47 protein-coding genes (1 of these 47 running past the window's edge) are annotated in these 57,671 nt (G+C 71.4%); 17 read left to right on the plus strand and 30 right to left on the minus strand.

Annotation, left to right across the window (positions count from 1 at the left end):
* Positions 1 to 371: 371 nt before the first annotated feature.
* The 3 genes from IE136_RS28050 to thyX all read right to left on the minus strand — a co-directional run bounded on the left by IE136_RS28050 (position 372) and on the right by thyX (position 4,034).
* Positions 372 to 2,057 (minus strand): ribonuclease J, encoded by a 1,686-nt coding sequence (locus IE136_RS28050; RefSeq protein ID WP_158991133.1) that lies wholly within the window; start codon positions 2,055 to 2,057, stop codon positions 372 to 374.
* Positions 2,058 to 2,215: 158 nt separating this feature from the next.
* Positions 2,216 to 3,115 carry a 4-hydroxy-tetrahydrodipicolinate synthase gene (dapA, locus tag IE136_RS28055; protein ID WP_158991131.1) on the minus strand — a complete coding sequence of 300 codons (900 nt, stop codon included), beginning with the start codon at positions 3,113 to 3,115 and terminating at the stop codon, positions 2,216 to 2,218.
* A gap of 178 nt (positions 3,116 to 3,293) precedes the next feature.
* Positions 3,294 to 4,034: an FAD-dependent thymidylate synthase gene (gene thyX, locus IE136_RS28060; RefSeq protein ID WP_158991129.1), complete on the minus strand. Its 741-nt coding sequence runs from the start codon at positions 4,032 to 4,034 to the stop codon at positions 3,294 to 3,296.
* 183 nt (positions 4,035 to 4,217) lie between these two features.
* Here thyX and IE136_RS28065 point away from each other — a divergent pair, with 183 nt between their 5' ends.
* Together IE136_RS28065 and IE136_RS28070 are read left to right on the plus strand one after the other, a co-directional pair.
* Entirely contained in the window at positions 4,218 to 4,457 is a 240-nt protein-coding gene (locus tag IE136_RS28065; RefSeq protein WP_158991127.1) for a hypothetical protein, read from the plus strand.
* A 95-nt stretch (positions 4,458 to 4,552) separates the two neighbouring features.
* Positions 4,553 to 5,125, plus strand: coding sequence for an SCO5741 family PH domain-containing membrane protein (locus IE136_RS28070; RefSeq protein ID WP_158991126.1), 573 nt, complete (start codon positions 4,553 to 4,555; stop codon positions 5,123 to 5,125).
* On the opposite strand, the gene IE136_RS28075 is transcribed toward IE136_RS28070, so the two are convergent.
* The 6 genes from IE136_RS28075 to eccD all read right to left on the minus strand — a co-directional run bounded on the left by IE136_RS28075 (position 5,115) and on the right by eccD (position 12,177).
* Positions 5,115 to 5,567, minus strand: a complete 453-nt coding sequence (locus IE136_RS28075; protein ID WP_158991124.1) for a hypothetical protein — start codon at positions 5,565 to 5,567, stop codon at positions 5,115 to 5,117. The two genes, IE136_RS28070 and IE136_RS28075, sit on opposite strands and share 11 nt — an antisense overlap.
* Before the next feature lie 5 nt (positions 5,568 to 5,572).
* On the minus strand, positions 5,573 to 6,325 hold the full coding sequence (gene dapB / locus IE136_RS28080; RefSeq protein WP_158991122.1) for a 4-hydroxy-tetrahydrodipicolinate reductase: 753 nt from the start codon (positions 6,323 to 6,325) through the stop codon (positions 5,573 to 5,575).
* 15 nt (positions 6,326 to 6,340) lie between these two features.
* Positions 6,341 to 7,720: a M16 family metallopeptidase gene (locus tag IE136_RS28085; RefSeq protein WP_158991120.1), complete on the minus strand. Its 1,380-nt coding sequence runs from the start codon at positions 7,718 to 7,720 to the stop codon at positions 6,341 to 6,343.
* Positions 7,717 to 9,939 carry a polyribonucleotide nucleotidyltransferase gene (locus tag IE136_RS28090; protein WP_158991118.1) on the minus strand — a complete coding sequence of 741 codons (2,223 nt, stop codon included), beginning with the start codon at positions 9,937 to 9,939 and terminating at the stop codon, positions 7,717 to 7,719. The genes IE136_RS28085 and IE136_RS28090 overlap by 4 nt, the downstream gene beginning before the upstream one ends.
* A 281-nt stretch (positions 9,940 to 10,220) precedes the next feature.
* The gene (gene rpsO, locus IE136_RS28095; RefSeq protein WP_158991116.1) at positions 10,221 to 10,511 is read right to left on the minus strand and encodes a 30S ribosomal protein S15; all 291 of its coding nucleotides are present in this window, start codon (positions 10,509 to 10,511) and stop codon (positions 10,221 to 10,223) included.
* A 187-nt stretch (positions 10,512 to 10,698) separates the two neighbouring features.
* A complete protein-coding gene (gene eccD / locus IE136_RS28100; RefSeq protein ID WP_158991114.1) occupies positions 10,699 to 12,177 on the minus strand; it encodes a type VII secretion integral membrane protein EccD in 1,479 nt (492 codons plus the stop codon).
* A gap of 171 nt (positions 12,178 to 12,348) precedes the next feature.
* Here eccD and eccCa point away from each other — a divergent pair, with 171 nt between their 5' ends.
* A complete protein-coding gene (gene eccCa / locus IE136_RS28105; protein ID WP_158991112.1) occupies positions 12,349 to 16,308 on the plus strand; it encodes a type VII secretion protein EccCa in 3,960 nt (1,319 codons plus the stop codon).
* Positions 16,309 to 16,386: 78 nt separating this feature from the next.
* On the plus strand, positions 16,387 to 16,632 hold the full coding sequence (locus IE136_RS28110; protein WP_158991110.1) for a DUF397 domain-containing protein: 246 nt from the start codon (positions 16,387 to 16,389) through the stop codon (positions 16,630 to 16,632).
* A gap of 123 nt (positions 16,633 to 16,755) precedes the next feature.
* Here IE136_RS28110 and IE136_RS28115 read toward each other — a convergent pair whose 3' ends face one another.
* From IE136_RS28115 to eccB, 4 genes are all read right to left on the minus strand, one after another.
* Positions 16,756 to 17,049 carry a WXG100 family type VII secretion target gene (locus IE136_RS28115; RefSeq protein ID WP_158991108.1) on the minus strand — a complete coding sequence of 98 codons (294 nt, stop codon included), beginning with the start codon at positions 17,047 to 17,049 and terminating at the stop codon, positions 16,756 to 16,758.
* 53 nt (positions 17,050 to 17,102) lie between these two features.
* On the minus strand, positions 17,103 to 17,441 hold the full coding sequence (locus tag IE136_RS28120) for a WXG100 family type VII secretion target (RefSeq protein ID WP_158991106.1): 339 nt from the start codon (positions 17,439 to 17,441) through the stop codon (positions 17,103 to 17,105).
* Positions 17,442 to 17,633: 192 nt separating this feature from the next.
* Positions 17,634 to 18,905, minus strand: coding sequence for a type VII secretion-associated serine protease mycosin (mycP, locus tag IE136_RS28125; RefSeq protein ID WP_189601794.1), 1,272 nt, complete (start codon positions 18,903 to 18,905; stop codon positions 17,634 to 17,636).
* A gap of 13 nt (positions 18,906 to 18,918) precedes the next feature.
* Positions 18,919 to 20,463, minus strand: coding sequence for a type VII secretion protein EccB (gene eccB / locus IE136_RS28130; RefSeq protein WP_189601748.1), 1,545 nt, complete (start codon positions 20,461 to 20,463; stop codon positions 18,919 to 18,921).
* Between the two features lie 190 nt (positions 20,464 to 20,653).
* Here eccB and eccE point away from each other — a divergent pair, with 190 nt between their 5' ends.
* The 8 genes from eccE to IE136_RS28170 all read left to right on the plus strand — a co-directional run bounded on the left by eccE (position 20,654) and on the right by IE136_RS28170 (position 32,344).
* Positions 20,654 to 21,967 (plus strand): type VII secretion protein EccE, encoded by a 1,314-nt coding sequence (eccE, locus tag IE136_RS28135; RefSeq protein ID WP_189601795.1) that lies wholly within the window; start codon positions 20,654 to 20,656, stop codon positions 21,965 to 21,967.
* Positions 21,967 to 22,809, plus strand: coding sequence for a hypothetical protein (locus tag IE136_RS28140; RefSeq protein WP_229819235.1), 843 nt, complete (start codon positions 21,967 to 21,969; stop codon positions 22,807 to 22,809). Before eccE ends, IE136_RS28140 begins: the two co-directional genes overlap by 1 nt.
* A 237-nt stretch (positions 22,810 to 23,046) precedes the next feature.
* Positions 23,047 to 26,235, plus strand: coding sequence for an SCO5717 family growth-regulating ATPase (locus IE136_RS28145; RefSeq protein WP_189601749.1), 3,189 nt, complete (start codon positions 23,047 to 23,049; stop codon positions 26,233 to 26,235).
* A 264-nt stretch (positions 26,236 to 26,499) separates the two neighbouring features.
* Positions 26,500 to 28,269: an ABC transporter substrate-binding protein gene (locus IE136_RS28150; protein WP_373309172.1), complete on the plus strand. Its 1,770-nt coding sequence runs from the start codon at positions 26,500 to 26,502 to the stop codon at positions 28,267 to 28,269.
* Between the two features lie 4 nt (positions 28,270 to 28,273).
* The gene (locus IE136_RS28155) at positions 28,274 to 29,335 is read left to right on the plus strand and encodes an ABC transporter permease (RefSeq protein WP_158991100.1); all 1,062 of its coding nucleotides are present in this window, start codon (positions 28,274 to 28,276) and stop codon (positions 29,333 to 29,335) included.
* Positions 29,332 to 30,219, plus strand: a complete 888-nt coding sequence (locus tag IE136_RS28160) for an ABC transporter permease (protein ID WP_189601750.1) — start codon at positions 29,332 to 29,334, stop codon at positions 30,217 to 30,219. Before IE136_RS28155 ends, IE136_RS28160 begins: the two co-directional genes overlap by 4 nt.
* Complete coding sequence (locus IE136_RS28165; RefSeq protein WP_158991096.1) at positions 30,216 to 31,181, plus strand: ABC transporter ATP-binding protein; 966 nt, start codon at positions 30,216 to 30,218, stop codon at positions 31,179 to 31,181. Before IE136_RS28160 ends, IE136_RS28165 begins: the two co-directional genes overlap by 4 nt.
* Positions 31,178 to 32,344, plus strand: coding sequence for an ABC transporter ATP-binding protein (locus IE136_RS28170; protein ID WP_158991094.1), 1,167 nt, complete (start codon positions 31,178 to 31,180; stop codon positions 32,342 to 32,344). The genes IE136_RS28165 and IE136_RS28170 overlap by 4 nt, the downstream gene beginning before the upstream one ends.
* 124 nt (positions 32,345 to 32,468) lie before the next feature.
* On the opposite strand, the gene IE136_RS28175 is transcribed toward IE136_RS28170, so the two are convergent.
* Both IE136_RS28175 and IE136_RS28180 read right to left on the minus strand, forming a co-directional pair.
* Positions 32,469 to 33,479 (minus strand): hypothetical protein, encoded by a 1,011-nt coding sequence (locus IE136_RS28175; protein WP_189601751.1) that lies wholly within the window; start codon positions 33,477 to 33,479, stop codon positions 32,469 to 32,471.
* Between the two features lie 47 nt (positions 33,480 to 33,526).
* Positions 33,527 to 34,660, minus strand: coding sequence for a type III polyketide synthase (locus tag IE136_RS28180; RefSeq protein WP_189601752.1), 1,134 nt, complete (start codon positions 34,658 to 34,660; stop codon positions 33,527 to 33,529).
* A 191-nt stretch (positions 34,661 to 34,851) separates the two neighbouring features.
* Here IE136_RS28180 and IE136_RS28185 point away from each other — a divergent pair, with 191 nt between their 5' ends.
* Positions 34,852 to 36,105, plus strand: a complete 1,254-nt coding sequence (locus IE136_RS28185) for a cytochrome P450 (protein ID WP_158991088.1) — start codon at positions 34,852 to 34,854, stop codon at positions 36,103 to 36,105.
* Positions 36,106 to 36,383: 278 nt separating this feature from the next.
* Here IE136_RS28185 and IE136_RS28190 read toward each other — a convergent pair whose 3' ends face one another.
* The 9 genes from IE136_RS28190 to rimP all read right to left on the minus strand — a co-directional run bounded on the left by IE136_RS28190 (position 36,384) and on the right by rimP (position 48,179).
* Entirely contained in the window at positions 36,384 to 37,340 is a 957-nt protein-coding gene (locus tag IE136_RS28190) for a bifunctional riboflavin kinase/FAD synthetase (protein ID WP_158991086.1), read from the minus strand.
* 39 nt (positions 37,341 to 37,379) lie between these two features.
* Positions 37,380 to 40,994: a trypsin-like peptidase domain-containing protein gene (locus tag IE136_RS28195; RefSeq protein WP_189601753.1), complete on the minus strand. Its 3,615-nt coding sequence runs from the start codon at positions 40,992 to 40,994 to the stop codon at positions 37,380 to 37,382.
* A 200-nt stretch (positions 40,995 to 41,194) separates the two neighbouring features.
* Complete coding sequence (gene truB, locus IE136_RS28200; protein ID WP_158991082.1) at positions 41,195 to 42,094, minus strand: tRNA pseudouridine(55) synthase TruB; 900 nt, start codon at positions 42,092 to 42,094, stop codon at positions 41,195 to 41,197.
* Positions 42,091 to 42,543: a 30S ribosome-binding factor RbfA gene (gene rbfA, locus IE136_RS28205; RefSeq protein WP_158991080.1), complete on the minus strand. Its 453-nt coding sequence runs from the start codon at positions 42,541 to 42,543 to the stop codon at positions 42,091 to 42,093. Before rbfA ends, truB begins: the two co-directional genes overlap by 4 nt.
* Positions 42,544 to 42,572: 29 nt before the next feature.
* Entirely contained in the window at positions 42,573 to 42,866 is a 294-nt protein-coding gene (locus IE136_RS28210; protein ID WP_056644720.1) for a DUF503 domain-containing protein, read from the minus strand.
* Between the two features lie 148 nt (positions 42,867 to 43,014).
* Positions 43,015 to 46,110: a translation initiation factor IF-2 gene (gene infB / locus IE136_RS28215; protein WP_158991078.1), complete on the minus strand. Its 3,096-nt coding sequence runs from the start codon at positions 46,108 to 46,110 to the stop codon at positions 43,015 to 43,017.
* Positions 46,111 to 46,262: 152 nt separating this feature from the next.
* Positions 46,263 to 46,541, minus strand: a complete 279-nt coding sequence (locus IE136_RS28220; protein ID WP_158991076.1) for a YlxR family protein — start codon at positions 46,539 to 46,541, stop codon at positions 46,263 to 46,265.
* 118 nt (positions 46,542 to 46,659) lie between these two features.
* A complete protein-coding gene (gene nusA, locus IE136_RS28225; protein WP_158991074.1) occupies positions 46,660 to 47,670 on the minus strand; it encodes a transcription termination factor NusA in 1,011 nt (336 codons plus the stop codon).
* Positions 47,671 to 47,672: 2 nt separating this feature from the next.
* Positions 47,673 to 48,179, minus strand: a complete 507-nt coding sequence (gene rimP, locus IE136_RS28230) for a ribosome maturation factor RimP (RefSeq protein WP_158991072.1) — start codon at positions 48,177 to 48,179, stop codon at positions 47,673 to 47,675.
* A gap of 153 nt (positions 48,180 to 48,332) precedes the next feature.
* On the opposite strand from rimP, the gene IE136_RS28235 reads away from it, so the two are divergent.
* From IE136_RS28235 to IE136_RS28250, 4 genes are read left to right on the plus strand one after another with little or no spacing between them, the layout of a single operon-like run.
* Positions 48,333 to 48,911, plus strand: coding sequence for a hypothetical protein (locus tag IE136_RS28235; RefSeq protein ID WP_158991070.1), 579 nt, complete (start codon positions 48,333 to 48,335; stop codon positions 48,909 to 48,911).
* Positions 48,908 to 49,336 carry a ferritin-like domain-containing protein gene (locus tag IE136_RS28240; protein WP_158991068.1) on the plus strand — a complete coding sequence of 143 codons (429 nt, stop codon included), beginning with the start codon at positions 48,908 to 48,910 and terminating at the stop codon, positions 49,334 to 49,336. The genes IE136_RS28235 and IE136_RS28240 overlap by 4 nt, the downstream gene beginning before the upstream one ends.
* Before the next feature lie 35 nt (positions 49,337 to 49,371).
* Complete coding sequence (locus IE136_RS28245; protein ID WP_189601754.1) at positions 49,372 to 50,271, plus strand: aminoglycoside phosphotransferase family protein; 900 nt, start codon at positions 49,372 to 49,374, stop codon at positions 50,269 to 50,271.
* A gap of 47 nt (positions 50,272 to 50,318) precedes the next feature.
* The gene (locus tag IE136_RS28250; RefSeq protein WP_229819245.1) at positions 50,319 to 51,368 is read left to right on the plus strand and encodes a slipin family protein; all 1,050 of its coding nucleotides are present in this window, start codon (positions 50,319 to 50,321) and stop codon (positions 51,366 to 51,368) included.
* 69 nt (positions 51,369 to 51,437) lie between these two features.
* Here the strand turns inward: IE136_RS28250 and IE136_RS28255 are convergent, their stop codons facing one another.
* The 6 genes from IE136_RS28255 to dxr all read right to left on the minus strand — a co-directional run.
* Positions 51,438 to 53,132 carry a proline--tRNA ligase gene (locus tag IE136_RS28255; protein ID WP_158991064.1) on the minus strand — a complete coding sequence of 565 codons (1,695 nt, stop codon included), beginning with the start codon at positions 53,130 to 53,132 and terminating at the stop codon, positions 51,438 to 51,440.
* Positions 53,133 to 53,200: 68 nt separating this feature from the next.
* Complete coding sequence (locus IE136_RS28260; protein WP_158991062.1) at positions 53,201 to 53,782, minus strand: GNAT family N-acetyltransferase; 582 nt, start codon at positions 53,780 to 53,782, stop codon at positions 53,201 to 53,203.
* Positions 53,783 to 53,811: 29 nt separating this feature from the next.
* Entirely contained in the window at positions 53,812 to 54,657 is an 846-nt protein-coding gene (locus tag IE136_RS28265) for a GNAT family N-acetyltransferase (protein WP_189601755.1), read from the minus strand.
* A gap of 217 nt (positions 54,658 to 54,874) precedes the next feature.
* Positions 54,875 to 56,032, minus strand: a complete 1,158-nt coding sequence (gene ispG / locus IE136_RS28270; protein ID WP_158991058.1) for a flavodoxin-dependent (E)-4-hydroxy-3-methylbut-2-enyl-diphosphate synthase — start codon at positions 56,030 to 56,032, stop codon at positions 54,875 to 54,877.
* 102 nt (positions 56,033 to 56,134) lie between these two features.
* Positions 56,135 to 57,439, minus strand: a complete 1,305-nt coding sequence (locus IE136_RS28275) for a M50 family metallopeptidase (RefSeq protein ID WP_158991056.1) — start codon at positions 57,437 to 57,439, stop codon at positions 56,135 to 56,137.
* Positions 57,436 to 57,671, minus strand: partial view of a 1-deoxy-D-xylulose-5-phosphate reductoisomerase gene (gene dxr, locus IE136_RS28280; RefSeq protein WP_158991054.1) — the end only. Its footprint extends 1,036 nt past the window's final position; only the last 236 of its 1,272 coding nucleotides appear in the window; the start codon falls outside the window, past its right edge — the gene reads right to left on this strand; its stop codon occupies positions 57,436 to 57,438. The genes IE136_RS28275 and dxr overlap by 4 nt, the downstream gene beginning before the upstream one ends.

The following is a 57,671-nucleotide window of genomic DNA, read 5'->3' on the forward strand; positions in this document are numbered from 1 at the left end:
AACTAATCTGGCGTTGATTTTTGGCACGCTGTTGAGTTCTCAAGGAACGGACGCTTCCTTCGTACTCACCCTCTCGGGCTTTCCTCCGGGCTTTTCCCTTCGGTTTTTCGTGTTTCCAGCTTAGCAGATCCGTTTTCCGTTTCCGCCACCCGCTGGAGCGGGCTGCCGGTCTGTTCTTCGCTTTCGCGCTTTCCCTTTCCGGCGGCTCCGACTTTATCAGAAGTTCTGAGTCGGATTTCCCGCCCCTCTCGTTCACCCGTTCGTGGCACACGAAGGTGCCGGGTTCCCGATCTGGCGGAGCCGTAAACGTACTGGAGCGGGGCGCCCCGATGCAAATCGAGGCGCCCCGCTCCTGGTTGGTGGGTCGAGGGTCAGACCTCGACGACCACCGGGAGGATCATCGGGCGCCGGCGGTAGGTGTCGGAGACCCACTTGCCGATGCTGCGCCGGATCAGCTGCTGGAGCTGGTGGGGCTCCACCACGCCGTCCTGGGCCGACTTGTTGAGGGCCTGCTCGACCTTCGGGACGACGGCATCGAAGGCCGTGTCCTCGATGCCGGAGCCCCGGGCATGGATGTAGGGCCCACCCACGATCTTGCCGCTCGACGAGTCGACGACGACGAAGACCGAGATGATGCCCTCGTCGCCGAGGATGCGGCGGTCCTTGAGGTGGACGTCCGTGACGTCGCCGACCGAGAGGCCGTCGACGTACACGTAACCCGCCTGGACCTTGCCGACGATCCTCGCCTTGCCGTCGACCAGGTCGACGACGACGCCGTCCTCGGCGATGACGATGTGGTCCTTGGGGACACCGGTCATCGCGCCGAGCTCGGCGTTGGCGCGCAGGTGGCGCCATTCGCCGTGGACCGGCATCAGGTTCTTCGGCTTGCAGATGTTGTAGAAGTACAGCAGCTCGCCCGCCGAGGCGTGGCCCGAGACGTGGACCTTGGCGTTGCCCTTGTGGACGACGTTGGCGCCCCACCGGGTCAGGCCGTTGATCACGCGGTACACCGCGTTCTCGTTGCCGGGGATGAGCGAGGACGCCAGGATCACGGTGTCGCCGGGGACGATCCGGATCTGGTGGTCGCGGTTGGCCATCCGGGACAGGGCGGCCATGGGCTCGCCCTGGGAGCCGGTGCAGACCAGCACGACCTCGTCGTCCGGCAGGTCGTCCAGCGTCTTGACGTCGACGACCAGGCCGGCCGGGACCCGCAGATAGCCGAGGTCACGGGCGATGCCCATGTTGCGGACCATCGAGCGGCCGACGAAGGCCACGCGGCGTCCGTACTCGTGGGCTGCGTCGAGGATCTGCTGGATGCGGTGCACGTGGCTGGCGAAGCTCGCCACGATGATGCGCTTCTGGGCGTTCGCGAAGACGTTCCGCAGGACGTTGGAGATGTCCTTCTCCGGCGGGACGAAGCCGGGGACCTCGGCGTTCGTCGAGTCGGACAGCAGGAGGTCGATGCCCTCCTCGCTGAGCCGCGCGAACGTGTGCAGGTCGGTGAGCCGGCCGTCCAGCGGAAGCTGGTCCATCTTGAAGTCGCCGGTGTGCACCACCATGCCCGCGGGGGTGCGGATGGCGACGGCCAGGGCGTCCGGGATGGAGTGGTTGACCGCGATGAACTCGCAGTCGAAGGCGCCGAGCTGCTCGCGCTGCCCCTCGACGACCTCGAGGGTGTAGGGGCGGATGCGGTGCTCCTGGAGCTTGGCCTCGATCAGGGCGAGGGTCAGCTTGGAGCCGATGAGCGGGATGTCCGGCTTGAGCCGGAGCAGGTACGGGACGGCGCCGATGTGGTCCTCGTGTCCGTGCGTGAGCACGATGCCCTCGACCTGGTCGAGGCGGTCCCGGATGGTGGTGAAATCGGGCAGGATCAGGTCGATGCCCGGCTGCTCCTCCTCGGGGAAGAGGACGCCGCAGTCGACGATCAGCAGCCGGCCGTCGAACTCGAAGACCGTCATGTTGCGGCCGATCTCACCGAGCCCGCCGAGCGGGGTGACGCGCAGGCCGCCCTTGGGCAGCTTCGGCGGGGCGCCGAGTTCAGGATGCGGATGACTCAAAAGGCTCTCCTCACCACACACGCCACGTACCGCGTGGGCACGTGGCGCGCATGACATTCGTGCACTTGCTTTGTCTGTTGTCGGAGGATCTCATCGGACGTCGGACCGCTCGGGTCGCGGACGTCCGCAGATCGGATATTCAGTTGTGAAGTCTTTTGCTAGAGCTGTACCCCGCCTGCGGCGAGATCGAGCCTGAGCTGGACGGTTTCCTGGGGGGAAAGCTCCACGAGCGGCAGGCGCAGCGGGCCGGCCGGGAGGCCCTGGAGGTCCAGGGCCGCCTTGGTGGTGATCACGCCCTGGGTTCGGAACATGCCGGTGAAGACCGGGAGCAGCTGCTGGTGGATCTCGGTGGCCTTCTGCACGTCACCGTTGAGGTGGGCGTCCAGGAGGGCGCGGAGTTCCGGCGTGACGACGTGGCCGACCACGGAGACGAAGCCGCAGGCGCCCACGGAGAGCAGCGGCAGGTTGAGCATGTCGTCGCCGGAGTACCAGGCCAGGCCGGACCGGGCGATGGCCCAGCTGGCGCGGCCGAGGTCGCCCTTGGCGTCCTTGTTGGCGACGATCCGGGGGTGCTCGGCGAGGCGGACGATCGTCTCGGTGTCGATGGGGACGCCACTGCGGCCGGGGATGTCATAGAGCATCACGGGCAGACCGGTGGCGTCGGCGATTGCCGAGAAGTGCCGGTACAGGCCCTCTTGCGGGGGCTTGTTGTAGTACGGGGTGACGGCGAGCAGGCCGTGGGCACCGTCTCGTTCGGCCGTGCGGGCGAGCTCGATGGAGTGGTGCGTGTCGTTGGTGCCGATGCCGGCGACGACGTGGGCGCGGTCTCCGACCGCCTCGAGCACCGCTCGGACCAGCTCCGATTTCTCCGCGTCGCTGGTGGTCGGGGACTCGCCCGTGGTGCCGTTGATGACGAGGCCGTCGTTGCCTGCGTCCACCAGATGGGCGGCCAGTCGCTGGGCACCGTCGAGGTCGAGTGCGCCGTCCGCCGTGAAGGGCGTGACCATGGCGGTGAGGACCCGCCCGAAGGGGGTCTGCGGAGTGGAGATCGGAGCCATGGGTAACACGCTACTCGCTGCTCAGCGCCGGGTGTCCCCTAGGGGGACGTGAGAAGAGGAGCCCGGCACTGCCTGCTCGGGGGTTCAAGCAGTGCCGGGTCCGTTTGATCAGCCTAGATGAACTTCGTGAAACGTCGCAATACGGACACTTCGCGCGACGGGATCGTACATCTGTCCGCTATGGGGCCATACGGCCGTTCTTGTTGAAGGCGGCGTGGGTCAGCGGCATGAGGCGCGCCCAGTGCTCCTCCATCTTCTCGCCGACCATCTCGATCTCCCGCTGCGGGAAGGACGGGACCTTGGCCAGCTCGTGCTGGGTGCGCAGACCGAGGAAGTGCATCAGCGAGCGCGCGTTGCACGTGGCGTACATCGAGGAGAAGAGGCCGACGGGCAGGACCGCGCGGGCGACCTCACGGGCTACACCGGCGGCGAGCATCTCCTGGTACGCCTCGTACGCCTGGACGTAGGAGGTCTCCATGGTGCGGCCGACCAGCTCCTGCTGGGCCTCCGTGCCCTCGACGAAGACGTACTTGCCGGGGCGGCCCTCCTGGACCAGCTTGCGGGACGCGTCCGGGACGTAGAAGACCGGCTCCAGCTCCCTGTAGCGGCCCGACTCCTCGTTGTACGACCAGCCGACGCGGTGACGCATGAACTCGCGGAAGACGAAGATCGGCGCGCTGATGAAGAAGGTCATCGAGTTGTGCTCGAAGGGGCTGCCGTGCCGGTCCCGCATCAGGTAGTTGATGAGCCCCTTGGACCGCTCGGGGTCCTTCTGCAGCTCCTCGAGCGACTGCTCGCCCGCAGTGGAGACGCGGGCCGCCCACAGCACGTCCGAGTCGGCGGCGCTGTGCTTCACCAGCTCGACGGTCACATCACTGCGGAAACTGGGCTTGAGATCTTCTGCGGGGGTGGTGCTCACCGGCGGGTCCTTCCCATTGCGTCGCTCGGGCGGCGCCCACTTTACGGGGAGCCACCGACAGCGGATCCCTGCACCCACCCGAGGGGCTTTCTTTCGTCAATCCGGGGAAATCGGGCACCGAACGACGACTTCGCTCGTCTCTCCCTGTGACACCGAACACCACGAGCTCGAGGAGCGTTTTCCATGTTCAGCCGGCGAGAAGCCGTCCCGTTCGCGTTCGTCGCCGAGGCCGACCGCTTCCGCAGTAACGTCACTCCCCCGCCTCGGGAGCGCCTCAGCGTCTCCCAGCTCGCGGGCCGTACGCTGGTCGGGCTGACCGTCGTGGCCGGTCTCGTCGGGTCACTGCTCTTCGGAATGCCCTCGCTCCAGTCGGGCGCCGCCGAGAGCCACCGACAGCAGTCCGAGGCCTCCGACGCCCGTTGATCAGTACCGCCCCCTGGGGTGGCCCGGTCGAGACCGCCTGGGTAGCCTCACCGGGCACAGCCCCTTCGAGCGTGCTTGTGAGTGAGGACCTTGTCGTGCCCCTGCCTTTTCTGACGGCCGACCGCGCTTTTGACGCGACCGACGACGTCGCGCTGCCGTTCGACGACCACGATCAGTGGCGTCGTCCCTACCGGCCCGGCCCCTGGCGGGTAGGGGCGGCGGCGCTCGCGCTGCTGCTCGCCTCGTTCGTGCTCCTCGCGGCGGTCATCGTCGCGGCCGCGGGAGCGACACCGGGCGCGGCCGTCACGTTCGGCCTCGCGGCGCTGATCATCGCCGCAGCGCTGCGCATGCTGCGGGTGGGCGTCTGGGTGAGCCGTCACGGCGTGCGGCGCGTCGGGTTCCTCGCCAACACGACGGTGGCCTGGGGGCAGGTGGCCGAGGTGCGCACGGCGCAGCAGCCGGTGCGCTGGCTGGGCCTGCCCCGCACCGTGCAGGGCCAGGCCCTGATCCTCGTACGGCAGGGTGGTGAGCAGATCACTCTGCTCACCGACCACAGTGCCGACTTCCTCTCCCGTGTCGAGGCGTTCGACCGCGCGGCCGACACGGTCGAGGCGTGGAACGCCGAGTACGGCGTCGTGGCGCCGGTCGCGGTCGCCGCTACGCGCTGACCGTACGGCCGGCGTGCAGGGCGATCGCGCGCTGCATCGCCTTGCGGGCGCGGGGGGTGTCGCGGGCGTCGTGGTAGGCGACCGCGAGCCGGAACCAGCAGCGCCAGTCCTCGGGTGAGTCCTCGGTCTCCGCGCGCCGCCGGGCGAACACCTCGTCGGCCGAGTCGCGGTCGATCCGGCCGCCCGCCGTGCGCTTCAGCTCGTCCACGGGCAGGCCGCCCTCGGCCTCCAGCTCCTGGGCGAGCCGTTGCGCGCTGCGGGCGAAGCGGGTGTTCTTCCAGAGGAACCAGCCGCCGACACCGGGCAGCAGGAACGCGACAGCGCCCATGCCCATGGCGGCCGGTTCGCCGGTCAGCAGGAGGAGTACGCCCTCCATCGCCACGACCGCGAAGACGAGCACGAGGACGGTGGCGAGGAAGTAGTAGGTGATCTTTCCGCCCATGGCCGTCAGCCCAGGTCCAGGAAGTGCTCCAGGCCGAAGGTGAGGCCCGGAGTCGTGACCACGCGGCGGGCGCCCAGGAGGATGCCCGGCATGAAGCTGGAGTGGTGCAGGGAGTCGTGACGGACGGTCAGGGTCTCGCCCTCGCCGCCGAGCAGCACCTCCTGGTGGGCCAGCAGGCCCCGCAGGCGTACGGCGTGCACCGGGACACCGTCCACGTTCGCGCCGCGGGCCCCGTCCAGGGCGGTCGTGGTGGCGTCCGGCTGGGGTCCGAGGCCGGCCTCGGCACGGGCGGCGGCGATCAGCTGGGCGGTGCGGGTGGCGGTGCCGCTGGGGGCGTCGACCTTGTTCGGGTGGTGCAGCTCGACGACCTCGACGGACTCGAAGTACGGGGCCGCGATCTGGGCGAATTTCATGGTCAGGACCGCGCCGATGGAGAAGTTCGGGGCGATCAGGACACCGGTCTCCGGGGAGGCGGCGAGCCAGGTGTTCAGCTGCGCGAGACGGTCCTCGGTCCAGCCGGTGGTGCCGACGACCGCGTGGATGCCGTGGCGCACGCAGAAGTCGAGGTTGTCCATCACCGAGGCGGGGGTGGTCAGCTCGACCGCGACCTGGGCGCCCGTCTCGGCGAGCGTCTCCAGCTTGTCGCCGCGGCCGAGCGCCGCGACCAGTTCCATGTCCTCGGCGGCCTCGACGGCCCGTACGGCCTCGGAGCCGATGCGGCCCTGGGCTCCGAGGACCGCCACGCGCAGCTTGCTCATTGCTCTGAACTCTCTCTAGGAGACGGATTCGTGCAGGCGTGCCGCCTGCTTGTCCTTCAGCGGCCCTATGACGGACAGCGAGGGCCGCTGCCCGAGCACATCACGGGCGACCTCGCGGACCTCGTCCGGGGTGACCGCCGCTATCGCGGCGAGCATGTCGTCGACCGACATCTGGGAGCCCCAGCAGAGTTCGCTCTTGCCGATGCGGTTCATCAGCGCGCCGGTGTCCTCCAGGCCGAGGACCGTCGAGCCGGAGAGCTGCCCGATGGCGCGGGCGATCTCGTCGTCGGACAGGCCGTCGGAGGCCACCTTGTCGAGCTCGTCCCGGCAGATCTTCAGCACGTCGTGGACCTGGCTGGGGCGGCAGCCCGCGTACACGCCGAAGAGGCCGCAGTCGGCGAAGCCCGAGGTGTACGAGTACACGCTGTAGGCCAGGCCGCGCTTCTCGCGGACCTCCTGGAAGAGGCGCGAGGACATGCCGCCGCCCAGCGCGGTGTTCAGCACCCCGAGCGCCCAGCGGCGCTCGTCGGTACGGGCCAGACCCGGCATGCCGAGGACCACGTGGGCCTGCTCGGTCTTGCGGCCCAGGACCTCGACGCGGCCCGCGGTGCGGATGGTGCGCCGGCCCTCGCGGGGACCGACCGGCAGCGCGTCGGTACGGGTGAGGGCACCGGCCTTCTCGAAGGCGCGGCGGACCTGGCGTACCACCGTGGCGTGGTCGACGTTGCCCGCTGCGGCGACGACCAGGTGGGTCGGGTCGTAGTGCTTCTTGTAGAAGCGGGCGATCCGGCCGCGGTCGAGGGCGTTGATGGTGTCGACGGTGCCCAGGACCGGGCGGCCGAGCGGGGTGTCGCCGAACATGGTCTGCGCGAACAGGTCGTGCACGACGTCGCCCGGGTCGTCCTCGGTCATCGCGATCTCTTCGAGGATGACGCCTCGCTCGGCGTCCACGTCCTCCTGGAGGATCAGCGATCCGGTCAGCATGTCGCAGACGACGTCGATCGCCAGCGGCAGGTCGGTGTCGAGGACCCGCGCGTAGTAGCAGGTGTACTCCTTCGCCGTGAAGGCGTTCATCTCACCGCCGACCGCGTCGAGCGCGGCGGAGATGTCCAGGGCGCTGCGCTTCTTCGTGCCCTTGAAGAGGAGGTGCTCCAGGTAGTGCGTGGCCCCGTTGAGGGTGGGCGTCTCGTCGCGGGAACCGACGTGCGCCCAGATGCCGAAGGTGGCGGAGCGTACGGAGGGCAGGGTCTCGGTGACGATGCGCAGGCCGCCGGGCAGGGTCGTACGGCGGACCGTGCCGATGCCGTCCTTGCCCGGGAGAAGCGTTTGGGTACGGGCGACGGCCCGCCCCTCCGAAGAGGGGCGGGCCGTCGTCGCGGAACTACGGGACGTCACTGGTCGGTGTCGTCCTTCGCGTCCTCGGCCGCGCCGTCCTCGTCCGCCATGACGGGGACGAGGGAGAGCTTGCCGCGCTGGTCGATCTCGGCGATCTCGACCTGGACCTTGGAGCCGACCGCGAGCACGTCCTCGACGTTCTCCACGCGCTTGCCACCGGCGAGCTTGCGGATCTGCGAGATGTGCAGCAGACCGTCCTTGCCGGGCATCAGGGAGACGAACGCACCGAAGGTGGTGGTCTTGACGACCGTACCCAGGTAGCGCTCGCCGACCTCCGGCATGGTCGGGTTGGCGATGCCGTTGATCGTGGCGCGGGCGGCCTCGGCCTGCGAGCCCTGGGCGGCACCGATGTAGATGGTGCCGTCGTCCTCGATCGTGATGTCGGCGCCGGTGTCCTCCTGGATCTGGTTGATCATCTTGCCCTTGGGGCCGATGACCTCACCGATCTTGTCCACCGGGATCTTGACGGTGATGATGCGCGGCGCGTTCGGGGACATCTCGTCCGGAACGTCGATCGCCTCGTTCATCACGTCGAGGATGTGCAGACGCGCGTCACGGGCCTGCTTCAGCGCGGCGGCCAGGACCGAGGCGGGGATGCCGTCGAGCTTGGTGTCGAGCTGGAGCGCGGTGACGAAGGTCTTCGTACCGGCGACCTTGAAGTCCATGTCACCGAACGCGTCCTCGGCACCGAGGATGTCGGTGAGGGCGACGTAGTGGGTCTTGCCGTCGATCTCCTCGGAGATCAGGCCCATGGCGATACCGGCGACGGGGGCCTTCAGCGGCACACCGGCGTTCAGCAGCGACATGGTGGAGGCGCAGACCGAGCCCATGGACGTCGAGCCGTTGGAGCCGAGGGCCTCGGACACCTGTCGGATCGCGTAGGGGAACTCCTCGCGCGTCGGCAGCACCGGCACGATGGCGCGCTCGGCGAGCGCGCCGTGGCCGATCTCGCGGCGCTTGGGCGAGCCCACGCGGCCGGTCTCACCGACGGAGTACGGCGGGAAGTTGTAGTTGTGCATGTAGCGCTTGCGGGTCACCGGGGAGAGGGTGTCCAGCTGCTGCTCCATGCGGAGCATGTTGAGGGTGGTGACGCCCAGGATCTGGGTCTCGCCACGCTCGAACAGCGCCGAGCCGTGCACGCGCGGGATGGCCTCGACCTCGGCGGCGAGCGTACGGATGTCCGTGATGCCGCGGCCGTCGATGCGGACCTTGTCCTTGATGATCCGCTCGCGGACCAGCTTCTTGGTCAGCGCGCGGTAGGCGCCGGAGATCTCCTTCTCGCGGCCCTCGAAGGCCGGGAGGAGCTTCTCGGCGGCGAGCTCCTTGATGCGGTCGAGCTCGGTCTCGCGCTCCTGCTTGCCGGCGATGGTGAGCGCCTGGGCGAGCTCGCTCTTGACCGCGGCGGTGAGCGCCTCCAGGACGTCGTCCTGGTAGTCGAGGAAGACCGGGAACTCGCCGACCGGCTTGGCGGCCTTGGCGGCGAGGTCCGACTGGGCCTTGCAGAGGACCTTGATGAAGGGCTTCGCGGCCTCGAGACCGGCGGCGACGACCTCCTCGGTCGGCGCCTCGGCGCCGCCCTTGACGAGCTCGATCGTCTTCTCGGTGGCCTCGGCCTCGACCATCATGATCGCGACGTCGCCGTCATCCAGAACGCGGCCGGCGACGACCATGTCGAAGACGGCGTCCTCGAGCTCGGTGTGGGTCGGGAACGCGACCCACTGGCCCTTGATCAGGGCGACACGGGTGCCGCCGATCGGGCCGGAGAAGGGCAGGCCGGCCAGCTGCGTGGAGCAGGAGGCGGCGTTGATCGCGACCACGTCGTAGAGGTGGTCGGGGTTGAGCGCCATGATCGTCTCGACGATCTGGATCTCGTTGCGCAGGCCCTTCTTGAAGGAGGGGCGCAGCGGGCGGTCGATCAGGCGGCAGGTGAGGATCGCGTCCTCGGAGGGGCGGCCCTCCCGGCGGAAGAAGGAGCCGGGGATCTTGCCGGCCGCGTACATCCGCTCCTCGACGTCCACCGTGAGGGGGAAGAAGTCGAGCTGGTCCTTGGGCTTCTTGGACGCGGTGGTGGCCGAGAGGACCATCGTGTCGTCGTCCAGGTACGCGACGGCGGAGCCGGCGGCCTGCTTGGCGAGGCGGCCCGTCTCGAAGCGGATGGTGCGGGTGCCGAAGGCGCCGTTGTCGATGACGGCCTCGGCGTAGTGGGTCTCGTTCTCCACTATGGGTTTCTCCTACGTGTTCGTCTTTTCGTCCGTCGGCCCGTGTGGCCGGGGACGGTGGTGGAGGAGAAGCGCACCTTCGGGTGCGGGCCGGTCTTCGATCGAAGCACCCGGGATCAGTGGGTCCGGGGGCCACTACCGAGGACCGGCGGCCTGCCGGCGGCTTCTCGCTCGTGGAAATGTGGCGTTGTGCGTCCAGACTAAGTGCCGGTCGGCACATCGCGCACGTACAGCAAAGGGAGCGGCCCCCTAAAAGTGGGAACCGCTCCCTTCACGGCGTCTTACTTGGCACCGCCGGCCGCACCGCGGCGGATGCCGAGGCGGTCGACCAGGGCACGGAAGCGCTGGATGTCCTTCTTGGCCAGGTACTGCAGCAGGCGGCGACGCTGGCCCACCAGGATCAGCAGACCACGACGGGAGTGGTGGTCGTGCTTGTGCTGCTTGAGGTGCTCGGTCAGGTCCGAGATGCGGCGGGAGAGCATCGCGACCTGGACCTCGGGGGAGCCGGTGTCGCCCTCCTTGGTGCCGAACTCGGCCATGATCTGCTTCTTCGTAGCGGCGTCGAGAGACACTCGGTACTCCTCTTGGTGTTCGTGCGTCCGCGAGTGCCCCTGGTCTGGTTCTCAGGGGAGCTTCCGTGACTCGTCGGGCGAAGGTCCGATGGGCGCAGCTTCCAGAGCTTCGAGCTTCCGGGAGCGCGTACACAAACGGCCGTCACACAGCGTACCAGCCCGAGGGAGTGGCCCCGCCCGGCCCTCGTTACTTGCTGGTGAGGGAGCGGGCCGCCATGAAGACGTCCAGGACGGCGAGGCAGAGCGGGACCAGGGAGAGCAGGACGAAGCCCTCGGCCAGGTCGAGCAGGCGGCCCCAGAAGGGCGAGAGGCCCTTCCTCGGGATGATCAGGCCGATTGCGGTGAGCAGGGCGGCGCCGGCGGCGACGGCCGCGGTGAGCCAGATCGTACGGATGTCCAGGCCGCCGCGGTCGCCGTACATCAGGAGGTCCTTGACCAGGTCGGCCGGCGGGTTGAGGGAGAGGCCGAGGATCAGCAGTGCGATCGCGGCGATGCCGGCCACCAGGACGCAGGCGACCTGTGAGGTGTAGCGGAAGAGCCGGGCGCGCAGCAGCATCGCGAGGCCCGCGGCGAGGGCGAGGAGCTGGCCCCAGACGTTGCCGGCGAAGCCGAGCACGGCCGCCGACCCGACGACGACCGCGGCGCAGCCGCCGACCAGGCCGAGGAGCATCTCGTGACCGCGGCGGGCCTGGAGCGCGATGCGCTCGCCGTCGACCGGGCGGCCCTCCTCGGCGGCGGGCTGGTTCGGGTCGGCGTGGAACTCGTCGTCGGTGGCGCTGCGCGGGGAGGCGTAGCCGATGGGCAGCCGGGCGAAGCGGGCGGAGAGGCCGGGGAGGAAGGCGACGAGGCCGATGGCGACCGGCGCGCAGACGGCGGCGGTCTCGGTGGCGGAGGACTCGGTGACGATCGCCAGGAAGGTGGCGAGGGTGCCGACCGTCGCGAGGAAGGTCGCGGCGACGAAGGGGGCGTCACCGCTGGGGGTGAGCGCGACGAGGGTGACGGAGGCGACCAGGACGGTCACGCAGCCGAGCAGGAACTGGAGCCGGCCGGGGTCCTGGCCGGCGTCGGGGCCGACGATGCCGGAGCCCGCGATCAGCAGGAGCGGGAGGGCGCCGAGGCCGAGGGCGACGGCGGTGGCGCGGTCCTTGTAGACGCGGGCGCGCACGCCGGCGAAGGCGGTGAGCAGGACGCCGGCGGCGCCCGCGACGATGCCGGGGAGGCTGTGCATGTCGTGGCGGACCGGGTCGGCGAACCAGAGCACGAAGCCCATCAGGACGAGCAGCAGGACGCCGCCGAGGAGACCGGCGCCGCGCAGGAGGTCGTCGCTCCACAGGTGCCGGTCGCGGGTGACGGCGGAGGCGACGGCGTCGGAGACGTCGTCGAAGACGGCGGGCGGCAGTGACTGGGCGAACGGGCGCAGCGAGAGGACCTCGCCGTCGAGCACCTGCTGCGCGGCGAGCGTGCGGGCGCCGTCGAGGACCGAACCGTCGCGCCGGACCAGGTGGTAGCCGGTCGGAGTGCCGGCCGACTGGGTCTGGCCGGTGAGCCGCAGGATCTCCGGATAGACGTCGGCGACGGCGATGTCCTCGGGGAGTGCGACGTCGATACGACTGTCCGGCGCCACGACGGTGACGCGGCAGAAGCCGGTCGCTGCGGTCGTACTCACGTGTCTGGACCCCCTGATTCGCGGTTGCGCACAGTGCGCGCGCCACCCTACCGGGGACGGGTGTCGGTCGCTGCACGTAGGATCACGGTCCTGGGGGAGGCCGTCGCCGACGGGGGCGCCGGTGCGGAACTCCCGCACGAAGTAGGCCCGTAACGAGGGATTGATGCGCCGGTGAGCCAGATCGTCGTCAAACGCCCGCCGAGGTCCCTTCCTCCGGAAGTGCCCAGTGAGGAACTGGTCCTGGAGTCCCCGCCGGAGCTGCCGCGGGGTCAGCAGGAGGGCATGCTGATGCAGCTCCTGCCGATGCTCGGCATGGGTTCGTCGGTGGTGTTCTTCTTCATGCCGGGCGCGCATCCGTTCATGCGCATCATGGGCATCCTGATGCTGGTCTCGACGGTCGGCATGGTGATCGCGCAGCTCGTGCGGTTCCGCAAAGGTACGCAGGGGCAAATTGCCGATGTCCGGCGCGACTACCTCAAATACCTCGCGCAGACCCGGCGTACGGTGCGGCGGACGGCGCGCAGGCAGCGCGACGCGCAGCTGTATCTGCACCCCTCCCCCGAGCAGTTGTGGTCGGTGGTCGCCGAGGGCTCGCGGGTGTGGGAACGCCGGGTGGGTGACAAGGACTTCGGGCAGGTACGGATCGGGCTCGGCGCCCAGCAGTTGGCGACGCCGCTGGTCGCGCCGGACACCGCTCCGGTGGACGAGCTGGAGCCGCTGTGCGCGGGCGCGATGCAGCAGTTCCTCGCGGTGCACGGCTCGTTGGACGGGCTGCCGATGGCGGTCTCGATGCGCGCCTTCTACCACGTGACGGTCTCCGGTGAGCCGGAGGCGGCGCAGGCGGCGGCGCGCGGCCTGGTCTCCCAGCTGGTGACGCTGCACTCCCCCGACGACATGATGGTCGCGGTGGTGGCGGCGCGCGGCGCTCAGGAGCGCTGGGACTGGACGAAGTGGCTGCCGCACACGCAGGTGCCGGGACAGGTCGACGGAGCCGGTACGAAGCGGCTGTTCGGTGACGACCTCGGTGAGCTGGAGTCGATGATCCGCTCCCGGCTCGACGGCCGTCCCCGCTTCAGCCGGGACAACCAGCCGGTCCTCGACCAGCCGCACGTCGTGGTCGTCCTCGACGGCGGGATGGTGCCGCCGGACTCGCTGCTCGCGGCGCCCGAGGGGCTCCAGGGCGTGACCATCGTCGAGGTGGTCTCCGGTGAGCTGGACGAGCCGCGCGGCGGCCTGTCGGTGGTGGTACGGCCGGGGCGGCTGCGCCTGGAGTCGGGCGGCGGTTTCGCCTACGAGGGTGTGCCGGACGGGATCTCGCTGCCGGCCGCCGAGGCGCTGGCGCGGCAGCTGGCGCCGCTGCGGATGGGTGGCGGGGACGACGACGAACCGCTGCTCGCCAACCTGGACTTCACGGATCTGCTGAACCTGGGTGACGCCGCGTCGGTGGACGTGGCGCGGACCTGGCGGCCCCGTTCGGTGGCCGAGCGGCTGCGGGTGCCGATCGGTGTCGGCGAGGACGGCCAGCCGGTCATGCTGGACCTCAAGGAGGCCGCGCAGGAGGGCATGGGCCCGCACGGTCTGTGCGTGGGCGCGACCGGTTCCGGCAAGTCGGAGCTGCTGCGCACGCTGGTGCTCGGTCTGGCGGTGACGCACTCCTCGGAGACGCTGAACTTCGTCCTCGCGGACTTCAAGGGCGGTGCGACGTTCGCGGGCATGTCCCAGATGCCGCACGTGGCGGCCGTCATCACCAACCTCGCCGACGACCTCACGCTGGTCGACCGCATGGGCGACGCGATCCGAGGTGAGCTGCAGCGCCGTCAGGAGCTGCTGCGTTCGGCGGGCAACTACGCCAACATCCACGACTACGAGAAGGCGCGGGCGGCCGGCGCGCCGCTCGAACCGCTGGCCTCGCTGGTCCTCGTCATCGACGAGTTCTCCGAACTCCTCACCGCCAAGCCGGACTTCATCGACATGTTCATCCAGATCGGCCGCATCGGCCGCTCCCTGGGCGTGCATCTGCTGCTGGCCTCGCAGCGTCTGGAGGAGGGCAAGCTCCGCGGCCTCGACACGTACCTCTCGTACCGGATCGGTCTGCGGACGTTCTCGGCGGCCGAGTCGCGTACGGCGATCGGTGTACCGGACGCGTACCACCTGCCGTCGGTGCCGGGTTCGGGCTATCTGAAGTTCGGCACGGACGAGATGACCCGCTTCAAGGCGGCGTACGTCTCGGGTACGTACCGGACGGGCGGGCCGCGCCTGACGGCCGGTCAGATGCCGATCGAGCGGCGGCCGGCGCTGTTCACGGCCTCGCCGGTGCCGGTGGTGTACGCGGCGCCGGACCCGGCGTACCTGACGGCGCAGCGCGCGGAGCAGGACGACGCGCTCGCGGACACCGTCCTCGACGTGATCGTGCGGCGCCTGGAGGGGCAGGGCGTGCCGGCCCACCAGGTGTGGCTGCCGCCGCTGGACCAGGCTCCCTCGCTCGACCAGCTCCTTCCGGGTCTGGCCCAGACCGCGGACCGCGGTCTGACGGCGACGGAGTACACACGTCCGGGCGGTCTGACGGTCCCGCTCGGCCTGATCGACAAGCCCTTCGAGCAGCGCCGTGAGGTGCTGTACCGGGACTTCTCCGGTGCGGCGGGCCACATGATGGTGGTCGGCGGTCCGCAGTCCGGCAAGTCGACGCTGATGCGGACACTGATCTCGTCGTTCGCGCTCACCCACACGCCGGCCGAGGTGCAGTTCTACGCGCTGGACTTCGGCGGTGGCGGCATGGTGTCGCTGGCCGACCTGCCGCACGTGGGCGGGGTGGCGTCCCGGCTGGACCCGGAGCGGGTGAGGCGGACGGTCGCCGAGGTGCTCGGCGTGCTGAACCGGCGCGAGGAGTTCTTCCGCTCGCACTCCATCGACTCCATCGCCACCTACCGGCGCAAGCGCGCCGCGGGCGAACTCCCGGGCGAGGCCTGGGGCGACGTCTTCCTGGTCATCGACGGCTGGGGCGGTTTCCGCAACGACTACGACATGCTGGAGCCGGTCGTCTCGGACATCGCGGCGCGCGGTCTGGGCTACGGCATCCACGTGGTGATCACCGCGGCCCGGTACATGGAGGTGCGTGCCGCGCTGAAGGACCAGATGCTGGGGCGCCTCGAGCTGCGGCTCGGTGACGTCATGGACTCCGAGTTCGACCGGAAGGTCGCGGCGAACGTCCCGCCGGGCGTCCCGGGTCGTGGCCAGGTGCCGGAGAAGCTGCACTTCATGGGCGCGCTGCCGAGGATCGACGGGTCGAGCTCGGCGGTGGACCTGTCGGAGGGCACGGCGGCGTTCGTGCAGGCGGCGAAGAGCGCCTGGACCGGGGCGCCCGCTCCGGCGGTGCGTCTGCTGCCGCGGCGGCTGCCGGCGGAGCAGCTCCCGAAGGGCTTCGAGTACCCCCAGCACGGCATCGCGATCGGCATCGACGAGACGAACCTGGAGCCGGTGTTCGTCGACTTCGAGACGGACCCGTTCTTCCTGATCTTCGGTGAGAGCGAGTCCGGCAAGACGGCGCTGCTGCGGCTGATCGCCAAGCAGCTGTGCGAGCGGTACACGCCGGAGCAGGCGCGGATCGTGGTGGGCGACTACCGGCGCACGATGCTGGAGGCGGTCGCGCCCTCGCACCTGCTGGAGTACGCGCCTATGGCGTCCGCCATGCAGATGCACATGGACGCGATCAACACGGTGATGACGAAGCGGGCCCCGAAGCCCGACATCACCCCGCAGCAGCTGCGGGACCGCAGCTGGTGGACGGGTCCGCAGCTGTACGTGCTGGTCGACGACTTCGAGCTGGTGGCGACGAACTCGGGCAACCCGCTGCAGGTCCTGGTGGAGAACCTGCCGTTCGCACGGGACGTCGGCATCCGCTTCATCGTGGCGCGCAGCGCCGCGGGCGCGTCCCGGGCGATGTACGAGCCCTTCATGCAGCGCGCCAAGGAGCTGGGCGCCCAGGGCGTCATCCTCTCCGGTGACCCGAGCGAGGGCGACATCCTCGGCAACGTCCGCGCGAGGCCGATGCCTCCGGGCCGCGGCACGTTCGTCTCCCGCAAGCGGGGGACGCCCCTGGTGCAGCTCGGCTGGCTGCCGGACCAGCACCGGTAACCGATTCCGGCCGATCGGGTACGGCGGTCCCACTACTGTGGACAGGGACCGCCGTACCACCGTGAAGGGATCGCGCTGATGGCCGACGCCGCCGAGAAGGAACGTCAGAAGGAAGAGCTCTACGCGCTCGACATCTCGGACGTCGAGTGGCACGGCGCGCCCGGGACGTCGCCGGACGAGGAGCGGGTGGAGATCGCGTATCTGCCCGAGGGGGCGGTGGCGATGCGGTCGTCGCTCGACAAGGAGACCGTGCTGCGGTACACGAAGGCCGAGTGGGACGCCTTCGTCCTGGGCGCCCGCGACGGGGAGTTCGATCTGCGCTAGAGGGTGTCCTGTGGGTCAGGCAGCCCGGCAAGGTCCACAAGACACGCTCCAGGCGCGCTGGACGTGCGTGAGGGGGTGGTCCGCCGGTCGGCGGGCCACCCCCTCACGTGGTCACGCGTGGTCTCACATCATCATGCGGAACCGGGCCGCGTTGCCCTTGTCGGTGTCCTGGTAGCCGACGACCGACTCCTGGAGGAGCTGCGCGATACGGACCAGGTCCTGGTTCATGCCCGCCATGTCGCGGGTCAGCCGGTCCTGGCTCTCGCGGTAGGCCTCCTTCGCGGCGCCTTCCCAGTTGGAGGCGACGCGGTTGACCTCGGCCATGAGGTCCTCGAGCTTCTGGCTGAGCTGGGAGGCGGTGAGGCTGACGTCGCCCGCCGCCTGCGTCACGGTGTCGTAATTGACCGCAGTAGTCATCTTCTTGGCTCCTGAAGTGAGAGAGACGTGGAGGAGGGTCCGGGCCCGAGGGCTCAGGCCATGCGGAGGATGGCGCTCTGGCCGGCCGAGGTGTCGTCCATCTTGCGGAAGCCGCGGATGCGGTCCTCCTCCTCGCGGGTGAAGCCGTCGGCGCTCATCCGCATGTACTCCTCGAGCTTGATCAGCTCCACGCGCATGTTCTTCAGGCGCAGGTTCAGGTCGTTCTGGACCCGGTCGTACTCCTTGCTGGCCGCACCCTGCCAACCCGCCTGGATGCGGTCCACGACGCCGTTGAGCGAGGTGATGCGGGCGTTCAGCTCGTCGTGGAAGTCCTGGATCCGGCCGGCGAGCTTGGTCTGTTCGGCACTGGTTACGTTCAGGTCTTTCGACATCTTGCCCCTTCTTCCTTCGGTGGCGTTCCGACGGTCCGGCCGTCGGGCCCTCCGGTCGTGATTCGGACGGGAATCTTCTGATGCCGCCCCCGTGCAGGGTCACTTCACTGCCGTGCCCCCGACGGTCACTCTAGCCATTTGGTACGACAGTTCCAACTGCAAAGGACCGAACTGATACTTGACGCGATCGGCTCATCCGGCGGCGGCTCCTCGGCGGCGTCGGCTGTCACGGATCACGATGGCCGTCCCGGCCACCACGGCGACCAGCACACCCCCGATGCCCAGCGCGTAGGTGGCGAGTCGTTCGGTGCGTTCCTGCGGTGTCTCGGCCACCGCCAGGTGGGCCGGTTCGGGTGCGGGCGGCTTGGGCGGACCGGGGTCCGCCGTGGGCGCTTCCTGCGGTACGGCCCCGTCGGCGAGGGCTCGTACCGGGTCGACGACGCCCCAACCGACGTGATTGTCACGTCCGTTGATCGAGCGCACGGCTGTCTGCTCGATGCGGGCCACGATCTGGGGGGCGGTCCACTCCGGGTACTTGGCGCGCAGCAGGGCGGCGACACCGGAGACGTACGGGGCGGAGAAGCTGGTGCCGTTGTCGACGCACTGGCCCCCGCCGGGGACCGTGGAGACCATGTCGACGCCGGGGGCGGCGACGCCCACGAACGTGCCGGACTGGGAGAACACGGCCCGCTCGTTGTTGCGGTCGGAGGAGGCGACGGCGAGCACCCCGGGGAAGGCGGCGGGGTAGGTGTTCTTGAGTTTGCCGTCCATGCCGTCGTTGCCGGCGGAGGCGACGACGACGATCTTCTTCCGCAGGGCGCGCGCCACCGCCTTGCCCATGGCCGACTCGGTGCTGAGCGGCTGGGTGGTGTCCTGCGAGATGTTGATGACGTGGGCGCCCTTGGCGATGGCGTGGTCGATCGCCTGCGCCATCGTGTCGGACTTGCCGCTGTTCTTCTCGTCGTTCTGCCGGATCGGGATGATCGTCGCCTCGGGGGCGAGCCCGACGAAGCCGGTGCCGGCCCGGGGGCGCGCGGCGATGATGCCGGCGACCTTGGTGCCGTGGCCCACCTCGTCGACCGTGCCGTCGGTCTTGCCGCGCATCTCGTCGCCGGGGCCCGGGTTCTCCTTGTCGGGCTTCAGGTAGTCCTTGCCGGCCTTGGCGTCGACCGCCGGTTTCAGCTGCGGGTTGACGTCGTCGACGCCGGTGTCGATGACCGCGACCCGGACGCCCTTGCCCTTGGTGTCCTGCCAGAGTTCGTCGAGGAGCACCCGCTGGAGCGACCAGGGGATGCCCTCGATCTGCTTCTTCATGGGGAAGGTGCACTCGCCGCTGCCGTCGAGGAAGAGGCCGCCCCGCGCCGGCCGGTCCGCCGCGGAGGCCGCGTACGCGACGGGGAGGGGCGGGGCGAGCAGCCCCACGAGGGCCGTGGCGGTGAGCAGGGCCGCCTTCCGGTACGTCACCACTGCCACCTCCCTACGAACCCTGCGGCTGACGCGCGCTGTTGGTGTCGAGCCTCGGCCCCTTGGACAGGAACTCCGACCACGTGATCGGGACGAGGACCGGTGTGACCTTCTCGTAGCCGAGACGGGTCTGGGCCTCGCTCGGTTCCGGGCGGCCGTCGGTCTGCTTGTCCTGGTCGCCGGCGCCGATCTCGGAACGCGCGGCGTCGCTGTCGCCGTTGGCCTGCACCGCGTAGCGCAGGCCGGTGTCGGTGACCAGGAAGAGCGAGCCGTCGGGCTTGGTCTGGTTGCCCTGGATCTGGGTGTAGAGCAGGCCGCTTCCGGGGGTGACGTACGTGCTGGTGCCGCCGGCGGTGATGTCGGCCGGGTACTTGGGTCCGGCCCAGGTGGTGAGCGTGGTGCGACCCTTGTCGTCGACCTTGTTGAGGACGCTGCACACCGTGTCCCGGGCGCCAGCGCCGCTGACGGCGTTGACCTGGGCGGACTTGCGGGAGGGCCAGCGGTACTCGGCGCCGAAGGTGGCCGCGTCCGGGGAGAGCGACTGCTGGTCGACGGTGGTCGCCTTCCCGTCCATGTCGAGGGCGTCGGTCTGCTTGGAGTTGATGAGCAGCCAGGCGGTGAAGTCGGAGACCGGCTGCACCTTGCCGGGCAGCACCACGTAGTGCTGCGGTCCGGCGCCGGTGTGGGCGAGCAGGACCATGCCGACCCGGTCCTCGGTGGGGCTGAGGCCGCCGCCGACGCCGGCGGGGGTGCCGACCTGGCCGGGGATCCGCGGGAAGTCGACGGGGCTGCCGGTGTGCATCGTGGCGAGCCAGTCGTCCGTGACGGGCTGCGGCTGCGCGTGCAGGCCGAAGAGCGCCGTGGTGAGCCCGGGCACCTTGTCGCGCACCAGGTACTTCGTTCCGGTGTGGTCGACGACGTACTGGGCGCTGTCCTTCTGCCCCTTGACGTAGAGGACCTGACCGGGCTTCAGCTGTCCGGCGCCCTCGGTGCGGTTGAAGTCCCGTTCGGCGAAGACGAAGGTCGCCTTCTGCACGCTCGATCCCTTGCCGCCGCCGGGCTGTTCGCACACGGCCCAGCGCTTGGCCTTGCCTGCCTCGCCCTCGTTCGGGAGGCGGTCGGGGGCGTAGGGGATGCCGAGGATGGGTCCGCGGGGCGGTTTGCCCGCGTCGAGCATCTTGTCGTCGACCTGGATGACCGAGAACTCCTGCGGCGTGAGCAGGAGCCGGGCCGAGGCGAGGTTGAGGACGGGGTGGAGCAGCGTCTTCTTGTCCTTGCCCTTGCCGGTGGAGAGCACCACGTAGCGGGTGGTCGACTGCTTGCCGACGATCACCTTCGTACCCGGCTTGTCCCAGCCCTTGGGGGCCTTGGGGCTGAACATGCCCCAGGCGCCGAAGCCGGCGAGCACCAGCGCGCCCACGATCAGGCCGGGGACGACCGCGCGCAGCGGCCTCGGCGCTCCCTCCTCCGTACCCGAGGGCGAAGGTTGGAGGAATGCGGCCACCGTGCGCTTCTTCGCAAAGGTGTACGCGTTGAGCTCATCCCGCCGTGATGCCATGAGTCCCCATTTTCGTCAGGCTCAGTCTTCACCGATGAGCCCGGGGAGCATGGCACCCGGGCTCCGGCTGTCGGACCGGCCCCCTACTATGCCTGCTGTCCGTCGGTGCGTGTGGGGCGGGTAGGGTGAACCAGCCGCCAAAGCCCTGGCGGGCCAGGGTGATCGGGACGAATTGGGGGGATTCTCCATGATGGCATCCGCGACGCGGACGCGGCCCGCGGCGGCCGCACCCTCCTCCGCGCCCTCGGCGCACTCCGCGACGGCCGCTCCGTCCGCCGTGTCGCCGCGTCTTCAGGCGCGTCCGGGTCACTTCGGATCGTTCCGATTGCAACAGCTCGTGCTGATCGAGGTCGCGGCCGCGCTGCTGCTCGTGGCGTGGGTCGTCGAGCCGCTGCTGCTGGTTCCGGCCGGTGTGGTCGCGGCCCTGCTCGTCCTGCTCGCGCTGGTGCGCCGTCACCGTCGGTCGATGCCCGAGTGGCTCACCACGTTCTTCGCGCTGCGCGCCCGGACCCGGCGGGCCGCCTCGCTCGTCGTGCCGGAGGGCACGGAGCCGGGACTCGCGCCGGTCGTGGAGTGCGACCCGGCGCTGCGGACCTACGCGTACAGCGACCGCGACCGCCGCCCGGTCGGGATGATCGGCGACGGCACCTTCCTCACGGCGGTGGTGCGGGTCGAGTCGGAGAGCACCGCCCTGCGGCCGGACCGCTCCGCGCGGCCGCTGCCCGTGGCGCTGGTGCGGGACGTGCTCGAAGTCGACGGGATCCGCCTGGAGTCCGCGCAGATCGTGCAGCACACCCAGCCCGCACCCGCCCCGCATCTGCCGGAGCAGTCGATGGCCGCGCGCAACTACGCGCCGCTGCAGGCGCAGACCGGTTCGCCGGCGCTGCGGATCACCTGGGTCGCGTTGAAGCTGGACCCTGAGCTCTGCCCGGAGGCGGTCGCCGCACGCGGCGGCGGTCTGGAGGGTGCGCAGAGGTGTGTGGTGCGGGCGGCGGACCAGTTGGCGAGCCGGCTGGCCGGCGCCGGGTTCAAGGCGACCGTGCTCACCGAGCAGGAGCTGACGGCGGCGCTCGCGACCTCGACCTGTGCCAGCCCTATGGCGATAGCGCAGGCGGGCCGTGGCCAGGCGCAGGCCCGGCGAACGCAGGAGACCGCGCGGACCTGGCGGGTCGACGACCGGCGCCACACGACGTACTGGGTGGGACGCTGGCCGCAGCTGGGCGGCGCGGGCGGCGCCGGGGCTTCGATGCCGCAGCTGATCGCGCTGCTCACCTCGCTCCCGGCCCTTGCGACGACCTTCAGCCTCACGCTGAGCGGCGGCGACCGTCAGGAGGTGACCGTGGCCGGGCACGTGCGCATCACCGGACGCAGCGACGAGGAACTGGTCGCGGCGCGGCACGAACTGGAGCGTGCGGCACGCGGGGTGAAGACGGGTCTGGTGCGGCTGGACCGCGAACAGGTGCCGGGAATGCTGGCTTCGCTGCCGCTGGGGGGTGCGCGCTGATGTCCTTCTCTTCCACGAGCCCGGGTGCCGGTACGGGTATGGGGCCCGGCACGGGTGTGCCGGGGTCCGGGTCCGGTGCGGGCGGCGGGCGGCACGGCGCCTCCGACCGGGGTACGGGGCGGGGTTCGGGACGGGGCGTACGGCCCCGGTTCGGCTTCGGGCTCATCGGGCCGCGCCGCGACCGCCACTCCGTTCCGCTGGAGCAACTGGGCGCACTCAGCCTGCCGGTGGGCGACGACGGCATGGTCATCGGGGTGGACGCCGAGGGCAAGCCCGCGGTGCTCGGCATCAACCGCCCCACGCCGTACGACGTCACGTTGATCGGCGGGTTGTGGACGGCGCAGGTCATGGCACTGCGGGCGGCCGCGACCGGGGCGCGGGTGGCCGTCGAGACCGGCCGGGCGCAGGCCTGGACGGCGCTCGCGCAGGCCGCGGGCGGCGGTCAGCCGTGCATCACGCTGCACGACGTCGGCCGGGTCCCGCCGCAGGGAGCGTCGGCGGGCAGTCCGGTGGTCGTGGTGCGGGACTGCGGCATGCGTCCCCCGCGGGGCCGGGTCGTGTCGGGCCCGTGGCAGTCGGTGGTGACCCTGCTGCCGTATCTGAGCCCGGTGGCGCCACGCCTCCTGGAGAAGTCCTCGCTCGTCGGTGTGCAGCGGGTGTCCCCGGACGAGGCGGCGCAGATCGGCCGCATCATGGGAATTCCGCGCGCGGAGTCCGAGGCGCTGTCGACGCTGGCCGACGGAGTGACCCTGTGGTGCACGCCGGGTGACCGCCAGTTCGTGATGACGCAGGCGACGGACGCCGAGACCGGATTGTTGGGCAGCGCCCGCCGGATGGACTGAGGGCGCGGGGATTTTCAAGTCCGTCCATTTATGTACGGATTTGAACGCGGGGGAATCGTCACCGTATGGCCAGGGGGATCACTCTGTGGTGCGGGTAGGTCACTTGGGGGCGGGACGTGACCGGGCAGACAGGCGTGGGCGGGCCCTCGGGCCTGCCCCACCGACACCGTTGGCGTTTAGGGTGGGAAGGGCCCGCCCACGACAGCACAAGGGTGCGCGACCACACCAGGAGGCAAAGTGAACGGCGATCGGGACGAGATCCGCGGGGGTTGGAATCCACCCGTCGATGATCAGTCCGACGCGGATCCCGCCGAGATGACGGGTGAGTTCACCATCGACTACACCCCTCCGGCCTGGTACACGCAGAACGCGTCCGGATCGGGGGGCGCGGGGGGTGCCACCCCGCCGCCGCCCAGCGGCGCACCCGTCGCCGTCCCCGGGCTTCCGGCCGGCAGCGGCTTCGAACCCGAGTGGACTCCGGCCCCGACGCCGACTCCCGCCGTACCGGCCGCTCCGGCCCCGGCACCCGCGCCGGCTCCCTCGCCGACTGCTGCCGCGGCCACGCCCGCTGACGGTGGGTCGCTCGGGGGCGGCGACCTGGAGAGCGGCGCGACCATGCGCTTCTCCCCCGCCACGCTGAAGCGCGAGATGGCGGAGATCTCCGAGCGGGCGGAGGCGACTTCGGCGCAGAACGCCGAGGGTTCGGAGGCGGGCGCGTTCCCGGCTCCGGGCGCCGGGCACTCGCCGGAACTGCCGCCGGTGCCGGACGCCGCCGGTGAGGCTCCCGAGGCGGGGCGGGCGCCGGCCGAGGGGTCTCTCCCCTCGGCGCCCTCCACGGACGCGGACTCCGGCAGCGACGGCCCGCCCGCCGCGGGCGGGGAGGCTCCGGTGGACGGCACGGTCACGACCTCGACGGACGCCGACGCCGACAGCGTGCCCGCCGTGGGCGAACAGGACGACAGGGACGACGCGGCTTCCGACGGTGACGGCTCGGCCGAGCAGTCCGCCGTGGCGGACGCCTCCGCCACGGATTCCCCGGTTCGGCCTTCGGCGACCGACGGTGAAGGGAACGACTCGGCCGAGACCGGAGCCGTGGCCGAGGGTGACTCCGCCGACGCGGAGACCGCCCCCGGCACGTCGGGCGAGGCGCCCGAGGACGCCGCCCCCTCCCCCGCACCCCAGGACGCTCCGCCGGCCGCGCCGGCGCAGGCCCTGCCGCCCGCCTCCCCGCCGTGGGCCCCCGCCGCCCCGCAGGGCGGTGCCGGGCTTCCCCCTCTCCCGCCGTCCTTCCAGCCGGCGGCACCCGCCGCGGCGCCGCAGTGGCCCGCCCCGGCGCCGACGGGGGGTCAGCCGCTCCCCGCCGCCGCCTCCTGGCCGGCCCAGGCGGCCCCAGACGCCCAGGCGCCCGTACCTCCGCAGCCCGCCCCTGCTCCCGGCGGTCACGGTTTCCCCCAGCCGGGACAGCCGATGCCCGCCCCTCTCCCCCCGCAGGCCCAGGGCGGGTACGGCTTCCCGCACCCCGGCACGCCGCAGGCCCCGGCGCCCGCACCACAGGCACCGCAGACACCGCAGACACCGCAGACGGCCGACGCCAACTCCCCCGCCGCACAGGGCGGGTACGGCTTCCCTCACCCCGGCATCCCGCAGGCACCCCAGGTGCCCGACGCCCAGGGCGGGTACGGCTTCCCGCAGCCGCCGGCCCAGAACGCGCCGCAGGGCGGGTACGGCTTCCCGCACCCCGGGACGCCGCAGGCTCAGGTGCCCGCGCAGGCGTCGCACCCCGATCACCAGGCACAGCCGCCGCTGGCACCGCTGCCGCCGCAGGGCGGGTACGGCTTCCCGCACCCCGGGACGCCGCAGGCTCAGGTGCCCGCGCAGGCGTCGCACCCCGATCACCAGGCACAGCCGCCGCGGGCACCGCTGCCGCCGCAGGGCGGGCAGCCGCAGCATCCGGTCGATCCGCGCACCGGGGCCGCCTGGCCCACCGCGGTCACGCACGACCAGCGCGAGCGCTCCGTGCCGGGCGCCCCGCTCGGCTACACCGCCGCCGTGGAGCTCTCCTCGGACCGGCTGCTGCGCAACAACAAGCAGAAGGCCAAGTCCAGCCGGAACCCGGGCGCGTCCGCCCGCTTCAAGCTCGGCGGCAAGAAGGAGGAGGCCGAGCGGCAGCGCAAGCTCGAACTGATCCGCACGCCGGTCCTGTCCTGCTACCGGATCGCGGTCATCTCCCTCAAGGGGGGTGTCGGCAAGACCACGACGACCACCGCGCTCGGCTCGACACTGGCCACCGAGCGTCAGGACAAGATCCTGGCGATCGACGCCAACCCGGATGCCGGCACGCTCGGCCGCCGGGTGCGGCGGGAGACCGGGGCCACCATCCGTGACCTCGTCCAGGCGATCCCGTACCTCAACTCGTACATGGACATCCGCCGCTTCACCTCGCAGGCGCCCTCCGGTCTGGAGATCATCGCCAACGACGTGGACCCGGCCGTCTCGACGACGTTCAACGACGAGGACTACCGCCGGGCGATCGACGTCCTGGGCAAGCAGTACCCGATCATCCTCACCGACTCCGGCACCGGTCTGCTCTACAGTGCGATGCGCGGAGTGCTCGATCTAGCCGATCAGCTGATCATCATCTCCACCCCGTCCGTGGACGGCGCCTCCAGCGCGTCGACGACGCTCGACTGGCTTTCCGCCCACGGGTACGCCGAGTTGGTGCAGCGTTCGATCACCGTCATCTCGGGTGTCCGCGAGACCGGCAAGATGATCAAGGTCGACGACATCGTGCAGCACTTCCAGACCCGCTGCCGCGGTGTCGTGGTGGTGCCGTTCGACGAGCACCTGGCGGCGGGCGCCGAGGTCGACCTCGACATGATGCGGCCGAAGACGCGCGAGGCCTACTTCAACCTGTCGGCGATGGTCGCCGAGGACTTCGTCCGGGCCCAGCAGGCGCAGGGCCTGTGGACGGGTGACGGCCAGGGCGGCGTCCCGCCGCACCTGGCCCCGCCGATGCCCGGTCAGGCGTCGCCCGGTCAGCCCATGCCCGGACAACCGTACGCACCGCAGCCCGGTCAGCCGTACGCACCGCAGCAGGGGCAGCCCTACGCGCCTCAGGCTCCGCAGCCGGGCCAGCCGTACGCACCGCAGCCCGGTCAGCCGTACGGTGCCCAGCCGGGGCAGCCGGGGCAGCAGCCGTACCCGCAGGCTCAGGCGCAGCCGTATCCCCCGCAGCAGGGGTACGCGCAGCAGCCGGGGCAGCAGCCCGGCATGCCGCAGGGCTGGCAGCAGCCGGCCGCCCAGCCCGCCCAGCCCGGTCAGCCTGTTCCGCCGCAAGCGGATCCGCAGGCTCCCGCGCCTCAGGCCGGATGGCCGCAGCAGCCTCCGCAGGCCGCCCCGCAGGCTCCGCCAGCCCCTCAGCAGTAAGGCGTCAGAGGATGAGACCAATGAGGCTCCGCATCGGCTTTCCGATGCGGAGCCTCATGGCATTCCCGCAGCCCACAAGGGGTTTGTGACATCGTTGACGCCGCTCGGCCACCGCTGATAGACCTTCGCTTCACCAGTTGGCGCCCCAAGATCCACGACGCGAGGTCACGTCCCATGGTCATGGTCACGAAGGTTCCACCCCGCCCGGTCGCCCCCCGCAGGCTCCTCAGACTCCTCCTCGCCGCCGGCGTCACCGCCACCACCATGGTGGCCGTCCCGCAGGCCGCCCAGGCGGTCCCGTCCGCCGAGGGCGACGCCAAGGCCGGCAGCGGCACCACCCTCACCGTCGCCGTCTCGCAGAGCGTCGACTCACTGAGCCCCTTCCTCGCCCAGAAGCTCGTCTCCACCAGCATCCACCGGTTGGCCTACGAGTACCTGACGAACTACGACGCGAAGGACGCCAAGCCCATCCCGGGCCTCGCGACCGAGTGGAAGTCCTCGCCCGACAAGCTGACCTGGACGTACACCATCCGTACGGACTCGAAGTGGTCCGACGGGAAACAGGCGACCGCCGAGGACGCCGCCTGGACCTTCAACAAGATGATGACGGACGAGAACGCCGCCACCGCCAACGGCAGCTTCACCTCCAACTTCAAGAAGGTCACCGCGCCCGACCCACGGACCCTGGTCATCCAGCTGAAGAAGCCTCAGGCGACGATGACGGCGCTCGACGTGCCGATCGTGCCCAAGCACGTCTGGGAGAAGGTCGGCGACTTCTCGAAGTTCAACAACGACAAGCAGTTCCCGATCGTCGGGAACGGCCCGTTCGTCATCACGGACTTCAAGGTCGACCAGTACATCAAGCTGAAGCCGAACAAAAACTTCTGGCGCGGTGCGCCCAAGTTCGACGAACTGGTCTTCAAGTACTACAAGGACGGCGACGCCGCCGTCGCCGCGCTGCAGAAGGGCGAGGTGTCCTTCGTACCGAACCTGACGCCCGCTCAGGCGGCGGCCCTGAAGACCGCCGAGAACATCAAGGTCAACGACGCTCCCGGCCGCCGCTTCTTCGCCCTCGCCACCAACCCGGGCGCCCGGGCCAAGGACGGCAAGGCCTTCGGCAACGGCCACAAGGCCCTGCTCGACCCAGCCGTCCGCAAGGCGCTCTTCCTGGCCGTGGACCGTACGACGATCGTCGACAAGGTCTTCCAGGGGCACGCCGTCGAGGGCGAGGGGTACATCCCGCCGCGCTTCGGTGCGTACTTCTGGAAGCCGGGCGCCGGGCAGAAGCTCGGCTACGACCCGGTGAAGGCGGAGCAGCTCCTGGACCAGGCGGGATACAGAAAGAACGGCGACGGCAAGCGGGTCGGCAAGGATGGCAGGCCGCTGGACTTCCGGATCCTGTGCCACGCCACCGACCCGAACGACAAGGCCGTCGGCAAGTACCTCCAGGAGTGGTGGGGCAAGCTCGGCATCGGGCTGAAGGTCGAGTGCCTCGACAACGTCGGCGACCCGTGGACGAAGGGCGACTACGACCTCGCCTTCGACGGCTGGTCGGTCAACCCCGACCCCGACTACGTCCTGTCGATCCACACCTGCGGCACCCTGCCGGCCACCCCGAAGGACACCGGGGCCACGGACAACTTCATCTGCGACCGGCAGTTCGACGCGCTCTACGCGCGGCAGTCGGTGGAGTACGACGCCGCCAAGCGGGCGGATCTGGTCAAGCAGATGCAGTCCCGGCTGTACGACACCGGGTACATGAACATCATGGCCTACCCGAACGCCCTGGAGGCGTACCGCACGGACCAGATCAGGTCCATCACCACGATGCCGGAGGCGGCCGGCAACCTCTACGGCCAGGACGGCTACTGGAGCTGGTGGTCGGCCGTGCCCGCCGCCTCCGCGTCCGACGGCTCGGACGGCGGATCGTCCACCGGGGTGATCGTGGGCATCGGAGCGGCCGTGGTGGTCGTGGCCGGGCTCGGGATCTTCCTCGGTATGCGCCGCCGTTCCACCGCCGACGACCGCGAGTAGTGACGTGACGACGGCAAGCACGCCCGCCGACGTGGCGCGGACCGCACCGGTCCGCGCCACGGACGGCGCCTCCCGCACCGGTACCACCGTCGCCTACCTCCGCTATGTCGCGGGCAAGCTGGGCGGCGCGGCCGTCTCGCTCCTCGCCGTGCTCGTGACCAGCTTCTTCCTCTTCCGGATCATCCCCGGCGACCCCGTCAAGGCGATGACGCACGGCGTCCCGACCTCGGCCGAGCAACTGGCCACGCTCCGCAGGCAGTTCGGACTCGATCTGCCGATGTGGCAGCAGTTCACCGACTACTGCGGCAAGGCGCTGAGCGGTGATCTCGGCATGTCGTACCAGTTCCGCGCCCCGGTCGGTGAGCTCATCGCGACGAAGCTGCCCGCGACCCTGCTGCTGACCGGCGTCGCGGTGCTGCTCTACTCGGCGCTCGGGCTGTGGCTCGGCACCCGCTCCGCCTGGAACCACGGCGGTCTCGGTGACAAGCTGAACACCGGCGTCGCGCTGACGCTGTGGTCCGTGCCCTCGTTCTGGCTCGGCCTGCTCCTGATCATCGTCTTCTCGGTCGGGATCGGACCGATCCCCGGGCTCTTCCCGACCGGCGGCATGGAGTCGGGCACGGGCGAGACCGGCTTCGCGTACGTCCTCGACGTCGCCCACCACATGGTGCTGCCGGTCCTCACCCTGGTCGCCGTCGGGTACGCGCAGACCCTGCTCGTGATGCGCTCCTCGCTCCTCGACGAGATGGGCGGCGACTATCTGACGACGGCGCGCGCCAAGGGACTGCGCGACGACGTCGTACGGCGCCGGCACGCCGTACCGAACGCGCTCCTGCCGACCGTGACCATGGTCTTCATCAATCTCGGCCATGTGGCGGCCGGTTCGATCCTGGTGGAGACGGTGTTCTCCTGGCCGGGGCTGGGCGGGCTGTTCTACCAGGCGCTCAGCGTGCCCGACCTGCCGCTCGTCCAGGGCCTGTTCGTGGTCTTCGCCGGCGCGATGATCCTGATGAACCTGATCGCCGACCTTCTCTATCCGCTGCTCGATCCCCGGGTGGGCCGATGACGACCTCTCTGGCCTGGCAACGCCGCCGCGGTACGGTGGCCCGCTTCTGGCGCCAGTACCGCACCCACCGTGCCGGTCTCCACGGCCTGGCGGGCCTCGCCCTGATCGCGCTGCTCGCGCTCGCCGCCCCGCTGCTCGTCGGCGCCGACGTGCAGTCGGTGACGAACGCGCCCGGCAGGGCCCTGGAGTCGCCGAGCGCCACGTTCCCGCTCGGTACCGACCAGTTCGGGCGGTCGCTGCTCGGCCTCCTCGTCTGGGGCGCCCGGATCTCGCTGCTCGTCGGGCTGCTCGCGGCGGCGCTCTCGGTCGCCATCGGCACGCTCGTCGGCATCGTCGCAGGCCACTACGGCGGCTGGTTCTCGACCGTCGTCATGCGCGTCACGGACTGGTTCCTGGTGATGCCGGCGCTGGTCCTCGCGATCGTGCTGGCCACCGTCATGTCCCGCTCGATGTGGACGGTGATCCTGGCCATCGGCGTCACCAGCTGGCCCACCACGGCCCGGCTCGTGCGCGCCCAGACGATCGCGGTGGAGTCCCGCCCGTACATCGAACGCGCCACCGCGCTGGGGGGCGGGCACGGGCACATCATGAGCTGGCACGTGCTGCCGAACGTGATGCCGCTGGTGCTCGCGCAGACCACGCTCGGCATCTCCACCGCCATCCTGACCGAGGCGACGCTGGCCTTCCTCGGCCTCGGCGATCCGACGGTGGTGTCCTGGGGCGGCATGCTCCAGGACGCCCGGGAGGCGGGTGCGGTCTCCTCCGGCCACTGGTGGTACCTGGCGCCGCCCGGGATCGCGATCGCGCTCGTCGCACTCGCCTTCACGCTGTGCGGCCGGGCGATCGAGTCCGTGCTCAACCCGAAGCTGGGGGTGGGGCGGTGAGCCTCCTCGAGATCCGCGATCTGACGGTGACCTACGGGTCGGGGGCGTCCGCCGTCCCCGCCGTACGCGGCGTCGACCTGACCCTGCGCGCCGGGCAGAAGCTCGGGGTGGCGGGCGAGTCTGGCTGTGGGAAGTCGACGATGGCGCTGGCGCTGCTGCGGCTCCTCCCGGCGTCCGCCCGCCTGACCGGCGAGATCCTGCTCGACGGGGAGGACGTCCTCACCATGAAGTGGGGCCGGCTGCGGGCCGTCCGGTGGGCGGGGGCGTCGATCGTCTTCCAGGGCGCGATGCACTCGCTCAACGCGGTGCACAGGATCGGCGACCAGATCGCGGAGCCGCTGCTCGTGCACGGGAAGGTGACCCCGACGGCCGCGCGCGGACGGGTCGGGGAGCTCCTGGAACAGGTCGGCCTTCCGGCGGCGCGGGCGGCCGCGTATCCGCACGAACTGTCCGGCGGGCAGCGCCAGCGGGTGATGATCGCGATGGCGCTCGCCTGCGATCCGCGGCTGATCGTGGCCGACGAGCCGACCACCGCGCTCGACGTGATGATCCAGGCGCAGATCCTCCGGCTGATCGAGCGGCTGGTGGCCGACGACGACATCAGCCTGCTGATGATCAGCCACGACCTGGCCGTGCTCGCCGACACCTGTGACCGGCTCGCGGTGATGTACGCGGGACGGGTGGTGGAGGAGGGGCCGGCGCGGGAGGTGTACGACGCGGCCGAGCATCCGTACGGGCGGGCGCTGTCCTCGGCCTTCCCGCGGATCGGCGATCCGGCGTCGCGCCGGGCGCCGCGCGGGCTGCCGGGTGATCCGCCGGATCCGGCGGATCTGCCGGGCGGATGCGCCTTCCACCCGCGCTGCCCGGTGGCGGTGGAGGTCTGCGGCGAGCAGGACCAGGAACTGCGGGAGGCGGGCGCGGGGCGCCACGCGGCCTGCGTACACGTCGGGAGTGGCTCATGAACCCGTTGAAGCCGGACCCGTCCGCGCCGGCCGCGTCTGCGTCGGGGGCGTCTGCGTCGGGCGCGGCTGCGTCGGGCGCCGCCGGTGGAGAGACGCCGGACACGTCCCCCCAGGAGGCTGCTGTCGAGTCGGCTTCCGCCCAGTCGTCTCCGGTCGCGTCGGCTTCGGTCGGCGTGCCGTCCGGGCCGCTGCTGTCGGCGGCCGGTCTGCACGTCACCTTCCCCGGGCGCCGGGGCGCGCCGGCCGCGCGGGCGGTGGACGGGGTGGACCTGGAGATCGGCGCGGGCGAGATCGTGGCACTGGTCGGCGAGTCGGGATGCGGCAAGACGACGCTGGCCCGTTCACTGCTCGGCCTGGTGCCGCCCACGTCCGGCAGGATCACCTTCGCCGGTGAGCCGCTCTCGTACAGCTCCCGTGCCCTGAAGGCGTACCGGAAGCGCGCCCAGCTGGTCCTCCAGGACCCGAGCGGCTCCCTGAACCCGCGTCATACGGTCTACGACGCGGTGGCGGAGGGGCTGCGGATCCACGGGTACGACGGGGACGAGCGGGCGGCGGTCGCCGAGGCCCTGTCCCGCGCCGGTCTGCGCCCGCCGGAGCGATTCTTCCTCCGCTACCCGCACGAGCTGTCCGGCGGTCAGCGTCAGCGGGTCGTGATCGCGGGCGCCCTGGTCCTCCAGCCCGAACTGATCGTGGCGGACGAGCCGGTGGCCTCACTGGACGCGTCGGTACGAGGGGAGATCCTCGCGCTGCTGCTGCGCCTGCGGGAGGAACTGGGGCTCTCGGCGCTGGTCGTGACGCACGACCTGGGTCTGGCCTGGAACATCGCGGACCGGGTGGCGGTGATGTACCTGGGGCGGATCGTGGAGACCGGGACGGTGGAGTCGGTACTGACGTCTCCTCAGCACCCTTACACGCGTGCGCTGCTGTCGGTTCTTCCGGAGTCCGGGGGCGAGCCGGTGGTGCTGACCGGCGAGCCCCCGGACCCGTCCCGCGTCCCGTCCGGCTGCCGCTTCCACGCCCGCTGCCAGATCCTCGCCTCGGGCGAGGCGGCGGCGGTCGCGGACCGCTGCCGGGGCGAGGACCTGCCGATCCTCGCCGGCGGCAGCGGCGCACGGGGCGCGGCCTGCCACTGGGTGGCGGGCCACGGGGTGGACGGGGCTTAGACCGTGTCCTCGAAGTCTTGCCTGGCCCGTGACGCCCCGCACGCGCGCTCGCACGCACCGGACGCTGCGGGCCCCGCCCTCCGGGCGGACGGCAGACTGCGCGGACACTCCCTCGTGCTGGACCTCAGTGCTTGCGCTTCGCCGCCGTGACCTTGGATCCTGCGGCCTTCGCGGCCTTGGCGGGCTTGGCGGGCTTGGCGGGCTTGGCGGGCTTGGTCGCCTTGTCCGGCTGCGCGGGCTTGCCGGGCTTGGTCGCCTTGTCCGGCTGCGCGGGCTTGCCGGGCTTCGCTCCGGGGCCTCCGGGGTCCGCCGCGGGGAGGATCTCGCAGGAGCTGATGGACGTCCGCGTCGAGACCGACTTCACCTTGCAGTCGTCCCGGCCGACACCGGCGTCCACGCTCCCCCAGTGCTCGCCGACGATCAGGATCGCTCCGCCGTGTCCGCTGATCTTGTCGTCGCCGGGCCCGGCCTGGATCAGACCGCCGGACTCGGGGCCGAGCGCTGCGGCCTCGATGGTGTCGCTCTCGCTGCCGCCGAGGACCCGGCCGGAGAAGTCGATGACACCGGTCTTGATGGTGTCGGCGCCGTCGTTGCCGGTGACGATCCCGCCGCCCCGGTTGAACTGCCCGGGTGCCCCGGACACCGAGCCCGTGGTGATCTTGTCGTTGCCGTCGTCGCCGTGGACGACGGCACCCAGCTTCGCCCCGTCGCCGCGCACGGTGGCCACCTTGATGACGTCGTTGCCGCGGTTGCCCCGGACCATGCTGAAGGTGGTCTGCGGCACCAGGTGCTTGGTGCGGATGACGTCGTCGCCCTCGCCGCCCATCACGGCGGAGTCGATGACCAGACCCCTGATCTCGATCATGTCATTGCCGTTGCCTCCCGAGACGGTGACCCCTTCCAGGTCGCTGTCGCAGAAGATGTGGTCGTCGTGCTCCGTGCCGTTGACCTGGTTGCCGGGGGGCGCGGGGACGTCGTTCACCCAGCACTGGTGCATGGGGACGCGGGCCTTGTGCGGGGCCACCGCCTGGGCGGGTGCGCCGGCCACGGTGACGGCGGCGACACCGGCGAGCAGCGCGGTGAGGGCGGCCGGGCCACGCGCGGATCTGCGGAGGGACGGCGGGGTGACGGACATGCGGGTCTCCTTTGCGAAATGGCGAGAGATGCCAGGGGGACGAGTGGTCAGTGAGCGGCGCGCGCGGGGTGCGCCGCGGGCGAGTAGCCGACGATCCGACGGCTGTTCAGGTCCGGTTCCAGGGAGGGGACGGGCGCCGCGGTCCATCTGCCCAGGCACATCTCCGCGGTGATGCCGGGGCCGAAGCCGGCGATGATGCCGCGGGCTCCCTCGGACAGTCCGCCCGCGTCGAAGAGTCTGCGCACCGCGTCCAGGACGACGGCGCTGGCGATGTTCCCGTACTCCGTCAGGGTGGCGCGGCTGAACCGGAAGGCCTCCGGCTCCACCTCCAGGAAGCGGCTGAGGTCGTCCAGGATGCGGGGCCCGCCGGCGTGGATGATGTAGAAGTCGAGGTCGCCGGCGTCCCAGCCGTGTGACCCCGCGATCTCGCGGAGCGCCGGGGCCAGCGGCTCCATGGTGGTCGGCACCCGCTTGTCGAGCAGGAAGTGGAAGCCGGTGGCCCGGACGCTGTAGGCGATCCAGTCCTCGGTGTCGGGGACCAGATGGGAGTTGTTGCGCTCCAGGGCGATGCCGGTGCCGCCCCTGCCCCGGACGACCGCGGAGGCCACCGCGTCACCGAAGAGGCCGTTGGAGAGCAGGGAGCCGACGCCGAGGTCGGTGGGCTGGTAGCAGAGGGAGCAGAACTCGCAGGCCACGATGAGGACGTTGGCGTCCGGGTACGCGACGCAGAAGTCGTGCGCCCGGTTGATGGCGGCCCCGCCGGCAGCGCAGCCCAGCTGGGCGATCGGCAGCTGCCGGGTGTGGCTCGGGAAGCCCATCGTGTTGATGAGCCAGGCGGTGAGCGACGGCATCATGAAGCCGGTGCACGACACGTAGACGATCATGTCGATGTCCGCGGGGCGCAGCCCGGCGTTGCCCAGGGCCTCCTCGACGACCTTCGGCACCCTGGCCTTCGCCTCGGTCTCGTAGAGCGCGTTGCGTTCTTCGAAGCCGGGGTGTCTCAACGTCTCCTCGATGGGCTGGACGATGTGCCGCTGGGTGACCCCGGTGTTCTCGATCAGCCGCAACGCCAAGGGCAGTTGGGGGTGATCGGCATGAAGGGAGCGGGCGAGGGCAAGCGTCTCCTCCCTCGTGATCACGTACTCGGGTACGGACACCGCGGGTTTGCACAGAGTGACCACGACATGCGCTCCTTCGTTCTCGTTCACCGTGAACTGCCGCCCACACTCACCCGGTGAACCGGAGCCCGCAACCGCGAGGGTCACGAAGGGCCTACGGAACGTCATGCCGACCGGGCCGCGGCCGTCCTCCGTTCAGGGGGCTGTGGGCGCTCGGCGTATCGGGGCCGCTCGCGTCCGGGAACAGCCCTCTCATGACCTCCGAGACCACCTCCGCCCCAGACGTCCCGGCCGCCCCGGCGGCCCCGGACGCCCCACGGCCCGTGCGCACCTGGGCCGTCGACGACCTGCCCGCGCTGGAATTCGACCCTCTGCTGACCGAACTGCTCGCCGAAGAGCCGGTGGCCAGGATCCGGCTGCCCTTCGCCGCCGAGAACGAGGCCTGGCTGGTGACGCGGTACGAGGACGTCCGCGCCGTCACCTCCGATCCGCGATTCAGCCGAACGGCCCTGCTCGATCGCATGGTCACCAAGATGACCGGCCACATGGTCGCCTCGAAGGCGGCCCTGAACTACGCCGATCCGCCGTACCACACGCAGCTGCGCAAGGCGGTGACCAAGACGTTCACGGGCCAGAACACCAAACGGCTGCGTCCGTTGGCGCAGGCGACCACGGACCGGCTGCTCGACGCGATGGAGGAGGCCGGCCGCCCCGCTGATCTGATGAGGCATCTGCACGGGCCGCTGCCGATGGCGGTCGTATGCGACCTGCTCGGCATCCCCGAGGAGGACCGCGCCGAGCTGGCCTCCTGGCCCGATCTCATCCTGTCCTCGGGCCCCGGACCGGAGAGCAGCAAGGCGGCCAAGGCCCAGATCCACGGCTACATCACCCGGTTGCTCGACCAGCGGCGCGCGGAGCCGCGCGACGACCTGGCCGGGGAGCTCGCCGAGTCCCTGGCCGGGGGCAGGATCAGCACCGACGAGGCCGTCTCGCTGGCCATGGCGATCCTGATCAGCGGTGCGCACGCGGTCCGCAACAACAGCGCCAACATGGTGTACCTGCTGCTCACCCGCCCGGATCTGACGGCTCGGCTGCGGGCCGAGCCGGAGCTCCTGCCGCAGGCGGTGGACGAGCTGCTGCGCTGGATCCCGCACCGCAACGGCGTGGGGCTGCCGCGGATCGCCACCGAGGACGTCGAGATCGGCGGCGTGCTGATCCGAGCGGGTGAGGCGGTGTACGCGTCCTACCTCGCGGCCAACCGTGACCCGTCGGTCTTCGAGGACCCGCACGAGGTCGACTTCGACCGTACGGGCACGGGGCACGTCTCCTTCGGCCACGGGCCGCACCACTGCATGGGGGCGATGCTCACCCGGATGGAGTCCGAGGTGATGATCTCGACGCTGCTGCGGCGGTATCCGGAGCTGCGTCTGGCGGGCCGGCCCGAGGACGTGGTCTTCCAGTCGAAGGGCCTCATCCGCGGCCCGAGGGAGCTGGTCGTCACCTGGTGACGCCAGGACGCGGACGGGAGCCCGCCGCGCGGACCGGGTCGAACACGGTCCACGCGGCGGGCTCCGCCGTTCGGGGGCCGGGCGGCCGGTTCCCCTACTCCTGGGCCGTGTCCGGAACGTAGCGCCGTCTGCCCGCAGGGCAGGGCCCGCGGCGTCCGGTGCGTGCGATCGCGAGGCGGAGGATCACCCTCGTACCGGGCGTACTCGGGTGATCCCGACAACGCGGCGAGCGTGCGTGCCAGGCGTCGCGGGCCAGGCGGGACGTTACGGAACCCGGCCTAGTGCGTCCGGTCGTACGCCTCGGTCAGCTCGCGGCAGCGCTTGACGTCTCCGGCCATCGCCTCGAGAAGGTCGTCCAGGGTGGCGAACTTCAGCATCCCGCGGACGTAAGCCAGGAAGTCGACGGCGACGTGCAGGCCATACAGGTCGAGCCCCTCGCGGTCGATCGCGTACGCCTCGACCGTCCGCTCCGTGCCGTCGAACTGCGGGTTCGTGCCGACCGAGATCGCGGCGGGCATCCGCTCGCCCGCGGCGGTCAGCCACCCCGCGTACACGCCGTCGGCCGGGACGGCGGTGTGCGGCAGCGTCTCGACGTTGGCCGTCGGGAAGCCGAGCTCACGACCGCGCTGGGCCCCGCGGACCACGATCCCCTCGACGCGGTGCGGCCGGCCGAGGATCTCGGCGGCGCCCTCCATGTCGCCCTCGGCGACCAGTCGGCGGGTGAGCGTGGAGGAGAAGGGCTCGCCGCCGCCGGCCGTACCGCTCACGTAGAGGTCGACGACCTCGACCTCGTAGTCGTAGGTGGCGCCGAGCTCCGCCAGGAAGTCGACATTGCCGGCAGCCCGGTGTCCGAAGCGGAAGTTGGGGCCCTCGATGACGACCTTGGCGTGCAGCTTGTCGACGAGCACCTTCACGATGAAGTCCGCCGGGGAGAGCTGCGAGAACTCGGCCGTGAACGGCAGCACGAGCACCGCGTCCACGCCCAGCTCCGCCATCAGCTCCGCGCGGCGGTGGTGCGGGGCGAGCAGCGGCGGGTGGCTGCCGGGGCGCACGACCTCGGAGGGGTGCGGGTCGAAGGTGACCACGACCGTGGGAACGCCCAGCTCGCGGGCGCGCTCCACCGCCCGTCCGATGATCAGTTGGTGCCCGCGGTGCACACCGTCGTAGGAGCCGATGGTGACAACACTGCGCCCCCAGTCCTGGGGGATGTCCTCCAAGCCACGCCAGCGCTGCACTGTGACCGCTCCTCGTCCGCCTGTACGTCCGTCGCCTGATTACGCAGGTCTAAGACTGCCATGCTCACGCCGCTCGGTTCGCATCGGCATGGAACTCACGAGAGCCCGGAGGGTACGGAGCGTGCTCGGACCGACGACGACGGCCCATTCGTCCGGATCGGCATCGAGCCAGCCGGTCAGCTGCGCGGCGAATGCGGGGAGTTCGCGTGCGAGGTCGACGAGCCGCCGGTCGAGGCAGGTCGCGCCCTCCGGGGTGCGGACGAGGAGGAGTCCGGCGCGCAGGACGATCTCCCGGGTGCGCACCTCGGGGCGCCGCTCGCAGTCGCGGGCGGCGGCCCGCAGCAGGGCGTCGGGGACGGACAGGTCACGCCGTTCATCGCTTCCGTCCCGCCCGCCGTCCTGTCCGTCCTGTCCGTCTCGCTCGTACGTGAGGAGTACGTCGAGCAGTTCGCCGCGCAGGTACCGGGAGGCGCCCGTGCCGGGCGCCGCGAGGACGGGGGCGAGCGAGCCGCGGACCTGTGCGGGGCCGCCGTGGATGAGGGCGGTGACCAGGGGGAAGAGAACGGCCCGTGCGGCCGGGCCCTCCTCGAGACGGCGGTCGACGTAGGCGGCGGCGTGTCCCGCGCCCTCGGGGTGGCGGTCGACGTACGCGCGGACGAGGGCGGCGGCCCGGCGGGCGAGGGCGGGGGTGGTGACCTCGGCGACTGCCCGCAGGATGTCGCCCGCCTCCTCCCCCGGCCGGCCGAGCAGGCGGGTCCGGAAGGCGGCCAGCACCGGTTCGGGGTGGTCGGCGAGGGCGGCGGCGAGGGCGCTCACGGGCACTCGGGGATCGGCGAGATGCTCGGGGCGGGTGAGGGGGTCGCCCAGGAGGAGGGCGAGGGCGGGGCCGTGCAGCGCGGTGTCGTCGGGGCGGGCGAGCAGGGCGAGGGCGGCGTAGCGCAGGAGGGCGCGGTCGGAGCCGGTCGTCGCGTGCCGGGCGACCATGCCTCCGTAGGTGGCCGCGGCGGCCCGGCGCTCGGGCCGGCCGTCGTCGTGCGCCCAGCGGTCCACGGCCCGGCACATGGCGGACGGCTCGTCCTCGGCGAGGGCGCCGAGCAGTCCGTCGGCGAGCGGATGGGTGGTGGCGACGAGCGCTTCGCACAGGTCGTCGACGGCCAGATTCCGATGTGTGTGCAGCAGCGCCTGCGCGGCGGTGGCGACGGTCGCGTGGGGCGCGGCGGCGAGAGGCCGGTCGTCGGCGAACCAGCGGCAGAGCAGCGGCTGTACGCCTCGGGGCTCGGCGACGAGTCGGGCGGCGACGGCGTCGAGGAAACGGGGTGTGGCGTGTGCGGGGACCAGCCGCCGCAGCAGGTCGAACCGCTCGTCCTCGCCGATTCGGAGGGCCTCCCAGAACGGGGGCCCGAAGGGCGCGAACGCGTCCCCGTCCCCCGTGGGGGGCACGGCGGCGACGCGGTCGGCGAGGCGACGCAGAACGGGAAGGTGGGCCCGCGGCTCGGAAACCCGCAGCAGCGTCTCGGCGAGCAGGTGCCCACCCCACCATGCCCCGTCCGTGTCACCGAGCCCGCTTTCGGCAAGCCGCCCGAGCGCGTCGACCATCCCCTCGAGCCGTGGCGCGAGAGCCGCGGGCCCCCGCTCCCGCCCCAGAAGCAGCAGCGCTTGGAGCACCGGCCCCATCCGATGCCGCGGCACCGGCAGGGCCGGCGGGGCCTCGGCATCGGAGCCGCCCGCCGCAGGGCGTGGGTTCCCGTCGCCGGACCGGCCCGGGGCGGCCCGCCGGGACTCCTGCCCGTAGCGGGGCGGTGCGGAGTCGAGACCGCCGGGCACGGGATCGCGGACCGAGCCCAGCCCGCCAGGGGCGGCGCCTCTCGGCTCCGGCAGCGGGCGGGGTGCGGTCCCATGGGGGATCAAGGTGCGCAGGGCCTCGTCGACGTCCAGGTGGGCGGCCTGGAGCCAGTCGGACAGTTCCTCGTGGGCGAAGCGGTAACCGGAGCCGGCGGGGACGAGGAGGCCCTCGGTCAGGGCGGCGGAGGCCCAGCCCGTCCTCCAGGGGAAGATCTCCTCGAAGGACTCGCGGTCCAGTTCGCCCTGGCCGGGGCCGAGGCAGCGGCGGGCGGCCTCGTGGACCTGGCCCGCGACGCGGGCCGCGAGTCGGCGGACGGCGGTGCCCCGGGCAAGGGGGCGGGAGCCGGCGGCGATCCGTACCGCGACCCGCAGGCACATCAGATCGACGTAGGCCTGGAAGATCTCCTCCCGGCAGGGGCGGCCGGGCACCTGTCCGGGCAGCGCCTCCCGGACCTCCGCCAGCAGCCGCAGCGCGAGCGGGTGCCGGGCGTCGGCGTCCGCCAGATCGGCGGCGGTGAGGCCGTACCGCTCGCGCGCCACCCGCGCCTCGTGCTCGGAGAGTTCCCCGAGCACGACCTCCGCACCGCGGTGCAGCGCGGCCCGGCTGTACAGCGGGGCCGCCTGCTCCCAGTGCTCCGGACGGCAGCCCAGCACGAGGCGGACGCCGTGGGTCCCCAGCCAGCGCTCGGTCCCCTGCGTCCATGCGGCGAGCCGGTGGGCGAGCCGCGGAGGCATCTCCTCCGGGCCGTCCAGGATCACGAGCAGCGGGCGGCCCGCCGCACGGGCGAGCGCCGCGGCCCGTTCCGGCGTGGCGGCAGTGACGTCACCGCAGGCTCCTGAGGCGGCGACGATCCGGCCGGCCTGGCCGAGGGCGCGGCCCACGGCGTCGGCGACCGAGGCATCCTCCGCCCGGAGATCGGCGCCGCGCAGCCAGACCGTGGGAGCCGGGGCGGAGCCGAGGGCGCGGCGGGCGCAGTGCGCGGCAAGCGCGGTGGTACGGCCGGTGCCGGGCGCGCCGACGAGCGCCAGGACCCTGGCCTCACCGGCGGCGAACGCGGAGAACTCCCGTACGACCGCGTTCCGTTCGACGGGGTCGGCCCACGCGCGCGGAGCGCCGGCCGACCCGGTGGACGTGGCCGTCAGCTCCAGCACGCCCGCCAGGTTGAGATCGGGCCCGTAGCAGGGAACGGTGGCGGCGCTGCGTCGCAGCAGAGCTTCCAGCGCGCCGACCGACGCCAGGGGCACCGCGTATCCGGCGGCGTGGCGCGCGCCTCGCAGCGCGGTGCCGAGAACGGCGACCACGGCTCCGGTGGCGGGGTCCACGACGGGCCCGCCCGCCGCCTGCCCGCCGAGCCGCAGCGCCTCGGCCCCTTCGGTGCCGATGGCCAGCTCCAGGGCGTCGCCGATCGGGTGGAGACCGTCGACGGCGATGTACGTGACGGCCGCGGGGCCCAGGACCCGCGCCTCCCGCCAGCCGTGCGCGGCGATCCGTACGTATGTGCCCGGCTCGATCTCCGTCCGGGCCGTGATCGGCAGCGGACGCGCGCCGAGCCCCTCGGTCCGTACGAGGGCGAGACCGGCCTCGGGCAGGGCGGTGACGGCGTCGGCCCCCGTGCGACAGCAGGCTCCGCCGGAGGCGGAGCCGGGGCCGTACGGGTCGGCCAAGGCGTGCAGGACGAGGCTCGCGAGCCCGTCGACGGCCTCGTGGCTGGTGACGACCGTCCCCCGGTCGTCGGCGACGAACCCCGTTCCGCGCGGTCGGCCCGCCGGATCGCAGATCCGTACCAGCGTTCCCAGGTCACCGCATGCCATGGTGTCGACGTTAGGTCGGCGGTGATCACCCCGAGAACCACACCTGGCCAACGCGCCCCCGCGCGCTCCCCGTTTCACTCCGAGCGCCGGCCCGAAGGAGTGATGGAACGGAGCTGGGCGGACAGACAGTGCCCGGAGGGGGACCGTGGAGCGGGCACGCGCGCGTGCCCGCTCCACCACACCATCCCCGAGAACCGGCCTCAGCCGAAGACGGCCAGGCTCTTGGCCTTGCCCCTCTGGTCCTCCACGAGCGCGAGAAGGCGCCCCTCCGGTCCGAAGACGGCCACCGGCCCGGCCGGGTACGACGGCATCTCCAGGCGGACGCCGTTGAGGAGCAGCTTGGCCCGCTTCTCGTCGACGTCCCAGCGGGGGAACGCCGCCGCGGCCGCGTCGGCGACCGGCATGACCGTGAGCTCCTCCTGGAGCTGGTCCAGGGTCCGGGCGGAGTCCAGCTTGTAGGGGCCGACCCGGGTGCGGCGCAGCGCGGTCAGATGACCGCCCACGCCGAGTCCGGCGCCGAGGTCCCGGGCGAGCGCCCGGATGTACGTACCGGAGGAGCAGACGACCGAGACGACGAGGTCGACGACCGCCGTGCCGTCCTCGGCGACCGCTTCCCGCACGTCGTACACCTGGAAGGACGAGACCGTCACCGGACGGGCCGGGATCTCGAACTCCTCGCCGCCGCGCACCCGTGCGTACGAACGCTTGCCGTCGATCTTGATGGCGGAGACCTTCGACGGCACCTGCATGATGGCGCCGGTCAGCTCCGCCACGCCCGCGTCGATACCCTCGCGGGTCACCTTGGAGGCGTCCACGGAGGCGGTGATCTCACCCTCGGCGTCGTCGGTGATCGTCGTCTGCCCGAGCCGGATCGTGCCGAGGTACTCCTTCTCGGTCAGCGCGAGGTGACCGAGCAGCTTGGTCGCCCGCTCCACGCCGAGGACGAGGACGCCGGTGGCCATGGGGTCGAGCGTGCCGGCGTGGCCGACGCGCCGGGTCCTGGCGATCCCGCGCATCTTGGCCACGACGTCGTGCGAAGTGAAGCCCGACGGCTTGTCGACGACGACAAGCCCGTCGGGCGTCTTTCCTGCGTTGCTCATTCGGCGGTGGTGCCCTCTTCGTCCTCGTCACCGGGCTTGCGGTACGGGTCGGCCTCGCCGGCGTACTTCGCGCCCGAGGACACCTCGCGCACCTGCGCGTCGGAGGCCCGCGCCTTGTCGAGAAGGTCCTCGATGGTCTTGGCGGTCTCGGGGAGGGCGTCCGCGACGAAGGTCAGGGTCGGCGTGAACTTGGTCCCCGCCGCCCGGCCCACCGCGGAGCGCAGTACGCCCTTGGCGCTCTCCAGGCCCGCCGCGGCGCTGGCCCGCTCCTCGTCGTCTCCGTAGACCGTGTAGAAGACCGTGGCCTCCCGCAGGTCGCCGGTGACGCGGGTGTCCGTGATGGTCACGTGCGTACCCAGGCGCGGGTCCTTGATGCCGCGCTGCAGCTTCTCGGCGACCACCTCCCGGATGAGGTCCGCCAGCTTCTTCGCCCGCGCGTTGTCGGCCACTGGTCCTTCTCCTTCTTTGCCTTGCTCAATCAGTCTTCATCAGTGTGGAGCCTGCGTCGCACCGACAGCAGCTCCACCTCGGGCCGTGCCGCGACCAGCCGCTCACAGCGGTCGAGCACGTCCGATACGAACCCCGGGTCCCCGGCCACCAGCGCGACGCCCAGCCGGGCCCTGCGGTGGAGGTCCTGGTCGCCCACCTCGGCCGCGCTCACGGAGAACTTGCGCTGGAGCTCGGCGACGATGGGCCGGACGACGGAGCGTTTTTCCTTCAACGAATGGACGTCGCCGAGGAGCAGATCGAAGGACAGAGTCCCCACATACATGTGTGCCCGGATGTCCCGCCGGTTCGGGTTCAGGTGGCCCCGCCATCGACTTGGCAGGGACACAAGAACCGTACACGCAACGGCCGGGGCCGATCGACGGAATAAGTTCCGCCGACCGGCCCCTGCTCACTGCGGTGATCGGACGCGATCAGGCGCGCGGCTTCTCGCGCATCTCGTACGTCGCGATGACGTCGTCGATCTTGATGTCGTTGAAGTTTCCGAGGTTGATACCACCCTCGAAGCCTTCGCGGATCTCGGTGACGTCGTCCTTGAAGCGGCGCAGACCCTCGATGTTGAGGTTCTCCGCGATGACCTTGCCGTCGCGGATGAGTCGCGCCTTGGTGTTGCGCTTGACCTCTCCGGAGCGGATGAGGACACCGGCGATGTTGCCCAGCTTGGACGAGCGGAAGACCTCGCGGATCTCCGCCGTACCGAGCTCGACCTCTTCGTACTCCGGCTTGAGGAGGCCCTTGAGCGCCGCCTCGATCTCCTCGATGGCCTGGTAGATCACCGAGTAGTACCGGACGTCGACGCCCTCGCGCTCCGCCATCTGCGCGGCACGGCCGGCCGCACGGACGTTGTAGCCGATGACGATGGCGTCGGAGCCCATCGCCAGGTCGATGTCGGACTCGGTGACCGCACCCACACCGCGGTGCAGGACCCGGATGTCGACCTCTTCACCGACGTCGAGCTGGAGCAGCGAGGACTCGAGAGCCTCGACCGCACCGGACGCGTCGCCCTTGATGATGAGGTTGAGTTCCTGGACCAGACCGGCCTTGAGCACCTTGTCGAGGTCCTCGAGGGACACCCGGCGGACGCGCTTGGCGAAGGCGGCGTTGCGCTCACGCGCAGCGCGCTTCTCGGCGATCTGACGGGCCGTACGGTCCTCGTCGACCACCAGGAAGTTGTCGCCGGCGCCCGGCACGTTGGTGAGACCAAGGACCAGGACGGGAGTCGACGGGGTCGCCTCCTCGACGTTGTTGCCCTTGTCGTCGAGCATCGCCCGGACACGGCCGTACGCGTCGCCGACGACCATCGTGTCGCCGATGCGCAGCGTTCCGCGCTGGACCAGGACGGTCGAGACGGCACCGCGACCGCGGTCGAGGTGGGACTCGATCGCAATACCCTGCGCGTCCTGGTTCGGGTTGGCCCGCAGGTCGAGCGAGGCGTCCGCGGTGAGGACCACGGCCTCGAGCAGGGAGTCGATGTGCAGACCCTGCTTGGCGGAGATGTCGACGAACATCGTGTCGCCGCCGTACTCCTCGGCCACCAGACCGAACTCGGTCAGCTGACCGCGGACCTTGGTCGGGTCCGCGCCCTCGACGTCGATCTTGTTGACCGCGACCACGATCGGCACACCGGCCGCCTTGGCGTGGTTCAGCGCCTCGATCGTCTGCGGCATCACACCGTCGTTGGCCGCCACCACGAGGATCGCGATGTCGGTCGACTTCGCACCACGGGCACGCATGGCGGTGAACGCCTCGTGACCCGGGGTGTCGATGAAGGTGATACGACGCTCTTCGCCGTTGACCTCGGTACCGACCTGGTACGCACCGATGTGCTGCGTGATGCCGCCGGCCTCGCCCGCGATGACGTTCGTCTTGCGGATGGCGTCGAGCAGTCGGGTCTTACCGTGGTCGACGTGACCCATGACGGTCACGACCGGCGGACGCGAGACCAGGGCCTCTTCGCCGCCCTCGTCCTCGCCGAACTCGATGTCGAAGGACTCGAGAAGCTCGCGGTCCTCCTCCTCCGGGCTGACGATCTGGACGGTGTAGTTCATCTCGTCGCCGAGCAGCTGCAGCGTCTCGTCGGAGACGGACTGCGTGGCCGTCACCATCTCGCCGAGGTTCATCATCACCGCGACGAGCGACGCCGGGTTGGCGTTGATCTTCTCGGCGAAGTCGGTGAGGGACGCACCGCGCGACAGGCGAATGGTCTCGCCGTTGCCGCGAGGCAGCATCACGCCGCCGACCGACGGGGCCTGCATGGCCTCGTACTCCTGGCGCCTCTGCCGCTTCGACTTGCGACCGCGACGCGCGGGACCGCCGGGACGACCGAAGGCGCCCTGCGTGCCACCACGGCCACCCGGACCGCCGGGACGGCCACCGAAGCCGCCGGGACGACCGCCGAAGCCGCCGCCACCGCCGCCGGGACCACCCGGACGACCGCCGCCGCCACCGCCGGGACCACCGGGACGACCGGCGAAGCCGCCGCCGCCACCGCCGGGACCGGCCGGACGGCCGGCGAAGCCGCCGCCGCCGGGACGACCGCCGCCGCCTGCCGGACGACCACCGGGGCCACCGGGGCCACGGCCGCCGGGGCCACCACCGGGACGCGGGCCGGCAGCGGGACGCTGCGGCATCATGCCCGGGTTGGGACGGTTACCGCCGGGCGCGCCGCCCGGACGGGGAGCCTGCGGACGAGGCATGCCACCGGGGGTGGGACGGGCACCGCCCTGACCCTGCGGACGCGGGGCGCCGCCGGGGCCACCCTGCGGGCGCGGGGCGCCCGGAACGGCACCGGGGCCGCCGGGACGGGGAGCGCCGCCACCCGGACGGGGCGCCTGCGGGCGCGCCATTCCGGTGGAGCCACCCGAGGTGAAGGGGTTGTTGCCCGGACGGGGACCGGCCGGACGTGCGCCACCGGGACGCGGAGCGCCCTGGCCCTGGGGACGCGGGGCACCCTGGCCCTGCGGACGCGGCGCGCCCTGACCCGGACGGGCGGGACGCTCGCCGGCGGGACGCGGGCCCGGGGTACCGCCACCGGCACGCGGACCGGCGGCCGGGGCCGACGGGGGCGCGGTGAACTCGGGGGCGGCCGGAGCCGGCGTGACCGGCTTGGGCGCGGGCTTCGGGCCCGGGCGGGGGCCCGAGGCGGCCGGAGCCGGAGAGGGGGTGCTGCTCGTGGGCGCGGCCGGAGTGACCGGCGCCGCGGGCGCGGCGGGGGCCGGCTTGGGAGCCGGTGCGCCGGGCTTGGGGGCAGCGGGACGTGCCGCGGCGGCCGGGGAGGGCGCCGAGGGCTTCGAGGGGGCGGCCTTACGAGGCGCGCCCGGCTTGGCAGCGGACTTGCCGGCGTTGCCGCCGGGCCCCTGCAGTGCATCAGTCAACTTGCGCACGACCGGCGCCTCGATCGTCGAGGACGCCGAACGGACGAATTCACCGAGTTCTTGGAGCTTGGCCATGACGACCTTGCTCTCCACGCCGAACTCCTTGGCGAGTTCGTATACCCGGACCTTAGCCACTTCGCTCCTTTTAGGTCCGGTTACCGCCGGACCGTCGCTACTTCATGGGCGTACTCATCGCGTACTCATCGAGTGCTCATCGCAATCTCGACCTACTTCCAACTCGCGAGGTACCTGACCGCACGGTCTGGTAATCCGTGCCGTACTTCTTCTTACGGTGCCGCCTGCTCGACGAACTGTCGTACCGACGCCGTTTCGAGCGGTCCCTGGGCCTTGAAGGCCCGGGGGAACGCCCGGCGGCGGACCGCCAGGTCGAGACAGACCGAGGCGGGGTGCAGATACGCACCCCGGCCGGGCAGCGTACCGCGATGATCGGGGACGCATGCACCCTCGACCGCCACGATGCGCAGCAGATCGCTCTTGGCCGCTCGCTCCCGGCATCCCACACAGGTTCGTTCAGGGCACGCTCGGGCATGCGTCCGGCCAGACACGCTTAAGTCTACCTCCCCGTAACGACCTGACCCGTGCGGGGCAGGAATCGAACGGTCGTTTGTCGTGATCTCGCTGTAGCACAACGTCACCACAGCGCGATCCATTCCTCGGGTCCGCTCAGCGGTGGTCGCGCTCGTCGTCGCCGGACGGCAGCTCGGTGTCCGGACGGATGTCGATGCGCCAGCCGGTGAGACGGGCGGCCAGACGGGCGTTCTGCCCCTCCTTGCCGATCGCCAGCGAGAGCTGGTAGTCCGGCACGGTCACCCGGGCCGAGCGGGCGGCCAGGTCGACGATCTCGACCTTGGAGACCCGGGCCGGGGACAGCGCGTTGGCCACCATCTCGGCCGGGTCGTCGGACCAGTCGACGATGTCGATCTTCTCGCCGAGCAGCTCCGCCATGACATTGCGCACGCGGCTGCCCATCGGGCCGATGCAGGCGCCCTTGGCGTTCAGGCCCGAACGGGTGGACCGGACGGCGATCTTGGTGCGGTGACCGGCCTCACGGGCGATCGCCGAGATCTCCACGGAACCGTCCGCGATCTCGGGGACCTCCAGCGCGAAAAGCTTCTTCACCAGATTGGGGTGGGTGCGCGACAGAGTGACGGACGGACCGCGGACACCCTTGGCCACCCGGACGACGTACGTACGCAGCCGAAGGCCGTGCGTGTAGTCCTCGCCCGGCACCTGCTCCTGGACCGGAAGGATGGCTTCCAGCTTGTCGTCCAGCCTGACGAGGACGTTCTTCGGGTCCTTGCCCTGCTGCACCTGACCGGCGACGATGTCGCCCTCGCGGCGCGCGTACTCGCCGAACGTGACGTCGTTCTCGGCGTCCCGCAGTCGCTGCTGGATGACCTGGCGGGCGGTGCTCGCCGCGATCCGGCCGAAGTCCGACGGGGTGTCGTCGAACTCCTTGGGCTCCTGGCCCTCCTCCAGCTCGGAGGGGTCTTCCTTCGCCCACACCGTCACATGACCGGTGTTCTTGTCCAGCTGCGCGCGCGCGTGGCGGCGGGCGTCGGGGGTGCGGTGGTAGGCGATGAGGAGGGCCGACTCGATCGCCTCGACCAACAGGTCGAAGGAGATCTCCTTCTCTTGTGCCAAGCCCTTCAGGAGCTTCACGTCGATGTCCACGGCTACGCCTCCTCTTCCTTCTTGTCCTTGCGGTTGAACTCGATCTCGACACGCGCCTTGGCGATGTCGGCGAACGCGACCCGGCGGGCGGTGGGCTTGCGCCCCTTCACGCCCGGCACTTCGAGGTCGAGGCCTTCGTCGTCCACGGTCAGGATCCGGGCGATCACCTCGTCGCCGCCCGCGGCCTCGGCCAGCTGGAGCTTGACCAGCCGGCCGGTGGCCCGCACGTAGTGGCGGTGCTGGGTGAGCGGACGGTCGGCGCCGGGGGAGCTGACTTCGAGGACGTACTCGCCCTCGCCCATCGCGTCCGTCTCGTCGAGCTTCTCGGAGATGGCGCGGCTCAGCTCGGCGCAGGCGTCGAGTTCGACGCCCTCGTCCGAGTCGACGATGACCCTCAGCAGTCCGCGGCGGCCGGCCCGGGACACTTCGATCTCCTCGAGATCGAGGTCCTTCGCGTGGACGAGCGGCTCCAGGAGTCCGCGCAGCCTGTCGCTCTGGGTCGTGCTCATCCGGGTGACTCCTCGGCCGCGTGTGCTGTTGTGGGTTCGTCGCGTGTCAGACCAAAGGGTATCCGGTCCCGGGGGGTGTTGCCGTCCACCGGCCCGAGGGGCGCGGGTACGCTCGCTCGCGGGTGATCTTCGACCGAGGCCGAGGGAGTGGACGTGGGGCGCACGGGGACAGTAGGCAGACGCGCGCTCCTGACGGCCGGCGCGGTGGCGCTGGCCGGCTGCACCTCCGACGCCGGCGGTGAGCGGCCGAAGGCGCCGAGCGCCGCCGAACGGGCGGCCCGCGCCGAGGCGCGGCGGCGCCTCAGGTCGGTGGCCACGGCCGAGGCCCTGCGGGAACGTTACGACGCGGTGCTCGCCGCGCACCCTGCGCTGTCGGCCCGGCTGGGCCCGCTGAGGGCCGCGGCCGCGGCGCACGCGACGGCCCTGGGCGAAGGGGGTACGGGCGCGCCCGTGACGCCTGTCGACGGAAGGACCGGACAGACCGCGCAGACCGGAAAGACCGGAAAGAACGTTCCGGCGCCGACGCCCACGGTCTCCGGTCCTTCCGCGCCCCCGGTCGCCGCCGATCCCGCCGTCGCCCTGAAGGAGCTGGCCGCGGCGGCCAGGAAGACCGCCGACACCCACACGGACGCGCTGCTCGACGCGCCGCCCGAGTACGCCCGGCTGCTCGCCTCGGTGGCGGCCGCCGCGGCGGTCCACGCCTATCTGCTGACCGAAGGGGGCCGGGGATGAGCGCCCTCGAAGCGGCCCAGGCGGCCCTCGCCGCCGAACACGCGGCGGTGTACGGGTACGGGGTCGTCGGCGGCCGGATCGGCGAGGAGCGGCGCGCGGAGGCCACGGCGGCGTACGAGGGCCACCGGGCCCGGCGGGACGCGCTGCGCAGGACCGTACGGGACCTGGGCGGCGAACCGGCGGCGTCGGCGGCCGGCTACGAGCTGCCGTTCGCGGTGCCGGACACGGCCGCGGCCGCGCGCCTCGCGGCGGTCCTGGAGGACCGGCTCGCCGGGGTGTACTCCGATCTCGTACGGGCCGCGGAGGGGCCGCTGCGGCGGGAGGCGGCCGCCGCGTTGCGCGAGGCGGCGGTACGGGCCGTCCGCTGGCGTGGCACCGGCGTAACCTTTCCTGGGCTCGCCGAGCGGGTCCGAGTCCGGCCCTGACCGGGCACCGGTACCGCGGAAGGAACAACGCACGCATGGGTTTCGAACCGCCGCAGCGACTGGTGCGGGCGCTCGGCGAGACGTACGGGGACGCGATCGCGGCCGAGTGGCTGGGGAAGCTCCCCGAGCTGACCCAGGACGCGCTGGGCCAGGCCTTCCTGACGACCGAACGGGTGGTGGCCCCCGGCGGCCGGAGCAGCCTGGTGCTGCTCGTACGGCGCTCCGACGACTCCCCGGCCGCGCTGAAGATCGCCCCCGCGTTCGCCCGGCCGGATCTGGAACGGGCCGCGCTGGTGCACTGGAACGGCTGGGGAGCGGTGCGGCTGCTGGAGGCGGGCGAGGGCGGTCCGCTGGTGCTCGAACGGCTGCAGCCGGATGTGTCGCTGCGGTCCCTGCCGGAGGCGAAGGCACTTCTGGAGGCGGCCGGGACGGTACGGAAGCTGTGGGTCGAGCCCCCGGTGGACCACGGCTTCGAGTCGGTCGCCGCGCGCACGGCCCGCCAGGCGATCGCGATGGCGGAGTACGGCGCCGACGCCGACGCCGGCGCGCTGACCGCCGCCGCCCTCGCGGCGCGCGAGGAGCTGGTCGCCCACTCCCCCGAGGCACTGCTGCTGCACGGCTGCTTCCGGCAGGGCAAGGTCCTGTCCGGCGAACGGGGACCGTGGCTCGCCGTGGGGCCGGAGCCGCTGGTCGGTGAGCGGGCCTACGACCTGGCCCGCCTGGTGCGGGACCGGGTCGAGGACCTGGTGGCCGCCTCGGCGGGGGCCTCGGCGGCCCGCAGGCGGATCAACAAGCTGGCGGACTCCCTGGAGGTGGACCGGGAGCGGCTGCGCGGCTGGACGCTGTTCCGCGCGGTCGAGTCCGCGACGCGGGCCCTGGCGGCGGGGCGGCGCCAGGACGCGGAGCTGTTGCTGGAGTTCGCGGGCTGGCTGTAGGGGCATACCCTTGCTGTAACACTCGGCTCGGACCTCTGGGGGCCGTGATGCTCGAGGAGCTGTTGACTGCCGCGGCGGGCGTGGGAACGGCCGCCGTGGTGTACGCGGGGGCGGCCGCGCGCGTGGTGAAGCAGTACGAACGGGGCGTGGTCTTCCGCTTCGGCCGGCTGCTGCCGGAGGTGCGCAGGCCCGGCTTCACGATGATCGTTCCCGTCATCGACCGGCTGCACAAGGTGAACCTGCAGATCGTGACGCTGCCCGTGCCCGCGCAGGAGGGCATCACCCGGGACAACGTGACGGTGCGGGTGGACGCGGTCGTGTACTTCAAGGTGGTCGACGCGGCGGACGCGCTGGTGCGGGTGGAGGACTACCGGTTCGCGGTCTCGCAGATGGCGCAGACGTCGCTGCGGTCGATCATCGGCAAGAGCGACCTGGACGACCTGCTCTCCAACCGGGAGAAGCTCAACCAGGGTCTGGAACTGATGCTCGACAGTCCGGCGATGGGCTGGGGGGTCGCGATCGACCGGGTCGAGATCAAGGACGTCTCGCTGCCGGAGACGATGAAGCGCTCGATGGCGCGGCAGGCGGAGGCGGACCGTGAGCGGCGGGCACGGGTGATCAACGCGGACGCGGAGCTGCAGGCGTCCAAGAAGCTCGCGGAGGCGGCGGCGGTGATGTCGGAGCAGCCGGCGGCGCTGCAGCTGCGGCTGCTGCAGACGGTCGTGGCGGTGGCGGCGGAGAAGAACTCGACGCTGGTGCTGCCGTTCCCCGTGGAGCTGTTGCGGTTTCTGGAGCGCGCGGCGCAGGCACAGGGCGGCGGGGAGCGGAGTCAGGCGGCCGGAGCGAGCGCGCCCGGGACTCCCAAGGCTCCGGCGACTCCCTCGGCTCCTCCGGCGCCGCCGGTCGCCCTGCCCGAGACCTTCACGGACCTCTCCCCCGACCTCCCCGGTGAACCGGGCGCACCGGGCGCCTACGACCCCCCGCTTCCCGACCTGGGGGACTACGAGGAACCGGAGGACGAGACCGACGACACCGTCATCGGCCCTCCGGTCGACCCGGCCCCGCGTTCGTCCCGGTCCACCCGGGACGAACCCTGATCCGAGAAACGGAAGGAGCGGGTGGCGGCCCCCGTCGTGGGGCCCGCCACCCGCTCCCTTACCGCGTTGCTACGCGCTGAGGCGGGCGACCGCCTCGGCCACCGTCAGCTCCTCGCGCTCACCCGTGCGGCGGTCCTTCAGCTCCAGGACGCCCTCGGCCGAGCGGCGGCCGGCGACCAGGATCTTCGGGACGCCGATGAGCTCGGCGTCGGTGAACTTCACACCCGGGGACACTCCCGCGCGGTCGTCGACCAGGACCCGCAGGCCGGCCGCCTTGAGCTGCTCGGAGACGTCGAGCGCCAGCTCCGTCTGGAGGGCCTTGCCGGCGGCGACGACATGGACGTCGGCCGGGGCGACCTCGGCGGGCCAGCACAAACCCTTGTCGTCGGCGTGCTGCTCGGCCAGGGCCGCGACCGCGCGCGAGACGCCGATGCCGTACGAGCCCATGGTCACCCGGACGGGCTTGCCGTTCTGGCCGAGGACGTCGAGCTGGAAGGCGTCGGCGTACTTGCGGCCGAGCTGGAAGATGTGGCCGATCTCGATCGCGCGGTCCATCTTCAGGCCGGTGCCGCACGTGGGGCAGGGGTCGCCCTCCTCGACGACGACGACGTCGAGGTAGTCGTCGACCTCGAAGTCGCGGCCGGCGACGACGTTCTTCGCGTGCTTGCCGTCCTTGTTGGCGCCGGTGATCCAGGAGGTGCCGGCCGCGACGCGCGGGTCGGCGATGTAGCGGACCTTGTCGAGGCCCTGCGGGCCGACGTAGCCGCGTACCAGGTCGGACCGGCCCTCGAAGTCCTCGCCGGTGACCATCTCGACGACGGCCGGAGCCAGGTGGTCCTCCAGCTTGCCGAGGTCCACCTCGCGGTCGCCGGGCACACCGACGGCGACGATCTCGCCGTCGACCTTGACCAGCAGGTTCTTCAGCGTGGCGGAGGCCGGGACGCCGAGGTGCTGGGCGAGGGTCTCGATGGTCGGGGTGTCGGGGGTGTCCAGCTCCTCGACCGGGCCGACCGCGGACGCGTCCGCGGCCTCGGCCTTGAAGGTGACGGCCTCGGTGTTGGCGGCGTACTCGCAGTTGGGGCAGTACACGAAGGTGTCCTCGCCGGCCGCCGCCGGGGCGAGGAACTCCTCGGACGCCGAGCCGCCCATGGCGCCGGAGATCGCCGAGACGATCTTGTGCTCGAGCCCGAGCCGGTTGAAGATCTTGATGTACGCCTCGCGGTGCAGCGCGTACGACTCGGCCAGGCCCTCGTCCGTGGTGTCGAAGGAGTACGAGTCCTTCATCTGGAACTCGCGGCCGCGCAGGATGCCCGAGCGCGGACGCGCCTCGTCGCGGTACTTCGTCTGGATCTGGTACAGGATCACCGGCAGGTCCTTGTAGGACGTGCACTGGTCCTTGACCAGCTGGGTGAAGATCTCCTCGTGCGTCGGGCCGAGGAGGTAGTCGCCGCCCTTGCGGTCCTGGAGGCGGAACAGCTCGGGGCCGTACTCCTCCCAGCGGCCGGAGGCCTCGTAGGGCTCCTTGGGCAGCAGCGCGGGCAGCAGGACCTCCTGCGCGCCCATCTCGTCCATCTCCTCGCGCACCACGCGGGCTACGTTCTCCAGCACCTTCATGCCGAGCGGCAGCCAGGACCAGATGCCCGCGGCGTTGCGGCGGACGTATCCGGCGCGGACGAGCAGCTTGTGGCTGAGCGTCTCGGCGTCCGCCGGGTCGTCGCGCAGTGTCTTGACCATCAACCGGGACATGCGCTGGACCTGGGCCATGGGGAACTCTCCTGCGGTGAAAAGTGTGAGGGTCCCGAGGTTAGCCGGGGGGCCCGCGCGGGCGGAAATCAGTTCCGCGCCGAGGGTCCCGTCGAGGGCCGCGCCGCGGGCTTCCTCCGCAGCGGGAGCGGGGCGCCCATCACGGCGTACGGGCGGGGGGCGCTGGGGAAGTGGACCATGCGCGCCAGGTCGGTGTAGCCGAGGGCGCGGTAGAGGGCGCGGGCCGGGCTCTCGGTGTCGATGGCGGAGAGGATCGAGCGGGGCTGTTCGGCCCGGTCGGTGATGGTGGTGATCAGTCCCCGGCCCAGGCCGCGGCCCTGGTGGGCGGGGTGGACGTGGAGTTCGGTGATCACGAAGGAGTCGTCGAGCCACTCCACGGTGTGCGCGGCGCGCAGGTACGGCTCGACGACGCCGGACCACCAGTGGGAGCGGTCGTTGGGCATCCCGTACACGAAGCCGACGAGCCGGCCGCCGGCGGTGGTGGCGCCGTACGCGCAGGCGCCGGGATTGAGCAGATGGCGGAGCACGATGTGCCGTCGTACGACGATCTCGTCCTCGCTCAGTCCGAAGGCGAGCGCCTGCACGGCGAGGGCTTCGTCCACCCGCGCGGCGAGGTTGACCGGTCCGATCGTGACGTCAGCGTCGTCCATGGCCGCACCTTACAAGTCGGTCCGTCGCCTCAGAACAGCACGCTCATGAAGGCGCCGACCTCGCGGAAGCCGACGCGGCGGTACGCGGCCCGGGCGGGGGCGTTGTAGTCGTTGACGTACAGGCTGACGACGGGGGCGACGTCGCGGAGGGCGTAGCGCAGTACGGCGGCCATGCCGGTCTCGGAGAGGCCCTTGCCCCGGTGTTCGGGGGCGACCCAGACGCCTTGGATCTGGCAGGCCTGGCGGGTCGCGGCGCCGATCTCCGCCTTGAAGACGACCTTGCCGTCCTCGATCCGGGCGAAGGAGCGTCCGGTACCGACCAGCTCGGCGACGCGGGCCTGGTAGAGCAGTCCGCCGTCGCCGGCCATCGGCGAGATGCCGACCTCCTCGGTGAACATGGCCACGCAGGCGGGCATGATCACCTCGATCTCGTCCTTGCGGATGCGGCGGACGAGGGGGTCGGGCTCGACAGTGGCGGAGGGTTCCTCGGTGACCATCAGCGGCTGGTGGGCGCGGACGTCGCGGGCGGGGCCCCAGCTGGGCTCCAGGAGCCGCCAGAGCAGGGCCGTGGGCTCGGCGGGGCCGACGATGGAGGAGCAGCGGCGGCCGGCCCTGCGGGCCCGGTCGGCGAAGGCGCGGACGGCCTCGGGGGTGGCACAGAGGGGGACGAGATTGGCGCCGGAGTAGCACAGGGAGCGCAGGTGTCCGTCGGTGTACCAGCCCCACATCTCGCCGCCGAGGCGCCAGGGATCGAGTCCGGCCGCCTGGACGCGGGCGGCGACGAAGGCGTTCTCGACGGGGGCGCTTTCCAGGACGGCGAGCGCGGCGCCGAGGTCGGCGGGTTCGAGGACCCGGGTGGTGGTCTGCGTCAACACGGGGGCGCCTCACGGTGCGGTCTGCTGATCTCCGCACTTTACCTGGCCCACCCCCGGGGTGTCGGGTGGTGCGCCGGAACCCCGGGACGCCCGCCTGCCTCGCCGGGGCGTCTCGGGCCCGCCGCCCGCGCGGGGCGACCGTGCGAACCTGCGCGGGGACGGCGCGAGGCCCCGGCGCGCGGGGCGCCGGGGCCTCGTGACGTACGTCCGTACGCGGTCAGACGCCGATGGCGACCGTCGGCTCGCCCGACATCACGCCGTCCTTCTCCATCTGCTCGGCGATCTTCATCGCCTCTTCGATGAGGGTCTCGACGATCTTCGACTCGGGGACGGTCTTGATGACCTCGCCCTTGACGAAGATCTGGCCCTTGCCGTTGCCGGAGGCGACGCCGAGGTCGGCCTCGCGGGCCTCACCGGGGCCGTTGACGACGCAGCCCATGACGGCGACGCGCAGCGGCACCTCCATGCCCTCGAGGCCCGCGGTGACCTCTTCGGCGAGCTTGTAGACGTCGACCTGGGCGCGGCCGCAGGACGGGCAGGAGACGATCTCCAGGCGGCGCTGGCGGAGGTTGAGCGACTCCAGGATCTGGATGCCGACCTTGATCTCCTCGGCCGGCGGGGCCGAGAGGGAGACGCGGATGGTGTCGCCGATGCCCTCGGAGAGCAGGGCGCCGAAGGCGACGGCGGACTTGATGGTGCCCTGGAAGGCGGGGCCGGCCTCGGTGACGCCGAGGTGCAGCGGGTAGTCGCACTGGGCGGCGAGCTGGCGGTAGGCGTTGACCATCACGACCGGGTCGTTGTGCTTGACCGAGATCTTGATGTCCTGGAAGCCGTGCTCCTCGAAGAGGGAGGCCTCCCAGAGGGCGGACTCGACGAGCGCCTCGGGGGTCGCCTTGCCGTACTTCTTCAGCAGGCGGGCGTCGAGCGATCCCGCGTTGACGCCGATCCGGATCGGGGTGCCGGCCGCGGAGGCCGCCTTGGCGATCTCCTTGACCTTGTCGTCGAACTGCTTGATGTTGCCGGGGTTGACGCGGACCGCGGCGCAGCCGGCGTCGATGGCGGCGAAGACGTACTTCGGCTGGAAGTGGATGTCGGCGATGACCGGGATCTGCGACTTCTTCGCGATGATCGCGAGCGCGTCGGCGTCGTCCTGCGTCGGACAGGCCACCCGCACGATCTGACAGCCGGCGGCCGTCAGCTCGGCGATCTGCTGGAGCGTGGCGCCGATGTCGGAGGTGCGGGTCGTCGTCATCGACTGCACCGACACGGGGGCGTCGCCGCCGACGGCCACCGATCCGACCTGGATCTGGCGGCTCTTGCGCCGATCGGCGAGCTTGGTCGGAACGGACGGGATTCCGAGTGAAATCGCGGTCATCAGCTGTACAACCCCAAGGTGTGGTTCATCGGGCTCAGGTCTTCGAGATTACCGCCCCGGCGGGGGGCGGCCGGACACCACGGGGGTCCGGCCGCCCAGCCGTCACGTCAGCTTCACCGGGTTGACGATGTCGGCGGCGAGGACGAGCAGGGTGAAGCAGACGAAGACGCCCGCCACCACATAGGCCACCGGCATCAGCTTGGCCACGTCGAACGGGCCCGGGTCGGGGCGCTTGAAGATCCGCGCGGTGTGGCGGCGTACGGACTCCCACAGGGCGCCCGCGATGTGCCCGCCGTCGAGCGGGAGCAGCGGCAGCATGTTGAACAGGAACAGCGAGACGTTGAACATCACGACCAGCTGCAGGAAGAAGACCAGGATGGTCTGCGGCGGGGCGTCGATGTTCATCAGCTCGCCGCTGATCCGGGCGGCGCCGACGACGCCGACCGGGGAGTCCTGCTTGCGCTCGCCGTCGCCGAAGGTGGCGTCCCAGAGGTCCGGGATCTTGCCGGGGAGGGCGAGGACGGCCTCCGCGCCGGCCTGGAGCTGGTCGGTCATGCGGGAGGCCGACTCGCCGAAGGTGAGCGGGACGACCTCACGGCCGGACTCGAAGCCCAGGTAGCCGGCGGTGACGTACTGGACGGGCTGGACGACGTTGCCGTCGGCGTCCTTCTTGGGGACCCTGTTCTCCAGGAGCGTGGCGCGCAGCTCCCTCTCCTCGCCGCCGCGCTGGACGGTGACGGTGGCCGGGCCGGTGGTGGCGCGGATGCGCTCGGAGAGGGTGTTCCAGTCGGAGACCCGTTCGCCGTTGAAGGCGACGATCCGGTCGCCCTTGAGGAGCCCCGCGGCCTTCGCGGGCGAGGGGCGGTCGCCGGGCTTGCAGGTGTCGCGCTTCTCGCTCTGGTCGATGACGCAGTTGGTGACGCCGGCGACCTTGGTGGTCTGGGTCTCGAACCCGACGGCCATGGCGCTGCCGAAGAAGAGCAGGACGGCGAGGATCAGGTTCATGAACGGGCCGGCGAACATCACGATGACGCGCTTCCACGGCTTGCGCGTGTAGAAGAGCCGCTTCTCGTCACCGGGCTGGAGCTCCTCGAAGGAGGCCTCGCGGGCGTCCTCGATCATCGAGCGCCAGGGCGAGGTGGAGCGGGCCTCGATGCGGCCGTCCTTTCCGGGCGGGAACATGCCGATCATGCGGATGTAGCCGCCGGCCGGGATGGCCTTGATGCCGTACTCGGTCTCGCCCTTCCGCTTCGACCAGAGGGTCGGGCCGAAACCGACCATGTACTGCGGCACCCGGATGCCGAAGAGCTTGGCCGTGGAGAGGTGGCCGAGTTCGTGCCAGGCGATGGAGACGAGCAGCCCCACCGCGAACAGCACGATGCCGAGGAGCGTGAGAAGTACGGTCATGCGCGCGCCTCCGCGGTCGCCTTCGCTGCGAGTTCTGCCAGTTCACGGGCCCGGGCGCGGGCCCAGGTCTCCGCTTCCAGGACGTCCGACACCGTGAGCGAGGTTCCCGCGGCGGACGTTCCGCTGTGGGTTCCGTGCTCGGTGACGACTGCCGTGACCGTATCCATGATTCCGTTGAACGGCAGCCGTCCGGCGAGAAACGCCTCGACACACTCCTCGTTCGCCGCGTTGA

Source organism: Streptomyces lateritius (genome assembly GCF_014649715.1).
Classification (GTDB): Bacteria; Actinomycetota; Actinomycetes; order Streptomycetales; family Streptomycetaceae; genus Streptomyces; species Streptomyces lateritius.

Bases quoted from the DNA above. Each gene is read 5' to 3' on its own strand.
- IE136_RS28160 (WP_189601750.1), top strand. From the start codon at position 29,332: ATGACGACCTCTCTGGCCTGGCAACGCCGCCGCGGTACGGTGGCCCGC.
- IE136_RS28170 (WP_158991094.1), top strand. From the start codon at position 31,178: ATGAACCCGTTGAAGCCGGACCCGTCCGCGCCGGCCGCGTCTGCGTCG.
- IE136_RS28120 (WP_158991106.1), bottom strand. From the start codon at position 17,441: ATGTCGAAAGACCTGAACGTAACCAGTGCCGAACAGACCAAGCTCGCC.
- IE136_RS28250 (WP_229819245.1), top strand. From the start codon at position 50,319: ATGCTCGAGGAGCTGTTGACTGCCGCGGCGGGCGTGGGAACGGCCGCC.
- dapA (WP_158991131.1), bottom strand. From the start codon at position 3,115: ATGGCTCCGATCTCCACTCCGCAGACCCCCTTCGGGCGGGTCCTCACC.
- IE136_RS28210 (WP_056644720.1), bottom strand. From the start codon at position 42,866: ATGTATGTGGGGACTCTGTCCTTCGATCTGCTCCTCGGCGACGTCCAT.
- truB (WP_158991082.1), bottom strand. From the start codon at position 42,094: ATGAGCAACGCAGGAAAGACGCCCGACGGGCTTGTCGTCGTCGACAAG.
- eccB (WP_189601748.1), bottom strand. From the start codon at position 20,463: ATGGCATCACGGCGGGATGAGCTCAACGCGTACACCTTTGCGAAGAAG.
- IE136_RS28110 (WP_158991110.1), top strand. From the start codon at position 16,387: ATGGCCGACGCCGCCGAGAAGGAACGTCAGAAGGAAGAGCTCTACGCG.
- IE136_RS28255 (WP_158991064.1), bottom strand. From the start codon at position 53,132: ATGGCCCAGGTCCAGCGCATGTCCCGGTTGATGGTCAAGACACTGCGC.
- IE136_RS28115 (WP_158991108.1), bottom strand. From the start codon at position 17,049: ATGACTACTGCGGTCAATTACGACACCGTGACGCAGGCGGCGGGCGAC.
- IE136_RS28185 (WP_158991088.1), top strand. From the start codon at position 34,852: ATGACCTCCGAGACCACCTCCGCCCCAGACGTCCCGGCCGCCCCGGCG.
- IE136_RS28245 (WP_189601754.1), top strand. From the start codon at position 49,372: ATGGGTTTCGAACCGCCGCAGCGACTGGTGCGGGCGCTCGGCGAGACG.
- IE136_RS28175 (WP_189601751.1), bottom strand. From the start codon at position 33,479: ATGTCCGTCACCCCGCCGTCCCTCCGCAGATCCGCGCGTGGCCCGGCC.
- IE136_RS28260 (WP_158991062.1), bottom strand. From the start codon at position 53,782: ATGGACGACGCTGACGTCACGATCGGACCGGTCAACCTCGCCGCGCGG.
- IE136_RS28275 (WP_158991056.1), bottom strand. From the start codon at position 57,439: ATGACCGTACTTCTCACGCTCCTCGGCATCGTGCTGTTCGCGGTGGGG.
- IE136_RS28195 (WP_189601753.1), bottom strand. From the start codon at position 40,994: ATGGCATGCGGTGACCTGGGAACGCTGGTACGGATCTGCGATCCGGCG.
- IE136_RS28150 (WP_373309172.1), top strand. From the start codon at position 26,500: ATGGTGGCCGTCCCGCAGGCCGCCCAGGCGGTCCCGTCCGCCGAGGGC.
- IE136_RS28240 (WP_158991068.1), top strand. From the start codon at position 48,908: ATGAGCGCCCTCGAAGCGGCCCAGGCGGCCCTCGCCGCCGAACACGCG.
- dapB (WP_158991122.1), bottom strand. From the start codon at position 6,325: ATGAGCAAGCTGCGCGTGGCGGTCCTCGGAGCCCAGGGCCGCATCGGC.
- IE136_RS28065 (WP_158991127.1), top strand. From the start codon at position 4,218: ATGTTCAGCCGGCGAGAAGCCGTCCCGTTCGCGTTCGTCGCCGAGGCC.
- eccE (WP_189601795.1), top strand. From the start codon at position 20,654: ATGGCATCCGCGACGCGGACGCGGCCCGCGGCGGCCGCACCCTCCTCC.
- ispG (WP_158991058.1), bottom strand. From the start codon at position 56,032: ATGACCGCGATTTCACTCGGAATCCCGTCCGTTCCGACCAAGCTCGCC.
- rimP (WP_158991072.1), bottom strand. From the start codon at position 48,179: ATGAGCACGACCCAGAGCGACAGGCTGCGCGGACTCCTGGAGCCGCTC.
- IE136_RS28075 (WP_158991124.1), bottom strand. From the start codon at position 5,567: ATGGGCGGAAAGATCACCTACTACTTCCTCGCCACCGTCCTCGTGCTC.
- IE136_RS28140 (WP_229819235.1), top strand. From the start codon at position 21,967: ATGTCCTTCTCTTCCACGAGCCCGGGTGCCGGTACGGGTATGGGGCCC.